Genomic DNA, 56,386 nt, shown 5'->3' on the forward strand with positions numbered 1-56,386 from the left:
ACCCCGGACGGCGTGGCCAGCGTGAGGCCGGCGACCAGGTCGTCGAACCGGCCGACCCCGGTCGAGGACTGCCCGGCCGACCGGGTCGCGGCGTAGCCGCCGAGCGTGGCGAACTCCCAGCTCTGCGGCAGGTGGCCGAAGGTGAGGCCCTGCTGGGCCAGCGCCTGCTCGAGGGCGGGCCCGCGCATGCCCGGGCCCACGGTGACCAGCGAGGAGGGCACGTCCAGCGCCTGCACCGACGACATGCGCGACAGGTCGACGGCGATGGCGGGCCGGTCGTCGGGGTCGACGCCGGCCAGCCCGCCGACGACGCTGGTCCCGCCGCCGAACGGCACCACGACGATGCCGCGCTCGCTGCAGAGCGCGAGCAGCGCGGCGGTCTCCTCGGTGGTGCCGGGCAGCACCACGGCGTCGGGGGCGTCGGAGGCGTCGCCCTCCCGCCGGCGCAGCAGGTCGAGGTAGCTCTTGCCGCCGGCCCGCCGCAGCCGAGACTCCCGGTCGGTGCGCACGTGCTCCTCGCCGAGCAGGCCGGCCAGCGCCGCGCGGTCCTCCTCGGGGAGCCGGCAGGGTGCCAGCCGGATCTGCGCCACCGGCACGGGCGGCGTGGACCGCGGCTCCCAGCCCAGCTCGCGGGTGAGGTGGCGGCGCGCGGCCTTGGTCAGGGCGCCGTCGGGGCTCTCGTCGCCCTGGGGGGCGGGGCGCGGGCCCCAGCCCTGGATCGTCAGTTCCGGCTGCTCGGGCACGGCTACAGTCTGCCGGTGCCGCAGCGCTGGACAGCCAGGTGATCGGCTCCCTGTCACCCGCTCGGCGGGCCCGGGACCTCGCGGAGGTGGCCGGCGCGACCGTCGACCTGGTGGTGGTCGGCGGGGGTGTGACCGGCGCCGGGGTGGCGCTGGACGCTGCGTCGCGCGGGCTCTCGGTGCTCCTGTGCGAGCGCGTCGACCTGGCGGCGGGCACCAGCCGGTGGTCGTCGAAGCTCGTGCACGGCGGCCTGCGCTACCTGGCGCACGGGGAGATCGGGCTGGCGCGGGAGAGCGCCCGCGAGCGCGCCGTCCTCATGCGCGCGACGGCGCCGCACCTGGTGCGTCCGCTGCCGTTCCTCGTGCCCGACGCGGCCGGCCGCGACGTCACCGCCCTCGCCGGGCTCGGCGGGCGGCTCGGTGACGCGGTGCGCTTCTCGGTGCCCGGCGGCCGGGGCTCGCTGCCCCCGACCCGGCGCGTGGACGCCGCCGACGTCGGCAGGCTGGTGCCCGGGGTGCGGGCCGGGGGCGGTGGCGTCGTCTTCTGGGACGGGCAGCTGACCGACGACGCGCGCCTCGTCGTCGCCCTGGCCCGGACGGCGGCCGCGCACGGGGCCCGCGTCCTCACCGGCGCCACGGTCACCGCCGTCGACGGCGCCGACGTGCACGTCACCACCGACGAGGGGTCGCTGACCGTGCGGGCCGGCGCGGTGGTCAACGCGGCCGGGGTGTGGGCGCAGCGCCTGGCGCCGCGGCTCCGGCTCGTGCCCTCGCGTGGCTCGCACCTGGTGGTGCCGGGCGTGCGGCTGAGCTCGCCGGCGGCGGCGCTGACCGTGCCGCTGCCGGGGTCCCGGTCGCGGTACGTCTTCGCGCTGCCGCAGCCCGACGGGCTGGTGTACCTCGGGCTCACCGACGAGCCGGTGGAGGGCCCGGTGCCCGACGACGACGCGGTGCCCTCCGACGCCGAGGTGCGGCTGCTGCTGGACACGGTGAACCAGGTGCTCGCCGAGCCGCTGACGGCTGCGGACCTGGTGGGCGCCTACTCCGGTTACCGGCCGCTGGTGCTGCCCGAATCCGCCGGCACCGGGCCGGGGGACAGCACCGCCGACCTCTCCCGGAAGCACCTGCTCGCCTGGGACGGACCGGTCCTCTCCGTGGTCGGCGGGAAGCTGACCACCTACCGGGCGATGGCGCAGGAGACCGTCGACGCCGTGGTCAGCCGCCTGGAGCGGGGCGCGACCCGCTCGGTCACGGCCCGACTGCCGCTGGTCGGAGCGGCGCCGCGGGTGGCCCTGGACCGGGTGGCCGCCTCGGCCCGGCTGGTCGCCCGGTACGGCACCGAGGCGCCGGCGGTCGAGGCGCTCGGCCCGGCGCTCGTGGTGGCCGGGCGGCCGGAGACGGTGGGGGAGCTGCGCTTCGCCGTCCGCCACGAGGGCGCCCGGAGCGTCGCCGACCTGCTCGACCGCCGCACCCGCATCGGTCTGGTTCCGGCCGACCGCGAGCGCGCGGTGCCGGTGGCCCAGCAGGTGCTCGCCGAGGGCTGATCCCCGCGGGGACGCGCTCAGGGGGATCCTGCTCGTGGTCCGGGGGTGCTGCACGACCCAGGGAGCGCGAAGAGCACCCCCGCAGCGGGCGCCGTCTCGCGCAATGGGAACGCTGTTTCGCAGAGTGGGACCACGGTGCACGATGCGGGCGTGGACACCTACACGCACGGGCACGGCGAGCCGGTGCTGCAGTCCCACCGCTGGCGCACGGCGGAGAACTCGGCGGGCTACCTGCTGCCGGCGCTGCGCCGGGGCCTCGACCTGCTCGACGTCGGTTGCGGCCCGGGGACGATCACGGTCGACCTCGCCGCGCGGGTGGCGCCCGGCCGCGTCCTGGGGCTCGACGTCTCACCGGAGCCGCTCGACGAGGCGCAGGCGTTCGCCGCCCGCGCCGGCGTGGCGGTGACCTTCGCCGTCGGCGACGTCTACTCCCTCGACCTGCCCGACGCCTCGTTCGACGTCGTCCACGCCCACCAGGTGCTCCAGCACCTCACCGACCCGGTGGCCGCGCTGCGGGAGATGGCGCGGGTCTGCCGGCCGGGTGGGCTGATCGCCGTGCGCGACGTCGACTACGCCGCCACCACCTGGTTCCCCGCCGACGACGGGCTGGACCGCTGGCTGGCGCTCTACCAGCAGGTCGCCCGGGGCAACGGAGCCGAGCCCGACGCCGGGCGCCGGCTGGTGGGCTGGGCGCACGCCGCCGGGCTGCGGGACCTCACGGCGTCTGCGTCGGCGTGGTGCTTCGCGACCCCGGCCGAGCGGGAGTGGTGGGGCACCTCGTGGGCGGGGCGGGCGACGGCGTCGTCCTTCGCCGAGCAGGCGCTGGCCTACGGGCTGGCGACGCCCGAGGAGCTGCAGCGGATCGCCGACGCGTGGCTGCGCTGGGCCGGCGCGGACGACGGCTGGCTGGGCATGCTGCACGGCGAGCTCCTCGTCCGCGTCTGAGGCTCACGCCGCGGCGCGCAGGCCGTCCTGCGCGCCGAGCGCCGAGAGGCTGCGGCGGACCCCGACGGCGACCGCGCCGAGGGCGAAGAAGCCCTCGTCGTCGGAGACCGTGCTGCTCCGGACGAGGCCCACCAGCCGGTGCAGCGCGCCGACGGCGCGGGCCAGCCGGGCGTCGCGCTCACCGGGCGCCGTCCCCTCGCCGGCGCGGAGCACGTCGGCGAGCCCGTCCAGGGCCTCGGCGAGCACCCAGCCGGTCCCGGCGTCGGCGTGGTCGATGCCGCGCCGGTGCGGGTGGAACTCGACGACCAGCGAGGTGAGGTCGTCGACGAGCACCGCGACGCGGTCGACCGCACGGGACTCGGCGCGGATGCTCTCGGCCCGCCCCTTCCAGCGGCGGGCCCGGGGGTTGGCGAGGCGGGCCCGGTCGACCTGGCGCTCGGCGGCGCGCATGCGGTCCAGCGCGCCGTCCAGCCGGCGGTTGCGCTCGGTCCATTCGCCCGGATCGGGGACCTGCCCCTCGCGCAACGTCCCGGCCATGTCGGAGAGGTGCTCGGCGAGGACGGCGCGGGTGGCGGCGATCCGATCGACGGCCTGGGTGAGCTGCAGGGGTGGGAAGAGCACGGCGGTGACCAGGACGCCGATGGCGGCGCCGACCAGCGTCAGGCCGGCGTACCGCAGGACGTAGGGCCCGGGCTGACCGGCCCCGACGGTGATCATCAGGACCGCGGCGAAGCTGACCCAGGCGGCCTGGTCCCGCAGGAGGCGACGCCACTGCTCGACCCCGATGGCCAGGGCGACGATCAGCGCGATCGTCAGGGCGTCCGGGACGGTCCGGGTCAGCTCGTACACGGCGTAGGCCAGGGCGAAGCCCATGAGCATCGCGAGGACGCTGCGCCACGCCGCGCTCGCCGAGTCGGCGATCGTCGGGTGGACGGCGATCACCGCGCCGAGCGGGGCGTAGTAGGCGTACTCCGACAGCAGCGGCGGCAGCATCACCGCCACCTGCCAGGCCAGCCCCGCAGCGACCGCTGCCCGCACCCCTCGCTGCGCCGCCGGGCGGTGCAGCCACACCCATACGGCCCTCATCCCGCCCAGGATGACCGGTGCCGCGGCTCGGGCGCGCGCCGGGTCCCGGGGCGCGGCACGGCGCCGCCGGACGGGGTGACGCCGACCTGACCGGGCGCCCGGGGAGCGGCAGCCGCTACCGTCATGGGGAACTGCCGCGCGCCGGTGCAGGTCGCGGTGCGCAGACGAGGAACGACGACGAGCCCGATGACGACGTCGGGCGGGGAAGGCGTTGCCGCGATGTGGGAGTACGTGACCGAGCGTGCCGATCTCATCGCCTTCCAGGCCTTCCAGCACGTCAGCCTGGTGGTCCAGTGCGTGCTCCTCGGCTCGCTGATCGCCGTCGCGCTGGCGGTGCTGGTCTACCGGAACCCGACCGCGACGTCGGCTGCCAACGGGTTCTCCGCCGTGGGCCTGACCATCCCCTCGTTCGCGCTGCTGGGGATCCTGCTGGCGCCGTTCGGGTTCGGCATCACGCCCGCGGTCATCGCGATCACCTTCTACGCGGCGCTGCCGGTGCTGCGCAACGCGGTCGTGGGGCTGGCCGGGGTCGACCGGTCGCTGGTCGAGTCGGCCCGCGGCATCGGGATGAGTCGGGTCCGCACCCTGCTGCGGGTCGAGCTGCCGCTGGCCTGGCCGGTCATCCTCGCGGGCATCCGGGTGTCCACCCAGATGGTCATGGGCATCGCCGCGATCGCCGCCTACGTGCTGGGCCCCGGGCTCGGCGGCTTCATCTTCTCCGGGCTGTCCCGGCTCGGCGGGGCCAACGCCCTCAACTCCACGCTCACCGGGACGATCGCGATCGTCCTGCTGGCGCTCGTCCTCGACCTGCTGCTGGTGCTGGCCGGCCGGCTGACCACCCCCAGGGGGATCCGTGTCTGAGACCCTGCCCGCTCCGACGTCCGCTGCCGGGTCCGGCAGCGACCGGCACATCAGTGGTGTGCCGATCCGGCTGGAGGGCGTGACCAAGCGCTATCCCGGTCAGGAGGTCCCCGCCGTCGACGACGTGACCCTGGAGATCGCCGCCGGGGAGACGGTCATGTTCGTCGGCCCGTCCGGCTGCGGGAAGACCACGCTGCTCAAGATGATCAACCGGCTGATCGAGCCGACCGGCGGGCGCATCCACCTCGGTGACGAGGACGTCACCGACCAGCAGCCCGACCAGCTGCGCCGGCGGATCGGCTACGTCATCCAGGCCGGTGGGCTGTTCCCGCACATGACGGTGGCGACCAACATCGGCCTGGTCCCGAAGATGCTCAAGTGGGACGACGCCCGGGTCACCGCGCGGGTCGACGAGCTGCTCGACCTGGTGGGCCTGGACCCCGACCAGTACCGCGACCGCTACCCGCGCGAGCTCTCCGGTGGTCAGCAGCAGCGGGTGGGAGTCGCCCGCGCCCTGGCCGCGGACCCGCCGGTGCTGCTGATGGACGAGCCGTTCGGCGCCGTCGACCCCATCACCCGGCAGCGCCTGCAGGACGAGCTGATCCGCATCCAGGAGGAGCTGGGCAAGACGATCGTCTTCGTCACCCACGACTTCGACGAGGCTGTGAAGCTCGGCGACAAGATCGTCGTCTTCGACGTCGGCGCCCGGGTGGTGCAGTACGACACCCCCGAGCGGATCCTGGCCGAGCCGGCCGAGGAGTACGTCGCCGACTTCGTCGGCGCCGGCGCCACCTTGAAGCAGCTCACCCTGACCAGGGTGGGCGACGTGGAGCTCGAGCGGCCGACGACGGCGACCGTCGGCTCGGACTCCGCGACCGCGGTGGCGGCGGCGCGGGCGGCCGGCGACGACTACGTGGTGGTGCTCGACCAGCGGGGGCGGCCGCTCAGCTGGCCCACGCTGGCCGAGCTCGAGCGGACCAGGACCGTGCCGGGCACCGTCGACGAGCGGCTCCCCGTGGTCGGGCTCCGCTCGACCCTCAACGACGCGCTGGACGCGATGCTGGCGGCCAGCCAGGGCGGCGTCGTCGTCACCGGGCGCCGGGACGCGCTGGCCGGCGTGATGGCCGTCGAGGCCGTGATGGCGGCCATCCAGCGCACCCGGAGCGGGGCGAACCGGTGACCGCCTCCACCGGGCTCCGCCCGGACGGGACGCCCGACCCGACCGCCCCCGAGCCCGCGACCCAGGCGGCCGACGAGCGCTCGGCGAGGGCCGACGCCGGCGGCTGGCGGGCCCTGCTGTGGCAGCCGGTCATGCTCGCGGTCGCGGTGCTGGCCTTCGTCGTCTGGCGGCTGACCGCCGACCTCAGCGAGACCGAGTCCCGCCAGCTGGGCTGGGACGCGCTGTCCCGGACCATCGTGCAGCACCTCCAGCTCACCGCGGCCTCCGCGGTCATCGTGCTGGTCATCGCGATCCCGCTCGGCGTGGCGCTCACCCGGGGCGGGATGCGGCGGTTCAGCCCGCTCATCATCGGCGTGGCCAACACCGGGCAGGCGGCCCCCGCCATCGGCCTGCTGGTCCTGCTGGCCGCCTGGGGCGGCTTCGGCTTCCGGACGGCGGTGATCGGGCTGGTGGTCTACGCGGCGCTGCCCGTCCTGCGCAACACCATGGTCGGCATCCAGGGCGTCGACGCCCGGCTGGTGGAGGCCGGCCGGGGCATGGGGATGAGCGCCCTGGCGGTGCTGCTCCGCGTGGAGCTCCCGCTGGCCGTGCCGGTGCTGCTGGCCGGCGTGCGGACCGCGCTCGTGCTCCTCGTCGGCACCGCGACGCTGGCGACCTTCATCAACGGCGGCGGGCTGGGGCTGCTGATCACGACCGGGATCAACCTGTCGCTCGACGCCCTGCTGATCAGCGGGGCGGTGCTGGTCGCCCTGCTGGCACTGGCCATCGACTGGCTGGGCCGTGTCGTGGAGCACGTCGCCCGGCCGAAGGGACTCTGATGCGCCCGCGCCCGCCCGCCGGACTCGTCGCACTGGTCGTCGCGGGCTGCCTGGCGACCAGCGGCTGCGGTCTCCAGGCGGCCACGCAGTACACCCCGCCGTCGGCACCCGGCAGCATCGAACCGATCGACGGCGCCGAGGGCGCCGAGATCGTCGTGGGCGCCAAGAACTTCACCGAGCAGCTGATCCTCGGCAAGATCGCGGTGATCGCGCTGCAGGTCGCCGGCTTCGAGGTCGTGGACCGGACCAACATCCCCGGCTCCGTCCCCGCCCGACAGGGCATGGTCGACGGCGACATCGACATGGAGTGGGAGTACACCGGCACGGCCTGGCTCTCCTACCTCGGCGAGGCGGAGCCGATCCCCGACCCGCAGGAGCAGTGGGCGGCGGTGCGGGACGCCGACGCGGCCAACGGCCTGACGTGGCTGCCGCCGGCCGAGGCAAACAACACCTACGCCTTCGCCGTCCGCAGCGAGGCGGTGCCCGAGCTGGGCGGCATCTCCACCCTCTCCGGCATCGCCGAGCTCCCGGTCGAGGAGCGGACGTTCTGCGTCGAGTCGGAGTTCGCCAGCCGCAACGACGGGCTCGCCCCGATGCTCGAGACGTACGACATCCCGCTCGGGGACCCGCAGGGCGTGCCGCGGGACAACATCCGCATCCTGGACACCGGGGCGGTGTACGAGGCCACCGACGACGGGCTGTGCAACTTCGGCGAGGTGTTCACCACCGACGGCCGCATCCCCGCCCTGGACCTCGCCGTGCTCGAGGACGACCGGCAGTTCTTCCCGGCCTACAACATCTCCCCGGTCGTGCTGACCGAGACCCTCGAGGAGCACCCCGAGCTGGCCGACCTCTTCGGCCGGATCACCCCGCTGCTGACCGACGAGGTGCTGCAGGTGCTCAACGCGCGGGTCGACGTCGACGGGGAGGAGCCCGCCGACGTCGCGCTGGACTGGATGGTCTCCGAGGGGCTGGTCACCCGCGGGTGACCCCGGGTGTGTGCGCCGGCGCCCGGTTCCGGTGCGGGAACCCGGGCACCGGCGCACATGCCTGCTCAGCCCTGGCGCGCGGCGTTCGCCTGGACGGCGGCGCTCACGTACTGCGCCAGGCCGGGCGCGATCCGCTCGTAGTACGCGGTGAACCGCTCGTCCTCCACGTACATCCGGCCGATCCCGGCGTGCATCTCCGGCGGGCAGTCGTAGAAGTTCCGGCTGATCTGCTGCCGGTGCTCCTCGGCGAGGTCCATCGCCCGCTCCGAGTCCGCGGGCACGCCGGCGGTCAGCGCCTCGGCGAACCGGCGCTCGACGTCGTCGGACTCCGCCTTCACCCGCAGCCAGTCGTCCTTGGTCATGGCGCGCGTCCGCTGCTGCGACTGCGCCCACGCCTCGGTGTCGCCCCACTTCTCCTCGGCCTCGGCGGCGTACTCCTCCGGCAGCCAGTCGCCGAACACCTCGAACCGCTCCTCCGGGGTCAACGAGATCCCCATGGCACGTGCCTCCATCTCCTTCTCGACGGCCGCGACCATCGCCGACGTCCGTTCCAGCCGGTCCCGCAGCAGCCGGTGCTGCCGGCGCAGGTGCTCCACGGGATCGGCGGACGGGTCGTCGAGCAGCGTCGCGACCTCCTCGAGGGGGAACCCGAGCTCGCGGTAGAGCAGCACCTGGTGCAGCCGCTCCAGATCGGCCGGCGCGTACTGCCGGTAGCCGGCCGACGTCCGTCCCGACGGCGACAGCAGGCCGATCCGGTCGTAGTGGTGCAACGTGCGCACCGTGACGCCGGCCAGCGCCGCGACCTCACCCACGTTCATCGGGTCCTCCCTTCTCCTGACACGTTGCAGGCAACAGCCTGACGTCGCGTCAGGGTCAAGCCCGTTCATGGACGACGTGGTGGCCACGACCCGTCGAGTGTCACGAACTCGTGGCCATCAGGCGCTGATGACCACGAGTTCGTCGCACTCGGCGCGGTTGCCGGGCCTCGCGGCCGGGGCCGGCCTCCCGAGGACGGGGCGCCGCCTAGGGTCGACCCGGTGAGCGAGGAACCGCGCGGCTGGGGCGCGCCGTTGCACGAGGCCGTCCTCGACGCCACCGGCGTGGGCCGCGGCACCCGCGTGCTCGACCTGGGCTGCGGCACCGGGCTGTTCGCGCGGGCGGCGGCCGACCGCGGCGCCCGCGTGACCGGCGTCGACCTCGACGCGGATGCCGTCGCGCAGGCCGCGGCGGAGGTGCCCGGCGGGACCTTCCTGGTGCGGCACGCGCAGGACCCGCCGCCCGGGCCGTTCGACGTGGTGGCCGCCGTGCAGCTGCTGATGCACGTCGCCGACCCGGTCGCGGTGCTGCGCCGGGCCGGGCGCGTCGGCGGCGTCGTCGCCGCGACGGTGTGGGGGCGGGACCGGGAGTGCGAGCTGCGCGTGCTGCAGCAGGCCCTGGCGCCCGGCCGCCCGGCGCGGACGCCGGCGGTGAGCGAGCCGGCCCGGCTGCGGGCGATGGCGGAGCGGGCCGGGCTGGTGGTCGAGCAGCTGCACGAGGTGCTCGTGCCCTTCGACTACGCCGACGCCGACGAGCTGCTCGTCCCGCTCCTGGCGACCCCGCTGGGCCGCGCCGCCACGCGGCAGGCCGGGCCGGACGTCGTGCGCGACACCGTGCTCGAGCACCTGGAGCCCTACCGCACGGGTGAGGACGGCTACCGGCTGCACAACCTGTTCCGGGTGCTCGTCGCCCGGCCGGGCGACGGGAGCATGCAGAGCCGGTCGTAGCGGTCCGATTCGTCACCCTGCTGCGGCAGGGTGCCGGCATGGAGACGACCGACCCGGACCAGAAGACCGTCCTGCACACCTACCTGCGGCAAGGGCGCGACGATCTCCTCGCCAAGCTGGACGGGCTCGACGAGTACGCCGTCCGCCGGCCGCTGACGCCGACCGGCACCAACCTGCTCGGCCTGCTCAAGCACGTCGCGTACGTGCAGCTGGGCTACTTCGGCGAGGTGCTCGGCCGGCCGAGCGGCCGGGCCTACCCGTGGGACGGCGACGGGGAGGACGACGCCGACATGTGGGCCACCGCCGAGGAGTCCCGTGCGGAGATCATCGAGCTCTACCGGTTCTCGGCCGCGCACGCGGACGCGACGATCGACGCGCTACCGCTCGACGCCGTGGGGGAGGTTCCCTGGTGGTCGGAGGAGAGACGGCGCCCCACGCTGCACACCCTCCTGGTCCACGTGGCGGCCGAGGTCGCCCGGCATGCCGGCCACGCCGACATCCTCCGCGAGACGCTGGACGGCGCGGCAGGGCTGAGCGCGGGCAACGCCAACCTGCCCGAGCGCACCGCGGAGGAGTGGGCCACCTACCGGGGTCGCATCGAGGCCGCCGCGCGCGCGGCGGCGGCCAGGTCCGGTGGTTCCGGAGGTGGTCCCGCCGCCGCGGGGTGAGGATCGCCGCATGGCTGACGAGATCTCACCCGACGACCCGTTCCCGCGCACCCGGATCTCCGTGAAGGGCGCCGAGATGGCGTACGTGGACGTCGGCACCGGGGAGTCGATCGTCTTCCTGCACGGCAACCCGACGTCGTCCTACCTGTGGCGCAACGTCATCCCGCACGTGCAGCACCTCGGCCGCTGCATCGCCCCCGACCTCATCGGCATGGGGCAGTCGGACAAGCTCCCCGACCCGGGCCCCGGCACGTACTCGTTCGAGACGCACGCCGCGTACCTGGAGGAATTCCTCGACCGCGTCTTCGTCGGCGACCGCGTCACCCTCGTCCTGCACGACTGGGGCTCGGGGCTCGGCTTCGACTGGGCCGAACGCCACCAGGACCGGGTCCGCGGCATCGCCTTCACCGAGGCGATCGTCACGCCGATGACATGGGAGGACTGGCCCGCCGACGCCCGCAAGATCTTCCAGCTCATGCGGAGCGCGGACGGCGAGGCGGCGGTGCTGGACAAGAACGTGTTCGTCGAGCGGATCCTGCCGGCGTCGGTGGCCCGCGGGCTGACGCCGGAGGCGCACGAGGTCTACCGGGCGCCGTTCCGCGAGCGCGCGGACCGCTGGCCGACCCTGGAGTGGCCGCGGTCGATCCCGCTCGAAGGCGAGCCCGCGGCCGTGGTGGAGCGGGTCGAGCGGTACGGGGCGTGGCTCGCGAGCAGCGACGTCCCGAAGCTGTTCATCGACGCCGACCCGGGATCGATCCTGGTCGGCCGCCAGCGGGAGGTGGTGCGCAGCTGGCCGGCGCTGACCGAGGTGACCGTCGCGGGCAGCCACTTCGTGCCGGAGGACTCGCCGCACGAGATCGGCCGCGCGGTGGCGGACTGGATCCCGACCCTGGGCTAGTCGCCACGGCCGCGCGTCACCGGGTGGCCACCTCCGGCGCGGCGCCCTCGACGCCGGGCTCCCGCGTGACCTCGGCGACCGCCAGGCGCTCGCGCCAGTCCCGCATGGCGGAGCGGTGCGGCTCGGCGATCGCGTAGGCGCGCGCCGCCGCGGCGTCGTCCCACCACGAGACGGTGCGGAAGCGCCGGGCCAGCGGCTCGGCCTGCAGCCGTACCGACCGGGCGCCCGGGGCGGCGACGGCCTGCCGGTGGACGGCGAGCGAGGTGCGCACGAAGGCGGGCACGTCGCGCAGTCGCCGCAGTCGCAGCTCGGTGCGGACGACGACGCCCGGGCCCGGACGTCGGTCGGGGGCGGTCCAGGTGAGATCGGGGATCAGCGGCACGGTGGTCTCCTCGCTCGGCGCCAGCTTTACAGCTGTAAAGCACGGTAGCCGCCCTCTTTACAGCTGTAAAGTGCCGCTCGTGCCCCGAGACCTGCGCGCCGATCTGGTGACCGCCGCGACGACGCTGCTGGAGCGAGAGGGGTCGCTCGCCGCGGTCAGCCTGCGGGCCGTGGCCCGGGAGGCGGGGGTCAGCGCGCCAGCCGTCTACGGTCACTTCGCCGACCTCGAGGCGCTGCTGGGTGCCGTCCTGGACGAGGGGTTCGAGCAGCTGCGCGCGGCGGTGCTGGCCGCCGTCGACGCCGAATCCGACCCCGCGCGCCGGCTGCTCGCCGGGTGTCGGGCCTACGTGCTGGCGGGGCTGGCCGCGCCGGCCCGCTACCGGGCGATGTTCGGCCCGCGGAGGGTCGCCAGCGGGCAACGGGCCTTCGCCGTCCTGGTGGGCGGCGTCGAGGCGTGCATGGCCGCGGGGCGTTCCCGCAGCCGCGACCCGCACCAGGAGGCGACGCTGGTGTGGACGGCGCTGCACGGCGTCGTCACGCTGAGGTCCGCGGCGCCGGAGGTGGGCTGGCCCGACCTCGATGCCCAGCTGACGGCGCTCGTCGAGCGGCTGGCGCTGCTGGCGCCCCCGGTCAGCTGAGCGCCCGGACCGTCTCCACGACCGCGACCACGGCGAAGACGAGGAACAGCCCCGCCGCGACCCGGCGGATCAGCGCGATCGGCAGCCGGTCGGCCAGCTTCTTGCCGAGGAAGACGGCGAGGCCGGAGACCACCAGGAGCGCGGCCCACGCGCCGACGAAGACCGACAGCGGCGCCTCGTAGCGCGCGGCCAGCCCCGCGGTCGCCAGCTGGGAGAGGTCGCCCCACTCGGCGGCGAACAGCACGCCGAAGGAGATCGCCGCCGCCCGCAGGAACGACGTCGGCTCGCGGCCGTCGGCGGCCGCTCCGGCGTCCTCCGCCTCGCCGGTCGCGCTGCGCCAGAGGATCACCGCCCCCACCAGGAACAGCAGCGCGACGACGCCGCTCACCAGCGCCTCCGGCAGCAGGGAGAGCAGCGAGCCCGCGGTGACGGCGATCGCCACCTGCAGGCCGAACGCGGTGGCGACGCCCACGAACACCGGCAGCGGGGGGAACCGGGTGGCGAGCACCAGGCTGGCGAACAGGGTCTTGTCGGGCAGCTCGACCGGGAGCACCAGGACGAACGCGGCCAGCACGACCGACCAGATCACGACGAGCCCTCCTCCGCGGCACTGCCGGGCGGAGCTCGGGCAGGCGACCTTCTCAGCGGCCAACGGTAGCGGCCGCCGGATGGGGCGGGCGGAGGGGTCAGGGGGTGGACACGGCGGATCCCGGCACCGGCCGCGGCGCGTGCGGGTGCCCCGCCCGGCGGGCGGCCTTCACCCGGTACATCGCGGCGTCGGAGGCGGCGAGCGCGGAGTCGGGCGTCTCGCCCGGCCCGCACAGCGCGACCCCGATGCTGATGCCCACGGCGTGCTCGGCGCCGTTGGGGCGGCGCAGCGGGCGGTCGAAGGCGGCGGTGATGCGATCGGCGATGACCTGCGCGGCCTGCTCGGAGCCGGCCTCCGGGCACAGCACGACGAACTCGTCGCCGCCGATCCGGGCCACGCTGTCCCCGGGGCGGATGGCGGCGGCCAGCCGGTGGGCCGCCTCGACCAGCACCTCGTCGCCGGCGGCGTGCCCGGCGGTGTCGTTGACCGGTTTGAACCCGTCCAGGTCGCAGTAGAGCACTGCCATCGGCCTTCGAGCCCGCTCGGCGGCGGCGAGCGTCTGGTCGAGCCGGTCGAGCAGCAGGTTGCGGTTGGGCAGGCCGGTCAGCGGGTCGTGCAGCGCGGCCTCGCGCAGCGCCGACTCCAGTGCCCGCTGCTCGGTGACGTCGGAGAGCGTGACAACCGCGCCGAGCAGTGCACCCTCGGCGTCGTGCACCTGCACACCGGAGCAGGAGACGTGCCGGAACGGCTCGCCGGGCACCGCGATGCCCACCTCGGCCTGGTCGAGCCGCCCCTCGGCGTAGACCCGGCGCAGCGGCACCTGATCCGGTGGCAGCGGCGCGCCGTCGACGTCGGTGAGCCGGTAGGTGCCGGGGATGTCCGTCGGCTCGACGGTGGGGTCGGCGTCCAGGCCGTGCCATCGGCGACTGGCGGCGTTGAACAGGGTCACCCGGCCCTCGGCGTCGGCGCCGACGACGCCCACGGGGAGCACCTCGAGCAGCGCCTGGCTGAAGGCGGTGGACCGGGCCAGCACCTGGTGGGCGCGGGCGGTCTCGGCGCGGGCGAGCTGGCTGGCGGCGGCCAGGTCGGCGAGCTGACGGGCCTGCTGGGCGGCGCGCACCAGGGAGGCCACCGCGGTGGCGACGTCGGCGAGCCGGGCGCGCTCCTCGTCGGTGAAGGCGTGCGGGGCGGGGTCGAAGACGCAGACCGCGGCCAGCGTGCGGCCGTCCACGACCACCGGGGCGGTGCCGAAGGCGCGCATCCCGGCGCGGCGGCCGTCGACCCACGGGCTCCGGGCGAACCGCGGCTCCGCCCTCAGGTCGTCGCAGGTCTGCACCCCCGGGCCGCGCTCGAGCACGATCGACACGATGGACCCTTCGCGCGGCCACGCCGCTCCCCGGAAGCCGTGCACCGCCATCACGTGCATGACGGGGGTGTCCATGGTGATCACCGAGGCCCAGGACGTGCCGGTGACGGCGGCGGCGACGCGCACCAGGCCTGCGAGCGCGGGGTCGGTGTCCATGACCGGACGCTCGAGGTCCTCCTCGCGGGCACCCGGACCGCCGGGCACCGGCGTGGGCTCGGCCGTGCTGGTCATCCTGCGTCCCTCCGCGGGCGGGACCGGAGCATCCGGTCTCTTCAGTCTCGCAACGGCGTGCCGTGGCCGGCGGTTGAGTCCCCGGCGTGCTCCTTCCACCCGCAGGGGTCATGCCCACCCGCCCCGCTGTTACCCCGGTGCGCCGGGGCGGCGTCCGGGCTAGCCTGCGGGCCATGCGCCGACATTGATCCGCACCGCCCCCGCTGCCTCCCGCGGCCAGGCCGCTCGCCCGCCTGGCCATCGGCTGGGCAGCGCTCTCCGAGTGGGTGCCGCTGTACCCGCTGTACGCCCTGCTCTTCCTCGACGCCGGGGTCTCCGCCGCCCAGCTCTCCCTTCTGTTCGGCCTCTGGTCGGTCACCGCCCTGCTGGCCGAGGTGCCGGCCGGGCTGCTCGCCGACCGGTGGTCCCGCCGCGGTGTGCTGGCCCTCTCGGGCGTGCTGCAGGCCGGGGCCTTCGGCGTGTGGGCGGCGGCTCCCTCGACCGGCGCGTTCGCCGCCGGCTTCGTCCTGTGGGGCCTCGCCGGCGCAGGCACGTCGGGCGCGGCGGAGGCCCTGGTGCACGACGGGCTCGCCGAGGTCGGCGCCGCGGGGTGCTTCGCCCGGGTCAACGCCGCCATGACCGCTGCCGAGCTGCTGGTCCAGGTGCCGACGGCGCTGGCGGCCACCGCCCTCTACATCGCCGGCGGCTTCCCGCTGGTCGGCTGGGTCAGCGCCGCCGGCTGCCTGGGCGCCGCCGCGCTCGCGCTCCGGTTCCCCGAGGCGGCGGCGCCCGGCGCCGGGGCCGAGGAGGAGCCGGCCGCCGGCCCGGGCGTCGCGCTGCGCCGCCCCGCGCTGCTCGCGGCCGTGGTGGCCGTCGCGCTGGTCGGCGGGCTGGACGGGATGGAGGAGTACTTCCCGGTGCTGGTGGCCGACCGGGGGGTGCCGGAGGTGGCGGTGCCCGGGTCGGTGCTCGTCGTCTCCCTCGCCGGGGCGTCCGGAGCCGCGCTCGGTGGCCGGCTGGTGCGGCCCCCGGGCCGGCTGCTGGCCGCGCTGCTCGCGGCGGCGGGAACCGGGGTGCTGCTCGCCGCGGCCGCGGGCGGGTTCCTCGTGGTCACCGTGCTGGCGGTGGCCTACGGCCTGTACCTCGCCGTGCTCGTCGCCGCCGAGGCCGAGCTGCAGCGCCGGATCACCGGCCCGCACCGCGCGACGATCACCTCGGTCGCCGGTATGGGGGTCGAGCTCTCGTCGCTGCTGGTCTTCGCCGTGTGGGCGCTGGGAGGGCCGGCGGCCGTCGGGCTGCTGGTGCTCGCCGTCGTCCCGGTGGCGGCGGCCGGCCTGCGGCGGCGGTGAGGTCAGCCCCGGGGCGGGGGAGCGTCGCCGGGTGGGCCGACCGGGTAGGCAGCCGACGCGGCGGCGGTGGCGGCCCGCAGCACCTCCTTGACCGGCAGCTCCCGGGCGCGGGCCAGCGCGGCGACGTCCTCGAACTCGACGCTGACGTTCACCCGCCGGCCTCCCGCGGAGGCGATCTTGACGCCCACCCGGCCGCCGAGCACGTCGACGGCCGCCTGCGTGCGGTCGAGCGCGACCTTGCCCACGGGGACCACCCGCAGCCCGATCGTGGAGGTGCTGGCGAAGACGGCGCCCTGCACCGCCGCGACCGCGTCGGGGCGGCAGAGCACTGACAGCGTGTGCGCCGGGCGGCCCTTCTTCATCACGATCGGCGTCAGCCAGGCGTCCGAGGCGCCGGCGGTCAGCAGCGCCTCCAGCACGCCGGGCCACAACCGGGGGTCGAGGTCGTCGACGTTGGCCTCCAGCACCACCGGCCCGGACGGTGCCGGCTCGGCCGGTTCGCCGAGGACCAGCCGGACCACGTTGGGCAGCTGCTCCGGGTCGCGCCCGCCGGCGCCGGTGCCCACCTGCTGGACGCGGAGGGCGGGCAGCGTCGTCCACTCCTCCACCCGGGCGGCGAGCAACGCTGCCCCCGTGGGCGTGCACGTCTCCGCCGGCACCGGGCCGGCGTGCACCGGCACGCCGGTGAGCAGCTCCAGCACGGCCGGCCCCGGGATCGGCACCACGCCGTGCGCACCGCGCGCCGAGCCGCTGCCCAGGGCCACGGGGGACGCGGTGAGCCGGTCGAGCGCCAGGTGCTCCAGGCAGGCCACGACGCCGACGACGTCGGCCAGCGCGTCCAGCGCCCCGACCTCGTGGAAGTGGACCTCCTCGGCGGGCACGCGGTGCACCCGCCCCTCGGCGACGGCGAGCCGCTCGAACACCGCCAGCGCGCCGTCGCGGACCGGGGCCGGCAGGGCGGAGCCGCCCAGCAGCGCGCGGACGTCGGCCCAGGTGCGGTGGACGTCGGAGGGCGGGGCGTGCACGTGCACGCGGGTGGCGCCCAGCCCGTGCCGGGTGACCTGCTCGGTCTCCAGGCGGACGCGCTCGACCGGGAGCGCGGCGACCGCCCCGGCCGGGACGTCCAGGGGCACGCCGGCGTCCACCAGGGCGCCGAGCAGCATGTCGCCCGAGGCCCCGGCCGCGAGGTCCAGCCAGCCGATCACCGTGACATCGTCGTCCTCCGGACGACACCGCGGCCAGGTGCCGTCCCCCGGCCCGGGGTCACGCCCTCCTGGCGCCCCTCCGCGCCGTGCGCGCGGCGAAGATGCCCGCCGAGCAGCCGTCGTCGACCGCGGCGACGACCACCCCGGACCCGGCCGGGTGCAGCATCGTGACGAGCGCGCCCAGCCCGCCGAGCCCACCGGGGTGCGCGGCCGAGGTCGGCACCGCGACCACCGGTACGTCGGTGCGCGCGCCGATCGTCGCGGCCAGCCCGGGGTCCGCCCCGGCGACGACGACGAGGCAGTCGGTGCCCTCGGGGAGTGTCCCGTCCTCGATCAGGCGGACCTCGGTGCCGGTCACGCGGGCGGCGAAGGCGGCCTCGGCGGCGACGGCGGCGTCCGCACCGTCGGCGCACAGCACGGTGGTGCGGCCGGCCGGTTCCGGCAGCGGGCCGACGGCCGCGGCCCGCGCGGCGCCGTCCAGGGTGGTGCCGGACCCGTGCTCGGTGGCCAACGCCACCAGCGTCTCGGCGGCCGCGCGCAGGACCAGCACGGGCCGGTCGGGGGTCTCGCGGCGGGCGTCGCGGACCAGGGCGAGCACCTGCTCGGTGGTGCGGCCCGCGGCGCGGACCACCACCGGGCCGACCCCCGCGGCGGGGGGCGCCGGCGCGACGGGGGCCAGCAGCGGCTCGCCCGGGCGTGCGGTGGCCAGCGGGGGGTGCGCGCCGCCCAGCAGCGCGGCGAAGCCGGCCGCCTCCGCGCGGACGGCGGCGGCGGCGCGGGCGGCGTCGTCGGCGGGCGTGGCTCCCGCGGGCTCCGGCGGCGCGGCGCCGGGCGTCGTCTCCCCGGGCGTCGTCGCGTCCGGCGTCGTGGCCTCCGGGGCTGCGGCCTCCTGGGCGGCCGGCTCGGGCGCGCCGTCGGCGGCCCGCGTCTGGGTGACCGCGGAGAGCCGCACCACGCGGTCGCGGCCGCTGCGCTTGGCGTCGTACAGCACCCCGTCGGCCGCGGCGAACAGCGTCTTGCGGTCGTCGCCCCGGGTGGCCGAGGCGATGCCGGCGCTGATGGTCACCGGCAGGTCGAGGCCGAGGTCGGTCCACGGGTACCGGGCGACCGAGGCGCGGATGCGCTCCAGCGCCCGCTCGCCCTGCTCCGCCGTCGTCTCGGGCAGGAGGATGACGAACTCGTCACCCGCCCAGCGGCACACCTCGTCGGTGTCGCGCACCCCGGCGACCAGCAGCTCGCCGATGGTCCGCAGCACGGCGTCGCCGGCCGGGTGCCCGGCGGTGTCGTTGATCGCCTTGAAGTTGTCGACGTCGACCACGGCCAGCGCCGGGACGTCGCCGGCGGCCAGCAGCCCGTCCAGCCGCGCCTCGGCGTAGCGCCGGTTGGGCAGGTGGGTCAGCGGGTCCTCGTAGGCCTGCCGGCGCAGCTGCCCGGCGGCCCGCTCGGTCTCCAGCAGGCTCTTGCGCCGGCCGAACAGCTCCACCCAGCGGGTGCGCCGCTCGTCGACCCGGTCCAGCTCGTCGGCGAGGTAGGCCTGCAGGTAAGGGAGGGCGCGGCCGGCGTCGTCGAGGTCGGCGTGCAGCGTGCAGAGCTCCCGCAGGGCGGCCCGGCGCAGCCGCGGCAGGCCGTGCTCGGTGGCCAGGGTGAGGGCGGCGACCAGGTGCTCGTCGGCGGCCCGGCCCTCGCCCTGGCGGCGCAGCGCGCGGCCGAGGGCCAGCTGCGCCGAGGCCATGCGGTCCCGGTCGGCGGCGGCCGCGGAGAGCCGGATCGCGGCGCGCAGCGGCCCGGCCGCGGCGGCCTGCTCGCCCAGGCCCACCAGCGCCCACCCGTGCACGACCTGGGCGGGCACGACACCGGCGGAGTCCGGGGGCAGCTGCACCAGTGCCTGCTCGGCGAGCCCACGGGCCTCCGCGAAGTAGGGCGCGGCCGAATCGGGGGCGCCGTCGTCGAGGAGGCCTTCGCCGAGCTCGGCGCACAGCTCCCCGAGGCGGGTGGCTGCGACGGCGACGAGCACGTCGGCATCGGTCTCCTCCGCCCCGCTCGCGGCGACCGCCTGGGCGGCCTCGACCGCGCGTCGCTGGTAGTCCAGCGCCAGCGGCATCAGCTCCAGGTCGGCGAGGACGCCGGCCAGCGTGCCGAGCGTGTCGACCAGCAGCGGGCTGGGTGCCAACCCCGGGTCGAGGAGGCTCGCGGCCTCCACGGCCTCGTCCATCGCGGCGTCGATGCGCCGCGACAGCAGCTCAATGCGGGCGTGGCGGGCGAGCCCGGCGGCCCGCTGGAGGTCGTCGTCGGCGGCGTCGAACGCCGCCTTGGCCGAGCGGACCAGGGCGATGGCCAGCGCCGCGCGGGAGGCCGACTCCGACCGCGGGTCGGCGTCCGCGCAGTCGCCGTCGATCAGCCCGGCGACCCCGGCGTGCAGGTCGAGGGCGGACTCGGCGGGGGAGACGGGGTCGCCGACGAGGGTGAAGCCGGCGACGCGCAGCCGCCGCACCAGCAGCTCGGCGCGCAGCGTGTCGGCCCACGCGCGGCCGAGCGACGCCGGGGCGCCGTCGGGCGCGTCGGCGGCCGGTGCGGCCGCGACGTAGGGCGAGGTGTCCCGCTCGACCCCGGCGAGCAGCTGCTCGGCGTCGTCGAGCTGCCAGTTGCTCAGAGCGGCGGTCACCCGCTGGTGCAGGGCTCCCGGTGGCACGAGCGCACTGTGCATGTCGTCACCGACAGTGTCGAGGACGTCACGGGGAACGCGCCGTCCCTCGTCCGTCGTGTCCCTCCCGTCCCACACGCGCAGGGTCGTCACGCAGTCGCCCCGCGATCGGCCGGGGTGACGTCGGCCGGCCCGTGCGCGCGGACCCGGTTGCGCCCGAGCCGCTTGGCGGAGAAGAGGTGGAGGTCAGCGGTGTCGAAGAGCGCTCGCCAGCCGGCGACCGGGCTCGGCTGCCCGTCGGGGACCGCCGGCGCCGTCGCCACGCCGATGCTGACCGTCACCGGCCCCGAGAGCTGCAGGTCGCGCCAGTCGGCCTCGGCGACGGCCGACCGCAGCCGCTCCATGACGACCACGGCCTGCGCCTCGGTGGCGGTCGGCAGCACGACGAGGAACTCGTCCCCGGCCCATCGGTACACCTCGTCGCCGGTGCGGCTGTGCTCCCGCAGCAGGTCGGCGACCCGGCGCAGCACGGCGTCGCCGTGGGTGTGCGAGGTGTCGTCGTTGACCTCCTTGAACCGGTCGACGTCGACGACGGCCAGGGACAGCGGCTCCTCGCCCAGCCGCAGCGCCCCCAGCCGGCGCTCCGCGCTGCGCCGGTTGCCCAGCCCGGTCAGCGGGTCCTCCAGCGCGTGCCGGCGGAGCACCGCCTCCTGCCGCTCGGCCTCGCGCAGCCGGCTGCGCCGGACGAACATCTCCGCCCACAGCTCGCGGCTGCGGGCGTGCGCCCGGCCGGTGTCGGCGCGGTAGGCCTCCAGCCAGTGCAGCGCCTCGGCCGGCCGGCCCAGGTCGGCGCTGCCCTGTCCGAGCTCCAGCAGGCTCTGCCGGTAGCGGCGTCGGTCACCGACGGCGGCGAACGCGCCCGAGGCGTCGACAAGCAGGGTGATCGCCTCCTCGCCCGCCGCCGGGTCCCGTCCGCCGGACCCGAGGGCGGCCAGCACGCGGGCGAGTGCCAGGTCGGTGTAGCCGCGCAGCCACAGGCCGCCGCCGTCGCGCTGCAGGGCCCGCCGCACGCGGCGCAGGGGCCCGAGAGCGGCGCCCGGGTCGCCGCTGCACATGAGCGCCCAGGCCTGCACCACGTCGAGCAGGTCGGCGTCGGCCTGCTCGGGAGACCAGTCCAGCTCGCGGGCGGCGGTCGCGCAGGCGATCGCCTCGGTGGCCAGCTCGGCGGCGCGCTCGGTGTCGCCGCGGCGGCGCATCGTCTGGGCGAGCTCGACGTGCTGGCGGGCGGTGAGCAGCAGCAGCCGGCCGCGGTCACCGACGTCGGGCAGCTCCGCGGCCACCTGGTGCCCGCGGACGGCGTGGTGGACGGCGAGCTCCTCGAGGTCCAGCCCGGAGAGCGTCATCGACAGCCAGCGGTGGGCCTGCAGCAGGGCGCGCGAGGGCGGCACGGCGGGCCCGTCGGTGAGCAGGCTGGCGTCGACGGCGAGCAGCAGGGCCGAGTCGAGGTGGTCGGCGGTCGCCTCGACGTGGGCGAGGTAGGCCATGAGCAGGGCCGTCTGCGACGACACCGGGCACTCGTCGAGCTGTTCGCGGGCCGCCGCGATCCGGACCTCAGCGCCGGCGGGGTCGTCGTCCACGAGCGCGCGGTGGGCGTCGAACGCGTGCCGCCAGGCGCGCCAGGCGGGGTCGGGGCTGCCGGCGAAGGCCTCGTCGACCTCGTCCAGGTGCGCCAGGAAGGGAGCGTGGTCCTCCCGGTCGCTGGCGTCGAGCAGTCGCCAGAGGGCGGTGTGCAGGGCGCCGGGAGCGACGCGGGCACGACCTGCGGTCACGCATCCCTCCCCTCCGCGGTGGGCCCCCGGAGGGCCGGTGCTGCCGGTTCCCGGTGCCCGTCCGGGCCGGGCGACCGCCTCGTCCCGTGCGCACTACCCTCGTCGGATGCCCGGGATGCCACCCAGTTCGTCTCCGACGCGATTCGCCTATCTGGGGCCCGAGGGTACCTTCGCCGAAGCGGCCCTGAGCAGGGCAATCGCCACCGCCGAGGGACGTCGGGACCCCCACCCGAGCGTCGCCGCGGCCCTGGCCGCCGTCCGATCGGGTGACGCCGACGCCGCCCTCGTGCCGCTGGAGAACTCCGTCGAGGGGTCGGTGCCGGCGACCATGGACGGGCTGGCCGACGGCGCGCCGCTGGTGATCACCCGCGAGGTGTACCTGGAGGTCGCCTTCGTCCTCGCCGTCCGCCCGGGGACGGCGCTGTCCGCCGTCCGGTCGGTGGCCAGCCACCCGCACGCCCTCGCGCAGACCGGCGGGCGGCTGGCCGAGCTGCTGCCCGGCGTCCAGCCGCTGCCGACCAACTCCACGGCCGCGGCGGCCGCGGCGGTGGCCGCGGGCGAGGTGGACGCCGCCGTCTGCGCGGCGATCGCCGCCGAACGCTACGGCCTCGAGCAACTGGTCTCCGACGTCGCCGACCACCCCGGTGCGGTCACCCGGTTCGTGCTGGTGGAGCCGTCCGCCCCGCCCGCCGCGCCGACCGGCAACGACAAGACGTCGCTGGTCGCCGTGGTGGGCGACCGCACCGGTGCGCTGCTGGAGCTGCTGCGGGAGTTCGCCGTCCGCGACATCAACCTCACCCGCATCGAGTCGCGGCCCACCCGGCAGCGGCTGGGTGTCTACTCCTTCTCCCTCGACTGCGAGGGGCACGTGGGCGACCCGCGCGTGGGGGAGGCGCTGGCCGCGCTTCACCGGGTGTGCGAGGACGTCCGCTTCCTGGGGTCCTACCCGCGCGCGGACGGGCGGGAGAACCGCCCGGTGCAGCCGGAGTCGTCCGACGCCGCGTTCGCCGACGCCCGCGAGTGGCTGGCCCGGGTGCGCGCCGGCGACCTCTAGAAGGACCCCGTCCCCCTCACCGCTCGCAGGCTCGCGGCGAGCCTCCGGACGGGGCCGCCCGTCCCGCTCACCGCTCGCAGGCTCGCGGCGAGCCTCCGGACGGGGCCGCCCGTCCCGCTCACCGCTCGCAGGCTCGCGGCGAGCCTCCGGACGGGGCCGTCACCGCGCGCGGGTGCGGAGCTCCTCGACGATCCGCCGGGTGACCGGGACGTCGACGCCGTGCCGGTCGGCCGCCCGGAGCACCGCCCCGCCGATGGCCTCCAGCTCGGTCGGGTTGCCCGCCTCGGCGTCGCGCTGCATCGACGAGCGCATGCCGTCGGGCAGCGACCAGGCGAACTCGCGGGTGGCGGCGGCGTCGGAGGCGGCGCCCTCGGCCCGCGCCACCGCGGCGACCTCGCCGATGACCGCGGCGAGCTCCTCGCCGTGCTGGTCGCGCACGGTGCCGAGCGGGGCCGCGGCCTGGGTGGTCAGCAGCGCCATGGGGGCGAGGAAGCAGAGCTTGTCCCACAGCAGGCCGGCCTCGTCCGGTCGAACCGTGACGTCGACCCCGGCGGCGGTCAGCGCGTCGGCCAGCGGCTCGGCGCCCGGCGCCAGCTGGACGGCGCACAGCTCGCCGTCGTGCCGCACCACGCCGGGCGCCGGGCGGTCGGCGAAGACGCGGATCGTGCCGGCGACCACCCGCGCCGCCGGGTAGCGCTCGCGCAGCGCCGCCAGGTGCTCGACGCCGTTGAGCAGCGGCACCACGACGGCGCCGCCCAGCACGTCGGCGGGCACGCGGCCGAGCGCCTCCTCCAGCTGGGTGGCCTTCGTCGTCACCAGCAGGACGTCGACCGGGCCGTCCAGCCGCTCGGCGCCGCGCACCCGCGCCGTCAGCTCGCCGAAGCGGTCGCTGGTCACCCGCACGCCGTGCTCGTCGAGGTGTGCCGCGGTCCCCGGCCGGGCCAGGCAGGTGACGGCGTGCCGCTGGCGCGCCAGCAGGGCGGCGAGCAGCCCGCCGACGCCACCTGGTCCCAGCACGGCCACGCGCAACGGATCCATGACGCCATCCTCGCGCTACGTCAGCGGCCCCGCTGCAGGGTCCCGCCGCGAGCTCGCGAGTGGTGGGGGGCAGCGGGGTCCTTTCTGCGCTCCAGCCCGCGCTCCTCCGTGGGCGCGGCCGGCTCGGTGGGCCCCTGCGCCAGCCGGCCCGGCCACCAGACCTTGTCGCCGATCAGGTGCACGGCCGAGGGCACGAGCAGGGTCCGGACGACGAAGGTGTCGAGCAGGACGCCGAAGCCGACGAGGAACCCGAGCTGGATGAGGATGACCAGCGGCAGCACGGTCAGCGCCCCGAAGGTGGCCGCGAGCACCAGCCCGGCGCTGGTGATCACCCCGCCGGTGACCGCCAGCGACCGCAGGACGCCGGCCCGCGCCCCGTGCCGAGTCGACTCCTCCCGGGCCCGGGTCATGAGGAAGATGTTGTAGTCGATCCCCAAGGCCACGAGGAAGACGAACCCGATGAGCAGCACCTGCGGATCGCTGCCCGGGAAGTCGAAGAGGTGCTTGAAGACCAGCGCGGCGACGCCGACGGTCGCGGCGGTGCTCAGCGCGGTCGTGCCCACCAGCAGCAGCGGCGCCACGACCGCCCGCAGCAGCATCGCGAGCACGACGGTGATCACCAGCAGGACCAGCGGCACGATCACTGCGAGGTCGCGGGCGGCGGTCTGCTGGGTGTCCAGGTCCTGGGCGGTCGAGCCGCCGACGAGGGCGTCGGGGTCGACGTCGAGCACCGCCGTCCGCAGGTCGGCCACGGTGCTCTGCGCGGCCTCGCTGTCCGGGGCGTCGGCCAGCGTGGCGTCGATGCGGACCAGTCCGTCCGCCACGACCGGCTCGGCGTTCCCCGCTCCGGGCGGGCCCCCACCGGTGAAGGGCGCCACCCCGGCGACGCCGTCGACCTGCGACGCGGCGTCGGCGACGTCCTGCCAGCCGTCGGCGGGAGTGATGATCACCGCCGGGCTGGCGCCGCCGGCCTGGTAGTGCCGGGCCAGCGCCTCCTGTCCCGCACCGGACTCGGAGCCACCACGGACCGCCTCCGACAGGGGGATGCCGTCGGCGTCGAAGGTGGGGAGGAAGAGCGCCATGACCACTAGGAGGGCGCCGCTGCCGAGCAGGTACCGGCCGGGACGGCGCCCGACCGAGGCGGACACCCGCTCCCAGCCCTTGCCGTGCGCGTGCTCCTCGCCGTACTTCGGGCGGAACGGCCAGAACGCCGCGCGGCCGAAGAGGACCAGCACCGCGGGCAGGAAGGTGAGCGCGGCGAGCATGGCGAAGGCGATGCAGACTGCGGAGATCGGGCCGAGCGCGCGGTTGGAGCCGAGGTCGGAGAAGAGCAGGCAGAGGACGCCGAGGATCACCGTCCCGCCGGAGGCGAGGATCGGCTCCCACGACTGCCGGAGCGCCACCTTCATCGCGGCGACGGGGGACCGCTCGCGGCGCAGCTCCTCCCGGTAGCGGGCGACCAGCAGCAGGCCGTAGTCGGTGGCCGCGCCGACGACCAGGATCGAGGCGATGCCCTGGCTCTGGCCGTTGACCGTGATCCAGCCCCGGTCGGCCAGGAAGTAGGCGACGGCGAGGGAGACGACCAGCGCGAGGCCGGCGGTGCCGATGACCAGCAGCGGCAGCAGCGGGCTGCGGTAGACGACCAGCAGGATGAGCAGGACGACGCCGAACGCGGCGAGCAGCAGCAGGCCGTCGATGCCGGAGAAGCCCTCGGCGAAGTCGGAGAAGATCGCGCCCGGGCCGGTGACGTACGCCGTGGTGCCGTCGATGCCCGGCAGATCGCGCAGGTCGGCAATGACCTGCCCCAGCGCGTCGCCCAGGTCCGGGTCGAACGGCAGCACCGCCTGCACCGCTTCGCCGTCCTCCGACGGGATCGGCGGCGACGGCTCGCCGGCCAGCGCGCCGGCGTCCTCGGCGAGGGCGGCCGCCTCCTCGACCCGCTCCTGCGCCTCGGTCAGCGCGGCGGGGTCGAGCGCGCCGTCCTCGCTCTCCCAGAGCAGGATCACCGGCAGCGTGCGCTCGGTGCGGAACCGCTGCTGCAGCTCGGTCACCCGGGTGGACTCGGCGCTGTCGGGGAGGAAGGCGGCGGAGTCGTTCTCCGAGACCTCCCCGAGCTTGCCGCTGAACGAGCCGAGGGGTCCGGCCAGCCCGAGCCACAGCAGGGCGACGACGGCAGGCAGGATCCAGCGGAGGACGGGGGTGCGGCGCGGCATCGCATTTCCTTGATGGTCGATCATCTCGGTGATCGAGAGATTAGGGCGGTCTCGTGCCGCGCGCGAACGGAGGTGTGGTGGCCGAGGTCGATCCCGCGCGGCAGGAGCTGGCGCTGCTCCTCCGCCGGCTGACCGTGGAGCTGGATGCGGTCGGGCAGCGGTTCGCCGGGTTGCACGGGCTGGGGCGCACCGACGTCCGGGCGCTGGTGGCGGTGATGGACGCCGCCCGCCGCGGTGAGGCGCTCACCGCGGGCCGGCTCGGCGCGGCTGTGGAGCTGAGCTCGGCGTCGGTGACCGCGCTGGTCGACCGGCTGGAGCGCGCCGGCCACCTGCGCCGGGTGCGGGACGACGCCGATCGCCGCCGGGTGACGCTGGAGATGTCATCGGAGGCGATGGCCGCCGGGGCGGAGTTCTTCGGCGGGCTGCAGCGGGACCTGCTGGCGGCGATGGAGGGCTACTCCGACGCCGAGCTCGCCGTCGTCCACCGGTTCCTGACCGACATGACCGGGGTGATCGAGCAGCACGCCCGCACCCCGGAGCCCGATCCACCCGCCTGAGCCGCGGGCGCGGAGGGGCCGATCAGGCGGTCGGGGTGACCGAGCCCCGGCGGGCGACCAGCGGGATGCCGACGAGGGCCGCCAGTGCTGCGGCGACCAGCGCGTAGAAGGCGCCGATCGTCGGCTCGATGGGGACGGCGAGCAGCAGCGCCGTGGCCAGCAGCACCGTGTTCAGCGCGACGAGGACGGCGTACGCCACCCGGCTGCTCCCCGCCGCCAGGACGCCCAGGACCGCGAGCGCGACGAGCCAGCCGCCCGGGACGGTCCCCGGGTCACCCGGCTGCGCGGCGAGGACCGCCGAGGCGGCGACGAACAGTGCCCAGACGCCGACGGCGAGGGCCTGCGGCCGCACGCTGTTGATCATGCGAGCATGGTGGCGGGCCACCGCACCGGTGGCAAGCCGCGCCCGTCAGAGGTAGAGGCCGGTGCTCTCTTCGATGCGCTCGGCGGCGACGGCGTGCACGTCGCGCTCGCGCAGGATGATCAGGTCCTCGCCGTGCACCTCGACCTCGTGCTGGTCCTCGGGGGAGAAGAGCACCTGGTCGCCGATCTTGACCTGGCGCACGCTCGGGCCGACGCCCTTGGCCTCGCCCCACACCAGCCGCTTGGCGACCTGCGCGGTGGCCGGGATGAGGATGCCGCCGGTGGAGCGCCGCTCGCCGTCCTCCCGGCGCAGCGACACCAGGATGCGGTCGTGCAGCATCTTGATCGGCAACCGGCCGGCGCTGTTCTCGGGCACGTCGTCCCACGCTACTAGGGCCCTCGGAGCGGCCGAGTGCTGACTTGTGGTCGGTCTGCCCGGCGTGTCCGCCCGTGTCGGCGGAAACGACTGCGCACTCGGCTGTCGGTGCCGCACCGACCACCCGGCGCTTCGTGCACGAGACGCCGGGGTCAGCCCCAGCCGAGCTCGTGCAGGCGGTCCTCCTCGATGCCGAAGTGGTGCGCGATCTCGTGGACGACGGTGATCGTGACCTCCTCGACGACCTCCTCCTCGGTCTCGCAGATGTCGCAGATCGCCTCGCGGTAGATCATGATCCGGTCCGGCAGCGAGCCGCCGTAGTCCCAGCCGCGCTCGGTCAGCGCGTACCCCTCGTAGAGCCCGAGCAGCTCCGGCTCGTCGGGGTTCCGGTCCTCCACCAGGACGACGACGTTGTCCAGCAGCCCCATCAGCTCGGGCGGCACCTGGTCGAGGGCGTCGGCGACCAGCTCCTCGAAGACGGGGAGCGGGAGCGCCTTCACCAGGACGTCGGCAGCGGCCGGCCCTCCTCGTAGCCGGCCGAGCTCTGCACCCCCAGCACCGCCCGCTCGTGCAGCTCGTCCACGGTCCGCGCGCCCGCGTAGGTGCACGACGACCGCACGCCGGCCACGATCTGGTCGATCAGGTCCTCGACGCCGGGGCGGGCCGGGTCCAGGTACATCCGGGACGAGGAGATGCCCTCCTCGAAGAGGCCGGCCCGCGCCCGCTCGAACCCGGTCTGGGTCGCCGTCCGGGCCTTGACCGCGCGCGCCGACGCCATGCCGAACGACTCCTTGTACAGCCGGCCGCCGTCCTCGTGCACGTCACCGGCCGACTCGTAGGTGCCGGCGAACCAGGAGCCCACCATCACGTTCGCCGCGCCCGCGGCCAGCGCGAGCGCGATGTCGCGGGGGTGCCGCACGCCGCCGTCGGCCCACACGTGCTTGCCCAGCGAACGGGCCTCCGCGGCGCACTCCTCGACGGCGGAGAACTGCGGCCGCCCGACGCCGGTCATCATCCGGGTGGTGCACATCGCGCCCGGGCCCACGCCGACCTTGACGACGTCGGCGCCGGCCTCGATCAGGTCGCGCGTGCCCTGCGCCGTCACCACGTTGCCGGCGACCACCGGCACGGAGCCGGCCACCGAGCGCGCCGCGCGGACCGCCTCGATCGCCTTCTCCTGGTGCCCGTGCGCCGTGTCGACGACCAGCACGTCCACCCCGGCGGCCAGCAAGGCCGCCGCCTTGCCAGCGACGTCGCCGTTGATGCCCACGGCGGCCGAGGTGAGCAGGTGGCCCTCGGTGTTCACCGCCGGCGTGTAGATCGCCGACCGGAGCGCGCCCTTCTTCGTGATGACGCCGACCAGCCGGTCGCCGTCCACCACGGGAGCCGCGCTCACCCGCTCACCGGAGAGCACGTCGAAGATCTTCGGCAGGTCCGTGCCGGCGGGGATGGTGAGCGGCTCGCGGGTCATCACCTCGGCGAGCTGGGTGAACCGGTCGACGCCCTGGCACTGGCCATCGGTGACGACGCCGACGGGGGAGCCGTCCTCGACCACCACGACGATCCCGTGCGCGCGCTTGGTGAGCAGCGACAGCGCCTCGCCCACGGTCGAGGTGGGGGAGAGGGTGATCGGGGTGTCGTAGACCGGGTGCCGGGTCTTCACCCAGGAGACGACCTCGGTGACGACGTCGACCGGGATGTCCTGCGGCAGCACCGCCAACCCGCCCCGGCGGGCGGTGGTCTCGGCCATCCGCCGTCCCGAGATCGCGGTCATGTTGGCGACGACGATCGGGATGGTCGTGCCCACGCGGTCCGGCGTGGTCAGGTCGACCTCGAGCCGCGAGCCGACCGTCGAGTGGTTGGGCACCATGAAGACGTCGGAGTAGGTGAGGTCGTGCGAGGGCCGCTGCAGGAAGCGCATTGCCCCAGTGTCCCGTACCTCGCCGGACCGTGACGACCGCGCCGAACCATGCGAACTCGTGGCCATCAGCGGCTGATCGCCACGACATCGCACGGTTCGGCGGGCCACCGCGCTCTGGTGGCCACGTCGTCGGAAGCCCTCCGGGCTCCGCGCCGCCGTCGGCCCCTCGCAGGGCGGCTCACCTACTGTTGTCCCGTGATCGACCTGCGACTCGTGCGTGAGCACCCCGACGTCGTCCGTGCCAGCCAGCGTGCCCGGGGCGCCGACGAGTCCCTGGTCGACCGGCTGCTCGCCGCCGACGCCGCCCGCCGCGACGCGGTGAAGCGGGCCGACGACCTGCGCGCCGAGCAGAAGAGCGCTTCCCAGGCGGTGAAGAAGGCGAGCCCCGAGGAGCGCCCGGCCGTCCTGGAGCGGGCCAAGGCGCTGGCCGCCGAGGTCAAGGAGGCAGAGGAGCAGCAGCGCGCCGCCGACGCCGCGCTGCGCGAGGTCCACCTGCGCATCCCCAACGTGGTCGCCGACGACGTCCCGCCCGGCGGTGAGGACGACGCGGTCACCCTGCGCACCGTCGGCGAGGTGCCCACCTACGACTTCGAGGTGCGCGACCACATCGAGATCGGCGAGGCCCTCGGCGCCATCGACATGGAGCGCGGCGCCAAGGTCTCCGGCTCCCGCTTCTACTTCCTCACCGGCCCCGGCGCGCTGCTGGAGTTCGCGCTGGCCCAGCTGGCGATCAGTCGGGCGGTGGCGGCCGGGTTCACCCCGGTGGTCGCCCCGGCCCTGGTCAAGCCGAGCGCCATGGAGGGCACCGGCTTCCTCGGCGAGCACGACGAGGAGGTGTACCGCATCGAGCGCGACGACCTGTACCTCGTCGGCACCTCCGAGGTGGCGCTGGCCGGCATGCACGCCGGTGAGGTGCTCGACCTCGCGCAGGGCCCGAAGCGCTACGCCGGGTGGTCCTCCTGCTTCCGCCGCGAGGCAGGCTCCTACGGCAAGGACACCCGCGGCATCATCCGGGTGCACTGGTTCGACAAGGTCGAGATGTTCAGCTTCTGCCGGCCGGAGGACGCCGCCGCCGAGCACCTGCGGCTGCTCGCGTGGGAGGAGGAGTTCCTCCAGGCCCTGGAGCTGCCCTACCGCGTCGTCGACATCGCCGCCGGCGACCTGGGCACCAGCGCCACGCGCAAGTACGACATCGAGGCGTGGTTCCCCACCCAGGGCACGTACCGGGAGCTCACCAGCACCTCGGACTGCACCACCTTCCAGGCCCGCCGGCTGACCATCCGGTACCGGGACGAGGACGGGAAGAACCAGACCGCGGCCACGCTGAACGGCACGCTCTGCGCCATCGCCCGCACCATCGCCTGCCTGCTCGAGGTGCACCAGCGGGCCGACGGCTCGGTGCACGTGCCGGTGGCGCTGCGACCGTGGCTGGGGGGCGTCGAGGCGCTGACCCCCGGCATGACCCTGGCGGCCCCCGTCCCGCCGCCCGCGGCATGAGCGATTCCGCGCCGAAGGCTCTGCAGGCCTACGGCGTCCTGCCCGGCGCCGACCAGGTCGTGGAACTCGGGAACCTCGGCCCGTGGCGGCCCAAGCTGGTCGCCACCGACCTCGACGGCACCCTCCTCGACGACGCCGGCGAGGTCAGCCCGCGCACCCGGGCGGCGGTGACCGCCTGCTGGGACGCCGGCATCCCGGTGGTCGGCGTCACCGGCCGCGGCCCCCGGCTGCTGGAGAGCGTGCGCGTCGCCCTCGGTGGGCGCGGCATCGCGGTGCTGGCGCAGGGCGGTTTCGTCGTCGACCTGGAACGCGACGAGGTGCTGCGCACAGTCGCCCTTCCGCGGAGCCAGGCGGCCGCGGTCATCGAGCGGATCGAGGCGGTGGCCGGGGACCTCGTGCTGGCGGTGGAGGACGCCGCCCATCAGAGCGAGGCGCGCGGCGCGTTGCGGGTGCAGCACGGCTTCGACTGGCCCTACCCGGAGGACGCCGAGCTCGTGGCCAAGGACGAGGTGCTGCCGGCCGAGGCCGTGCTCAAGGTCTTCCTGCGCTCGCCCACGATCGGCCAGGACGAGCTGCTCGCGCTCGCCCGCTCCGTCGTCGACCCGGCCGACGCCGAGCTGACCCACGCCGGCCTCGGGTTCATCGAGGTGCTGCCGCCGGGGATCACCAAGGCCACCGGCCTGGCCGTCGCCCTCGAGCGCTTCGGCGTCGACCTCGCCGACGTCCTCGTGTTCGGCGACATGCCCAACGACCTGCCGATGCTGACCGCGGTCGCGGAGGCCGGGGGCCGGGCCGTCGCCGTCGCCAACGCGCACCCGGCGGTTCGTGCCGTCACCACCCACGTGACCAGCGGCCACCGCGCCGACGGGGTCGCCCGGTACCTGGAGGCGGTGCTCGATGGCTGACTGGCGTCCCCGCCTGATCGCCAGCGACATGGACGGCACGCTCCTGCGCTGGGACGACACGGTCAGCGAGGCGACCGTCGCCGAGCTGGAGCGCTGGCGGGCCGACGGCGTCCCGGTCGTGCTGGCCACCGGCCGCCCGCCGCGGTGGATGCGCCGGATCCGCGAGGTGCTCGGCTACGGGACGGCGGTGTGCTGCAACGGCGCCGTGCTCCTGGACCTGGAGAGCTTCGAGATCCTCCACGAGGAGCCGGTGCACCCCGACGTCCTCCGGTCGGTCACGGCCGAGCTGCGCCGGCGGCAGCCGGACACCTGGTTCGCGGTCGAGTACGGGCTGGAGTTCCGCCACGAGCCGATCTACAAGCCACGGTGGGACGTCGACGCGCCGGGGGTCGCCGAGGCGACGCTGGAGGAGATGCTGGAGCAACCGGTCGCCAAGCTCCTGGCCCGCCACGAGAAGCTGCCGCGCGACGAGTTCGTGGCCCTGGTGGAGGAGGTCATCGGCGGGCGGGCGACGGTCACGTGCTCGTCGACGGATGCCCTCGCGGAGATCTCCGCGACCGGGGTGACGAAGGCGTCGGGCCTGGCCACGGTCGCCGCCCGGCACGGGATCGGCCCCGAGGACGTCGTCGTCTTCGGCGACATGCCCAACGACATCGCCGCCTTCGAGTGGGTGCGCGACGGCGGCGGCCGGGCGGTCGCGATGTCGCATGCGCACCCCGACCTGCTCGCCGTCGCCACCGACGTCACGGGGACCAACGAGGAGGACGGCGTCGCCACCTTCCTGAGGTCGCTCTAGCCGTTCGTGCTCCGCTGGAGTGACTCCAGCCTTGGGTCGGCTCAATCCGGCGCGCGATCTGCCGAAAACCCGGGAAGTCGACCGCCGGTGGAGCGGTTCTGTCCCTCGGGAGGCTCGGCATGGACGCCGCTGTCGCACCAACGGCTCAGCACGGTTCCGACCACGCGGCGGAGGGAGGGCGCGGGCTGTTCCGCCGGGTCGGTCTGCAGGGCCGGCTCCTGCTGGCGATCCTGCTCGTCGCCCTGACCACCCTGGCGGTCGGCGTCATCGGGGCCTCCCGCATGGCGGTGCTCAGCGACCAGGCCGAGCAGATCTACCACGACGGCACGGTGCCGCTGGACGAGATCCGGCTGCTGCAGTCGGCCTGGTGGGAGTACCAGGCGAACTCGGCGCGCACCACGATCCCCGGGCTGCAGCCGGAGGCGGTCGCCCAGTACCAGGCCCGCGCCACCGAGGTGCAGGCCCGGATCCAGGAGCTGACCGGCCTCGTCGACGGTGAGCCGCTGGGTGCCGCGTCGCGCGCGGCCTTCGAGCGCTTCGAGCCCGCGATGACCGACTACTTCACCACGCTCGGCGAGATCATCGCTGCCCTCGAGAGCGGTGACCCGGCCCAGCTGGCGCAGCTGGAGACCGCCGGCGCCGAGCTCGACGCCGCCGAGATCGAGGCGATCGCCGCCCTCACCGAGGCCGCCGACGCGCAGTCGGAGTTCGCCGACGCCATCGCGGAGGACGCGAGGAACGCCGCCGAGGCGGCGCGCACGCTGACGTTCCTCGTCATCGGGATCGGCCTCGTCGTGTCGGTCGGGCTGGCCGTTCTGGTGGCCCGCAGCATCAACCGCCCGGTGCAGCGGATCAGCGAGGTGCTCGACCGGGTGGCCGACGGCGACCTCAGCGTCCGGGTGGGCCCGACCGGCGGCGCCGAGCTGGCCCGCGTCTCGGCCTCGGTCGACCGGACCCTCGACTCGATCGGCGGGGTGCTGCGGCTGGTGGGCGACTCCGCGAACCGACTGGCCGACGCCTCGCAGAAGCTCGACGGCGCCGCCGAGGGCATCGCCGCCAACGCCCGGGCGGCGGCCGGCCAGGCCGATGAGGTGGTGACCTCCGCGGGTGCGGTGGCCTCGAGCGTGGACACGGTGGCGACGGGGTCGTCGCAGATGGAGTCGGCGATCCGGGAGATCGCGCACAACGCGACCGAGGCGGCCCGGGTGGCGGGTCAGGCGGTGACGGTGGCGGAGACGACGACGAAGACCGTGGGGAAGCTGGGTGACTCCTCGCAGGAGATCGCCACGGTGATCAAGCTGATCAACGGGATCGCGGAGCAGACGAACCTGCTGGCGCTGAACGCCACGATCGAGGCCGCGCGCGCCGGTGAGGCGGGCAAGGGGTTCGCGGTGGTGGCCAGCGAGGTGAAGGAGCTGGCGCAGGAGACGGCGCGGGCGACCGAGGACATCTCCAAGCGGGTGGAGGCGATCCAGGGTGACACCGCGGGTGCGGTGGATGCGATCGGCAAGATCAGTGCGGTGATCGGGGAGATCAACGACTTCCAGGCGACGATCGCTGCGGCGGTGGAGGAGCAGACGGCGACGACGAACGAGATGAACCGCAACGTGGCCGAGGCGGCGAGTGGTTCGCAGGACATCGCCGCGGCGATCTCGGGGCTGGCCGCGGGGACGCAGGAGACCAACCAGCGGGTCGAGGACGCGCAGCGGGCCGCCGCGGAGCTGGCCCGGATGAGCGGGGAGCTGCAGGAGGCGGTCGCCCGCTTCACCGTCTGAACCAACCCGGCACGCCCGACGGCGCCGTCCCCCGACCCGGGGGCGGCGCCGTCGCGCGTCCCGCGCACCCCTACCGGTGGAGCCGTTCCACGACTGGGGTGAACTCCACCGTTCGGCCTGCCGATGAGCAGGACGACGGTCCTCTCGGACCGACCGACTTCCAGGAGAGCGAGCAGGCATGGAGCGCGTGCAGGACCCCGACACCGCGGCGAACACGGCGCGGGACGACCAGCAGCCCCGGGGGCTGTCCGGCATCGGGCTGCGCGGCCGCCTGCTGGGCTCGATCCTCGTCGTCGCGCTGACCACCGTGGGGGTGGGCGCCTTCGGCATCGACCGGATGTCCACCCTCAGTGACCAGTCCAAGCAGGTCTACGACAACGGCGCCGTCCCGCTCCACGGGCTGCAGGAGCTCGAGAGCGACTGGTGGCGTCTGTCGACCAATGTTGCGCGGGCCTCCATCCCCACGCTGCCCCCCGAGACGATCGCCAAGGCGCAGCGGGGCACCGCGGCCTCCAGCGAGTCGCTCGCCGAGCACATCGCCGCGGTGGGTGAGATGCCCCTGGACGCGGCGGCCCGGGCGGCGTACGAGACGTTCGCGACGGCGACCCAGAACTACCTCGCGGCCCTCGCCCAGCTCCAGGCGGTCAGCGGGACCGACCCCGCTGCGATGCCGGGGCTGCTGCAGACCATGGCCGAGAACGAGACCATCATCGAGGAGTCGCTGATCGAGGCGACCGACGCCGCGGCCGCATCTGCGGTGGCGACGGCGGAGGACGCCAAGGACGCTTACGAGACGGCGCGGACGCTCACCCTGCTGATCATCGCCGCCGGCCTGCTGGTCGCCGTGGTCCTGGCGATGGTGGTCGCTCGCGGCGTGACCCGGCCCGTGCAGCGGATCCGCGAGGTGCTCGCGCAGGTGGCCGCTGGTGACCTGACGGTGCGGGCGGGTCGTACCGGTGGCGCCGAGCTGGGCGAGATGGCGGCGTCGCTCGACCACACGCTGGACTCGATCGGCAACGTCCTGCTGCTGGTCAACGACTCCTCCACCCGCCTGGCCACGGCCTCCCACCAGCTCAGCGGCGCCGCCGAGGGCATGCGGGAGAACGCCCGCCTCGCGGCCGGCCAGGCCGATGAGGTGGTGACCTCCGCGGGTGCGGTGGCCTCGAGCGTGGACACGGTGGCGACGGGGTCGTCGCAGATGGAGTCGGCGATCCGGGAGATCGCGCACAACGCGACCGAGGCGGCCCGGGTGGCGGGTCAGGCGGTGACGGTGGCGGAGACGACGACGAAGACCGTGGGGAAGCTGGGTGACTCCTCGCAGGAGATCGCCACGGTGATCAAGCTGATCAACGGGATCGCGGAGCAGACGAACCTGCTGGCGCTGAACGCCACGATCGAGGCCGCGCGCGCCGGTGAGGCGGGCAAGGGGTTCGCGGTGGTGGCCAGCGAGGTGAAGGAGCTGGCGCAGGAGACGGCGCGGGCGACCGAGGACATCTCCAAGCGGGTGGAGGCGATCCAGGGTGACACCGCGGGTGCGGTGGATGCGATCGGCAAGATCAGTGCGGTGATCGGGGAGATCAACGACTTCCAGGCGACGATCGCTGCGGCGGTGGAGGAGCAGACGGCGACGACGAACGAGATGAACCGCAACGTGGCCGAGGCGGCGAGTGGTTCGCAGGACATCGCCGCGGCGATCTCGGGGCTGGCCGCGGGGACGCAGGAGACCAACCAGCGGGTCGAGGACGCGCAGCGGGCCGCCGCGGAGCTGGCCCGGATGAGCGGGGAGCTGCAGGAGGCGGTCGCCCGCTTCACCGTCTGAACCAACCCGGCACGCCCGACGGCGCCGTCCCCCGACCCGGGGGCGGCGCCGTCGCGCGTCCGGCTCAGGTGAGCACGTTGTAGGCGATCACCATGTTCACGACGGCGGCGACGACCGCCACCGCACCGAGCACCAGACCGGCGGTGGCCTGGCCGGTGCGGGTGCTGTTGCGCCGGGCGGCGACGCCCAGGCCCACGCTCACGACGCCCAGGGCCAGGCCGATGATCGCGAACAGGATCGCGAAGACGACGCCGACGGCGCCGGTGACGAGCGAGGCGATCGCCAGGCCGTTCTGGCCGCTGCGCGTGGACGGGCTGCTCGACTGCTGAGTGGTCACGGGATCCTCCCGGGATGGGGCCGGGGCGGTCCCGGCGCCGGACCGTCAGTGAGCGCGGGCCCGCCCCCGGAAACCGCCGGCGACCAGCGTCACCCGGTCAGGGGAACCGGTGGGTTCCGGTCGGATCGCGCGCTACAGGTACTGGCCGCCACCCGGACGGAGGTCCGGCTGGCCCGCCGGGTGCTGCCCGCCGGGAAGGGCCTTCCGCCGGATCTCCTCCAGCTGGGCCCGGGCGGCCATCTGCTGGGCGAAGAGCGCCGTCTGGATGCCGTGGAAGACGCCCTCCAGCCAGCCCACGAGCTGCGCCTGCGCGATCCGGAGCTCGGCGTCCGAGGGCGTCTCGCCCTCGCTGAACGGCAGCGAGATGCGCGCCAGCTCCTCGCGCAGCTCGGGGGCCAGGCCCTGCTCCAGCTCGCGGATCGAGGAGGCGTGGATGTCGCGCAGCCGGTTGCGGCTGGCGTCGTCGAGGGGGGCCGCGCGGACCTCCTCGAGCAGCTGCTTGATCATCGTGCCGATCCGCATGACCTTCGCGGGCTGCTCCACCAGCTCGCCGACGTCCATGCCCCCGTTGCCCTCGTCGTCGGCCCCCTGGGGCATCGGCACGGTGCCGACCGGACGCCCGTCCGGCCCGACCACGACGACCTGCTGGGGGCGCTCGTTGCCGTTCTGCGGTGCAGTCATGCCACCCATCCTGCCCGGTGGCGCGGACGCTCCGCCGGGGGCCGGGAGAGTGCGGGCCGACCGGGGGCAGGAACTAGGGTCGGACCATGGCATCGGGGGGCCGGCTGGACGTCGCTCGGGTCCGCGGTCTCTTCCCCGGTCTGTCCGACGGCTACGTCCACGCCGACGGCCCGGCCGGCTCGCTGGTGCCCGAGAACGTCGCCCACGCGGTCGGCTCCGCGCTGCGCACGCCGATCGCCGAGCGGGGCGGGGTCTTCCCGGCGTCCGGGCGGGCCGAGGCGCTGGTCTCCGGTGCCCGGGCCGCCGTGGCCGACCTGGTCGGCGGCCGGCCCGGCGGCGTCGTCCTCGGGCCGAGCGCGACCGCGCTGACCTATGGCATGGCCCGCGCGCTGGCCCGCACCTGGCGCCCCGGTGACGAGATCGTGCTCAGCCGGCTGGACCACGACGCCAACGTCCGGCCGTGGCTGCAGCTGGCCGCGACCACCGGGGTGCAGGTGCGCTGGGCGGAGGTCGACATCGAGACCGGCGAGCTGCCCGCCTGGCAGTACGCCGACCTGCTCACCCGGCGCACCCGGCTGGTGGCGGTCACCGCCGCCAGCAACGCACTGGGCACCCGGCCCGACGTCGCCGGCATCGCCGCACAGGCGCACGCGGTCGGTGCGCTGGTCTACGTCGACGCCGTCCACGCCGCCCCGCACGTGTTCCTCGACAAGGGCTCGCTCGGTGCGGACTTCCTGGCGGTGTCGGCCTACAAGTGGTGCGGGCCGCACGTCGCTGCTTTGGTGGCCGACCCGGAGCTGCTGGAGTACCTGCGGCCGGACAAGCTGCTGCCCTCGTCGGACCGGGTGCCCGACCGGTTCGAGACGGGGGTGCCGCCGTTCGAGCTGTACGCGGGGGTGAGCGCCGCCGTCGACCACCTGGCCGGGCTCTGCGCCGAGGCGATCGGCAGTCGCCGCGACCGGCTCCGGGCGTCGATGGCCGCCGTCGCCCGGCACGAGGGTGACCTGTTCGACTGGCTGGACCAGGCCTTGCGGGCCATGCGCCACGTTCAGGTCCTCGGCGAGCCCGAGCGGTGCACCCCCACGCTGTCGTTCACCGTCGCCGGCATGCGCCCCCGCCAGGTGGCCGCAGAGCTGGCCCGGGCAGGCATCTGCGCCTGGGACGGTGACTTCTACGCCCGGGAGCTCTTCGACGCCCTCGGGGTGAACGAGAGCGGGGGCGCGGTGCGCCTGGGGCTCATGCACTACAACACCGCCGACGAGGTCGGCCGGATCATCGACGCGGTCGCGGGGCTGCGTCCCCGCTGACGGCCCCGTCCCGAGGCTCGCCCCGAGCGTGCGAGGGGTGAGGAGGACGGGGTCCTCTTTCAGGAGCCGGGGAGGAGCAGCACCTTCCCGACGTGCTCGCTCGCCTCGACGACGCGGTGCGCCTCGGCCGCCCGCGCCATGGGTAGCCGCCGGTCGACGACCGGCCGGATCGTCCCGCGCTCGACGTCGGGCCACACGTCGTGCCGCACCGCGGCGACGATGTCGGCCTTGCCGCCGGGGCCGGTCGCCGGCCGCGAACGCAGGGCGGTGGCGTGCACCGCCGCCCGCTTGCGCAGCAGCGTGGCGATGTCGAGCTCCGCCTTCGACCCGCCCTGCATGCCGATGATCACCAGCCGGCCCCCGACGGCCAGCGCCTCCAGGTTCCGGGCCAGGTACTTGGCGCCCATGTTGTCCAGGACGACGTCGACGCCGCGGCCGTCGGTCGCCTCGCGCACGCGCTCCACGAAGTTCTCGTCGCGGTAGTTGATCGCGACCTCGGCGCCGAGCTCGCGGCAGACGTCCAGCTTGGCCGCGGTGCCGGCGGTGGTGAGCACGCGGGCCCCGGCGCCGGCGGCGAGCTGGATGGCCATGGTCCCGATGCCGCTGGACCCGCCGTGGACGAGGAAGGTCTCGCCCCTGCCGAGCCGGGCCAGCATGAACACGTTCGACCACACCGTGCAGGTCACCTCGGGCAGCGCGGCCGCCGTGGCCAGCTCCACCCCGGCGGGCTTGGGCAGCAACTGCCCGGCCGGGACGGCGACCCGCTCGGCGTAGCCGCCACCGGAGAGGAGCGCGCACACCTCGTCGCCGACCGACCAGCCGGTCACGCCCTCGCCGACCTCGCTGACGACGCCGCTGCACTCCAGGCCGAGGATCTCGCTGGCGCCCTTGGGCGGCGGGTAGAAACCCTGCCGCTGGAGCAGGTCGGCCCGGTTCACCGCGGCGGCCGCGACGTCGACGAGCACCTCGCCGGGGCCGCACACCGGGTCAGGGACCTCGGCCCAGGTGAGCACCTCCGGGCCGCCGGGTTCGCTGATCGTCACCGCGCGCATGGCCCGACCCTAGAAGGACCCCCTGCCCCCCGCCGCTCGCAGGCTCGCGTCGGGCGCCGGCAGGGGGCCGCTCTTGCCCTACGCCGCTCGCAGGCTAGCGTCGGGCGCCGTTGCCGCGCCGGAGACGGCGACGGTGCTGCCCACGGCGTCGCTGGCGGTGGCGAGGTCGGCGAGCACCGCGCCGACGGCCCGGCGGGACACCTTCATCCCGTCCGTCCCGCCCGTCCGGGACGTCGTGGCGGCCTCGTCGCCGTCGGTCAGGTAGACCGGCTGCACGATCGTCCAGTCCAGCGCGCTGGCCCGCACGATCTGCTCCTGCCGCTCGTGGTCGGCGATCTGCGGGCGGAGAACCAGGGCGAAGACCACCCGTGAGGTGAACGGCAGCCGGTCGCGCGTCTCGCCGACCCCGTAGGACGACTGGACGACGAGCCGGCGCACGCCGTGCCGCTGCATCGCGGCGACCACCGTGGCGGTCCCCCGCGAGCGCACGTCCAGGGGTGTGCCGGAACTGCCGCGCAGCCGCACCCTCAGCGCGGGCTCGGCGATGCCCAGAGCGACCACGACGGCGTCCTGGCCGTCCACGGCCCGGCCGACGTCGGCCGCGCTCGTCGCATCCCCGTCGACCCCACGGGCGCCGCGCCGTCCGCCGAACGCCGTGCCCGCCGCCCGCGCGAACGCGGTGACCTCGTGTCCTCGGGCGACCAGGGCGTCGACCGCTGCCCGACCCGAACCGCCCGTCGCTCCCACGACCAGTACTCGCATGACCCGCTCCTTCGGTGGTGGAGGTGCTGCCGGCGCGTTGCCGACGTCGTCCACCCTGGTCTGGACGGGCAGTCGGGAGAACGCCCGTCCGTCGCCGTTCCATGACCGTTCGTCCAGCGGATCTGGACTGGCGGTCCCCGCGCGGTCAGGCTCTCGGCATGGCCGTCGACCCCGCCGCCCCCTGGGCTCCCGTCGACCCGCTCGGGGGCGTCCTCGGCGACCTGCGCATGCGCGGCACGTTCTACTGCCGCGCCGAGGGCCGGGCACCCTGGGGCGCGGAGATGCCCGCGATTGCGGGCTGCATGAGCTTCCACGTGGTCACCGAGGGCGGCTGCCTGCTCGAGGTCGACGGCACGGTGCACCAGCTACGGGCCGGGGACCTGGCGCTCGTGCCGCACGGGCGCGGGCACCTGCTGCGCAGCGATCCGGGCGCGCCGATCGCGGGCCGGGCCGACCTGCTGCCGCAGGACTACCTCGGCGAGCACTACTCGGTGCTGCGGATCGACGGCGGCGGGGCGCCGTCCCGGCTGATCTGCGGGGTGGTCGAGCCCGAGCGGCCGGGTGCGCTGCACCTGCTCGACCTGCTGCCCCCGGTGCTGCTGGTCGAGGCCGGCGACGCGCGCGCGGGCTGGTTGTCGGTGCTGCTGGGGATGATCGCCGACGAGGTGCGCCAGGACCGGCCCGGCGCCGAGGCGGTGGTCACCCGGCTGGCCGACGTCATCGTGGTGCAGGCGATCCGCGGGTGGCTGGACACCGGGGCCACCGGGCCCGGGTGGCTGCGCGCGCTGCGCGACCCGCAGGTGGGCCGGGCGGTCGCGGCGGTGCACCGCGAGCCGGGCGCGGCGTGGACGCTGGACCGGCTCGCCCGTGAGGCGCGGATGTCGCGCTCGGCGTTCGCGGCCCGCTTCACCGAGCTCGCCGGCGAACCCGCGCTGCGCTACGTGACCCGCTGGCGGATGCACCTCGCCACGGCCGCGCTCGCCCGCGGTGCCCGGGTCAACGAGCTGGCCCGGCAGCTGGGCTACGAGTCCGAGGCCGCCTTCTCCCGGGCCTACAAGCGGGTGACGGCGGTGCCGCCGGTGACCGTCCGGGGCCGGCCGGAGGGATCCGCCCCCGGACGCGCGACGGCGCCGCGCCCCCGGGGGGATGCGGCGCCGTCGTCGTCGGTTACGCCCGGGCCTTGAGGTCCTTGCGCAGGATCTTGCCCGCCGCCGACTTCGGCACCTGCTCGATGAACTCGACGAAGCGGATCTTCTTGTGCGGGGCCACCTTCTCGGCCATGTAGGCCATCACGGCGTCCTCGGTGAGCTCCGAGCCGGGGGCCCGCACCACGAACGCCTTGGGCAGCTCCTCGCCGCTCTCCTTGTCCGGCACCCCGATCACCGCGGCGTCGGCGATCTCCGGGTGGTTGATCAGCACGGCCTCCAACTCGGCCGGGGCCACCTGGTAGCCCTTGTACTTGATCAGCTCCTTGACCCGGTCGACGACGGTGTAGCGGCCGTGCTCGTCGACGATCGCGACGTCGCCGGTGTGCAGCCAGCCCTCGCTGTCGATGGTGCCGGCGGTGGCGTCGGGGTTGTTGAGGTAGCCCTTCATCACCTGCGGGCCGCGCACCCACAGCTCGCCGCGCTCGCCCGGCGCGGCGTCCTCACCCGTGCCCGGGTCGATCAGCCGGCACTCGGTGTTGGGCACCGCGTAGCCGACCGAGCCCTTCGGCACCTCGCTGGTGACGCCGGGCGGCTCCGCGCCCGGGTCGGGCGTGGTGTGCGACACCGGGGAGAGCTCGGTCATCCCGTAGCCCTGGCCGACCGAGACGCCGGTGTCGGCGCCCTTGCGCAGCCGGTCCTGGGCGGCCAGCGCGAGCTGCTCGTCGAGCGGGGCGGCGCCGGAGAGGATCGAGGTCAGCGAGGAGAGGTCGTACTGGTCGACCAGCGGGTGCTTGGCCATGGCCAGCAGGATGGGCGGCGCCACGAACGCCCGGGTGATCTTGTGGTCCTGGATGGTGCGCAGGAAGTCCTCGAGGTCGAACCGCGGGAGGGTGACGACGGCGCCGCCCCAGGCCAGGCCCTGGTTCATCAGCACGGTGAGGCCGTAGATGTGGAAGAACGGCAGGACGGCGATGATCCGCTCCTCCTCGCCCAGCTGGATCAGCGGGCGGCACTGCGCGACGTTCGCCACCAGGTTGCGGTGGGTGAGCATGACGCCCTTGGGCAGCCCGGTCGTGCCGCTGGAGTAGGGGAGCGTGACCAGGTCGTTGGCCGGGTCGATGTCCACCTGGACGCTCGGGGCGTCGGCGCCGAGCAGGTCGAACAGGTTGGCGTGGCCCTCGGCGCCGTCGAGCACGATGACCTCGTCGACCGGCGACTTCTCCACGGCTGCGGTGGCGCGGTCCATGAACAGCGAGATGGTGATGAGCATCTTCGCCCCGGAGTCCTTCAGCTGGAAGGCGATCTCCTCGGGCGTGTAGAGCGAGTTGATCGGGCTCATCACGCAGCCGGCCGCGGCGATGCCGTGGAAGACCACCGGGAACCACGGGGTGTTCGGGCAGAAGACGGCGACGACGTCGCCCTTGCGCAGCCCGCGGGCGTGCAGGTTGGCGGCGACCCGGTCCACGTACTGGGCCAGCTGACCGTGGGTGATCACGTCGCCCTTGAGGCCGTCGATCAGCGCCGGTGCGTCGGGCTTCTCCCGGCCGGCCGCCAGGACGAACTCGGGGACGGAGACGTTCGGGATCTCGACGTCGGGATAAGGGCTGGACAGCGCCACGGGTGTTCCTCCTCGCATGGTGTGTGGCGCCAGTCTCACACCCGCGGTGTCCCCGCTCACAAGGGGGTTACCGGCGGGTTCGCCCGATCAGCGGGGCCAGAGCACCGACTGCGTGCAGCGGAACAGCGCGATGGTCTTCCCGGTGTCGGCGTTGCGCACGACGGCGTCCCACACCTGGGTCGTCCGCCCGGCGTGCACGTTGGTCGCCTCGCACGCGATGCGCCCCTCGCGCGCGGTGCCCAGGTGGTTGCTCTTCAGCTCGATCGTGGTGAACCCGCTGGAGCCCGCGGGCAGCAGCGCCCGCGTCGGCAGCCCGCAGCTGGTGTCGGCCAGGGTGACGACAGTGCCGGCGTGCAGGTAGCCGTTGGGTGCCAGCAGCTCGGGCCGGATGTCGAGGTGGCTCGTGAGCCGGCCGGGCTCGTGGGTGTCGACGACGATGCCGAGCAGGCCCGGGAAGGTGCCCGGCAGCAGGTCGTTGAGCTCGTCGGCGGTCAGGAACCCGGTGGCGGACATGGCTGGCAACGTAGCGAGCGCCCTCGGGACGGCGACCGGCACCCGCCTCGCCGGGCGACCTCCTGGCTCACCGTGCGGGGTCCTGGCTCACCGTCGACGCTGAGCCAGGACCCATAACGATCAGGTCACCTGATCATCAGGCGAGGCCGCGGACGGTGCGGAGCGGCGGGCGGGTGCCCTGGATGGACGCCACCATGTCCAGCGTCTGGCGGGTCGCGGCGACGTCGTGGGCGCGGAACACCCGCGCCCCCAGCCAGGCGCTCACCGCGGTCGCCGCGAGCGTGCCGGTGAGCCGTTCCCCGACGGGGACGTCGAGGGTCTCGCCGACGAAGTCCTTGTTCGACAGCGCCACGAGGACCGGCCAGCCGGTGGCCACGAGCTCGCCCAGCCGGCGGGTGGCCTCCAGCGAGTGCCGGGTGTTCTTGCCGAAGTCGTGCCCCGGGTCGACCAGCACCCGCTCCCGCGCCACCCCCGCCGCGACCGCCGCCTCGGCCAGGGCCGTGGTCCGAGCGACGATGTCGGCGACCACGTCGGCGTAGGCGATCCGGTGCGGCCGCGTGCGCGGCGGCAGCCCGCCGGCGTGGGTGCACACGATCCCCGCGCCCGCCTCGGCCGCCACCGCCGCGAGCTCCGGGTCGACCCCGCCCCAGGCGTCGTTCACGATGTCCGCGCCGGCGGCCAGCGCCTCCCGGGCGACCTCCGCCCGCCAGGTGTCGATCGAGATCGGCAGCGCCGGGTGTGCCGCGCGGATGGCGGCCACGAGGTCGACGGTCCGGCGCACCTCCTCGGCGGGGGAGACCTCCTCGCCGGGCGCGGCCTTCACCCCGCCGACGTCCACCATGTCCGCACCCTCGGCGACCACCCGGTCGACGCGCTCCACCGCCGCGGCCAGCTCGTAGGTGGCGCCGCGGTCGTAGAACGAGTCGGGGGTGCGGTTCACGATCGCCATGACCGCGAACGCGCCGTCCGGCACCTCGAGGGCCCCCAGTCGCAGCAACCCGCTCCCCGTCCGATCGTGGTGTGTGGTGGAGTCAGCCAACCAGACCGTCCACGAGGAGGCAGACAGATGGCGCAGACGACGGCGCACGGCGTCGAGGGGGTCCAGGGCCTGGTCGGGCAGCACCTGGGCCACAGCGACTGGGTGACGATCACCCAGGAGCAGGTGAACCAGTTCGCCGAGGCGACCGGCGACCACCAGTGGATCCACGTCGACCCGGAGCGGGCGAAGAAGGAGAGCCCGTTCGGCGGGCCGATCGCGCACGGCTACCTGACGCTGTCGCTGCTGCCGTCCCTGATGCCGCAGATCGTGGAGATCGGCGGGTTCCGCATGGGCGTGAACTACGGCACGGAGAAGGTGCGCTTCCCCTCCCCGGTGCCCGTGGGCGCACGGGTGCGGGCCGGTGCCACGCTCGAGGCGGCGACGCCGTTCGAGGGCGGCATCCAGATGAACCTCGCCGTGACCATGGAGGTCGAGGGCGGCAGCAAGCCGGCGATGGTCGCCACCGTCGTCTACCGCCGCTACCTCTGAGACCCCGCGGGGACTTCCTGCACCCGGAAGTCCCCGCGGGGCGGCCCCGTCCAGAGGCTCGCGCCGAGCGTGCGAGGCGTGAGGAGGACGGGGTCCTTCCTCAGTCGACGAGGGCCTGGTTGACGAGCTGGCGCAGGTAGTTGCGGATCGGCAGGGTGCTCGAGGGCAGCAGCTGCGTGTAGAAGCCGACGGTGATGTCCTCGACCGGGTCCACGTAGAACGCCGTGGACGCCGCCCCGCCCCAGCTGTAGTCGCCGATGTTCGAGACGACGCCGTAGCGCGTCGGGTCGATCACCATCGAGACCCCGAGACCGAAGCCCACCCCGCGCAGCGGGGTCTCGGCGAAGAGCGGACGGCCGAAGCTCTCCAGGTCCTGGCCGCCGGGGATGTGGTTGCGCACCATGTGCGCGAGCGTGCGCGGGCCGAGCAGCCGGCCGCCGTCGTAGGCGCCACCGCGGCGCAGCATCTCCGCGAACCGCAGGTAGTCCCCGGCGGTGGAGACCAGCCCGCCGCCGCCGGAGAGGAACGCGGGCTTGCTCAGCGCCGCCTGCCCCATGGCGTCGAGCGGGGCGAAGCCCGTGGGCGCGCCACCCGGCTGCCCGGGGGTGGCGGCGTAGAGCCGGGCCAGGGTGTCGGGGTCGTCCTCGGGGCGCAGCCCGAACGACGTCTGGGCCATGCCGAGCGGCCCGAAGATGCGAGAAGCGAAGAACTCGTCCAGCGGTTGCCCGGAGACGACCTCGACCAGCCTGCCCAGGACGTCGGTGGAGACGCCGTAGTTCCACTCGCTGCCGGGCTGGAACACCAGGGGCACCGAGGCCCACTGCCGGCAGACCTCGGCGGAGTCCGCGCCCGGCGGGGTGCCCCACTCGTGCCCCATCGTGCGGTACATCGCGTCCACGGGGTGGGCGTGGTGGAAGCCGTAGGTGAGCCCCGACATGTGGGTCAGCAGGTGCCAGATCCGGATCGGCTCCACCTGCGGGGCGGTCACCGGCTTCATCGCCGACCCGGCGACGTAGACCCGGGTCTCGGCGAACTCGGGCAGCCACCGCGAGATCGGGTCGGTGAGCTGGAAGGCGCCTTCCTCGTACAGCATCATCGCCGCCACCGAGGTGACCGGCTTCGTCATCGAGAAGATCCGCCACCGGGTGTCCAGCTCGACGGGGAGGCCGTTCTCCACGTCGCGGGAGCCGTAGCGCCCGACGTGCACCAGCTTCCCGTGCCGGGCGACCGTCACCAGGAAGCCGGGCAGCTGGCCGTCCTCGACGTAGCGGGCCAGCCGGCCGTCCAGGCGTCCCAACCGGGCGGGGTCCATGCCCACCTCGGCCGGGTCGGTGACCACCTGCAGTTCGTCGCTCACGCGCACCTCCGGGTCCCGGGCGCCGTCCGCCGCCGGGCGACGCCTCGACCGGCATCCTGACTCACGCCGTTGTGAGCCGGGACACACGGGGGTCTCGGCGTCCGCCCGGCTGCGGGCGCGACCTGCGATCAGACCGGGACGGAGCTCGCGGCCTTCTTGAGGTTCGAGCCGGCGGTCACCTTGACGGTGTTGGCCGCGGGGATGTCGATCGACTCACCGGTCTGCGGGTTGCGGCCGGTGCGGGCGGAACGCTGGGTCCGCTCGACGGTGATCAGCCCGGAGACGGCGACCTTCTCGCCACGGGTGATGGCGTCGACCAGCTCGTCCTGCAGGCCGGCGAGGACCGAGTCGACGGTCGAGGCCGGGACGTCGGCGCGCTTGGCGATGGCGGAGACCAGTTCGGCCTTGTTCATGTGTTTCCTCTCGTAGGCGGTGGCGGTGCCGTGTGCTCGGCACTCAGCCGGGTCTTCCCTCCCGGACGCGCGGCGCGCCGCCGGGGTTCCCGCACCCGCGCTCGTCGCGGGGTGCGGCCGGCCCGTCTCGCGGGAGTCCGGGCCGGCAGCACGGTGTCATGCCGCCTGCTGTCCTGGCCAGTGGGGGGTACCGCGAAACCCCGCAGCAGACCCGCCGGTCACAGCGGTAACGCCCCTCCGTGGGCCGGGCGACGCGCCGGGGCGGCAGGCCCCGGGGGCGCGCCCGGGGCCCGCGGGAGCGCGCCGGCGGAGGAGCTCCCTCAGACGTCGACGATGTGCGAGCGGACCGACGCGACCAGCTCGGGGCCGACCTCGTGGATGCCGTGCGCGGCGGCGCCGTGGGGCACCGCCTGGGCGAAGATGCCGTCCTCGTCGGCCGCGGTGAACGTGGCGTCGCAGCCGGGGATGACGTCGCCGCAGGCGAAACGCTTCATGGGGGTCTCTCCTCTGGTGGGGTCAGCGATCGGACCTGGCGCTGGAGGCCAGGTCCTCGATCCGCAGCAGCCCGAGCACGTGGCCGGTCGGGTCCGTGCAGACGACGGGGTCGAAGCGGTGGGCGGGCGGTCGGGTGAGCGCCCGGCGCAGCGCGTCGCCGATGTCGGTCGAGGGGTGCACCCGCAGCGAGACCGGCGCGGTGTGCACCTCACCGGTCCGCGGGTCGCAGAGCAGCAGCGCCGCGGGCTCGCCGTGCGGCCCCACCACGACGGCCGGCGGGGTGGCGGGCACGTCCTCGCCGAGCACGTACTGGCGCACCGGGCGCAGCAGGCTGGCGACGCTGTCGGTCAGCCGCGCGCGTGCCACGTGGGCGCGCACCAGCCGGGCGATCTCGGGGTCCAGTGGCCGGAACTCCGGGGCCGGGCGGCCGAGCAGCCAGCCCTGGGCCAGCGGCACGCCGAGGCGGGTGACGGCGGCGAGTTCCGCGGGGGTCTCCACGCCCTCGGCCAGCAGCCAGGCGTCGATGCGCCCGGCGAACTCGCCGATCATCTCGACCAGCGCCATGCGCACCGGGTCGCCGTCGACGTCGGAGACGAGGGCACGGTCGAGCTTCACCAGCTGCGGCCGGACGGCGGCCAGCTGCTGCAGCCCCGAGTAGCCGCTGCCGGCGTCGTCGAGGGCGATGAGCGCACCGCGCTGCCGCAGGGCGTCGGTCTGCTGGCGCAGGGTGGACAGGTCGTCGACGGGGGTGTGCTCGGTCAGCTCCACCACGACGCGGTGCAGGTCGGGCCGGGTGGCCAGGGCGGTCTGGATCACGTCGGTGCCCAGCAGGTGCGGGCTGACGTTCACCGTCAGGAAGGTGTTGGCGGGCAGCGCGTCGACCGCGGCGAGCGCCTTGTGGATGGCCAGCGCCTCGAGCTCGGCAGCGACCCCGGCCTCGGTGGCGGCGGCGAACCAGACGTCGGGCCCGGCCGCGCCGGGGAAGCGGGCCAGCGCCTCGTAGCCGGCGATGCTCGCCGCGGCGAGGTCGACGATCGGCTGGAACACGAGAGTCAGGTCGTCGGCGTCGGCGAGCAGCGGACGGCAGTCCGGCAGACCGATGGTGCGCGTGCCCAGCATGGTCAGGGGATCGACCGGTGCGCTCCGCTCCTTGACCGCAGCTATGCGCCCTCACCCGGCGGGGGGAGACGCGCCGCGCCGCCGGCGGGGACACCCGTCCGGATCCGTCGGGAAGCCGTGCCAGCATGTGCGGAGGACGCCCCCGGCCCGGGGGCAGCGGACGCCGGGTGGAGGGTGCGTGGCCACGAGAGGCTCCGCCGTCCCGGACGGGCAGGTCGAGCCGGACCCGCTCACCGATCCGCTGCGCGTGGCGGCGGCGCGCCGGCTGCTGCTGGAGGTCCCGGGGCCCGCGGCCTTCGACCGGCTCTCGGCGCTGGCGGCCCGGCTCGTGGACGCCGGCCACGCGAAGGTCACCCTCTTCACCGACCACGACGTCGTCGTCGGCGGGTACGGGCTGCCCGCCGGCGTGGTCGGGGGGCCGGCGCTGGCGACCGGCGCCCTCTCGGCCATCACGGTTCGCCAGGGCCGGCCGCTGAAGGTCGCGGCGGCCGCGGAGGACCCGCGGGTGGCGGATCTGCCCGCCGTCGCCTCCGGCGAGGTCGGGGCCTACCTGGGCGCGCCGTTGATGGCCGCCTCGGGGCAGGTCGTGGGCGCGCTGGCCGTGTACGACGCGGCGCCGCGGAGCTGGTCCGAGGACGCCGCCGAGCTGCTGGAGCAGCTGGCGGCCTCCGTCGTCGCCGAGCTGGAGCTCTCGGCGGCGCAGTCGGCGGTCGGCACCTCGCGGGCCTGGCTCGAGGTCGCGCTGGAGGCGAGCTCCGTCGGCATCTGGGAACGGGACCTGCGTACCGGGACGATCCACTGGGACGACCGGTGCGCGGCGCTGTTCGGCCTGGAGTCCGCGGTGGAGCTGAACTCGCTGGACGACGTCCTCGAGTCGCACGTGCACCGCGACGACCACGCCACGATGGCCGAGGCCATGCGGGTGGCGATCGAGGAACGCAGCGACTACACCATCGAGTTCCGGGCGCTGCGCGAGGACGGCGCCACCCGCTGGGTGCTCGCCCGCGGCCGCGTGGTCGCCGACGCGACCGGCGCACCGGCGCGGGTCCTCGGCACGGCCGTCGACATCACCGAGGCCCGCGGCCAGGCGCAGCGGCGGCTCACCGCCGTGCAGCGGGCCGCCGCCATCGCCGAGGTGGCGGCCGAGCTGGCGAACGCCGCCCGGCTGGACCAGCTCGCCGACATCGCGCTGCGCGGAGCGCAGGTGCTGGGCGCGGAGTCCAGCGCTCTGGCGGTCTTCGACTCGTCGGGCGGTCCGCTGCGGCTGCGCATGACCGGCAACATGGTCGCCACCGTCCGGGAGGGCGCGCCGGACGCCTGGCTCGAGGACGGCGTCGTCCTCCCGATGGACGACGCGCTCCCCGCGCAGCACGCGGCCCGGCACGGGCGCCGGTTGCTGCTCGGCGACCCCGGCGAGGCGGTTGCCCGGTTCCCGGCGCTGGAGCCGGTCGTCGAGCTGCTCGGGCTGGGGGCGCTGGCGACGATCCCGCTGCGCATCGAGGGGCGGCTCCTGGGGGCCTTCCTCGCGGCGTGGACCACCGAGCACGAGTTCACCGCCGACGACGTCGAGGTGCTCGAGGCGCTGGCCGCGCAGATCGCGCTGAGCGTCTCGCGCCTGCAGGCCGACGCCGAGCGCGGTGCAGCGGTCGCGGCGATGGCGCAGGCCAACCAGCGGCTGCGGCTGCTCGCGGACGCCGGCCGGGTGCTCTCGGGCACCCTGGACATCGACCAGCAGATCGGGCAGCTCGCCGCGCTGGTCGTGCCCGCCCTGGCCGACTGGTGCTGGATCCTGGTCACCGACGAGCAGGGCCGGCTGCACGGGCTGGCCAGCAGCCACCGCGACCCCGCGCGCCGCGAGGAGGTCCAGGCCTACGTCCGGGCGATGGTCGCGGAGATGACCGAGGAGTCGGCCGCGCGGCAGGTGACCGCCACCGGTCGCCCGATGGTGCTGCCGGACATCGACGGCGAGCACGTCGCCCGCGCGCTGCCCGACCCCGCCACCCGGGAGCTCTTCGCCCGGCTGGGCGCCGCCTCCGCCGTCGTCGTGCCGCTGGTGGCGCGGGGGCAGGGGCTCGGCGCGCTCGGGCTGTTCACCGCTGAGCACCGGGGCCCGCTCGGGGAGGCCGAGGTGGACACCGCGGTGGAGATCGGCCGGCGGGCGGGCCTGGCCCTCCACCAGGCGCGGCTGTACGGGCAGCAGCGCGACCTGGCCGACGCCCTGCAGCGCAGCATGCTCACCGAGCCGCCGCAGCCGGAGCACTGCGAGATCGTCGTCCGGTACGTGCCGGCCGCCGAGGGCGCCGAGATCGGCGGCGACTGGTACGACGCGTTCCTGCAGCGCGGCGGCACCACCGTGCTGGCGATCGGCGACGTCGTCGGCCACGACACCCGGGCGGCCGCCGCGATGGGCCAGGTGCGCGGCCTGCTGCGCGGCATCAGCTACTCCAGCGGTGGCTCGCCGGCGGAGGTGCTCACCGAGCTCGACCGGGCCGTCCACGGCCTGGCGCTGAACACGATGGCCACCGCGCTGGTGGCCCAGCTGGAGCCCGAGCCCGGCGACGAGGCCGGCCGGATGCGGCTGCGCTGGGCCAACGCGGGGCACCCGCCGCCGGTGCTGCTGGCCTCCGACGGCAGCGTCGTCCTCCTCGACGGCAAGCAGGCCGACCTGCTGCTGGGCGTGGCGCCGGAGACGGCGCGGGAGGACCACGTCGCCGTCCTCGCGTCGGGCGCCACAGTGCTGCTCTACACCGACGGGCTGGTCGAGCGGCGGGACCGCGACATCGACGAGGGCACCGAGCAGCTGCTGGAGGTGCTCGGCGAGTGCGAGGGGCTGCCCCTCGACGAGTTGTGCGACCGGGTGCTCGAGCGCATGTTCCTGCCCGACGCGGAGGACGACGTCGCCGTCCTCGCCGTCCGGCTGAGCTGACCCGAGCCCGCGAGGGGCGGCTCGTCGCGACGTGCTGGAGCGGCCCCCGTGCAGGGCCCCGGCCCGAGCCTGCGAGGGCCGGGGAGCACGGGGGTCCTCTTACTGGCCGGGCGGGACGTCCAGGTCGGTCGCCGTCCCGGCGGGGGTGCTCGCCCGCAGCTCGGCGTCGCGGGCGGCCATCGCCTCCTGCCGGGCCGGCTCCTCCTCCAGGATCGCCGCGGCCTTCCAGTCCGCCGGGATGGCGAAGGCGTCGACCAGCGTGGTCAGGTGCGGCCGCAGCTGCTTGAGCAGACCGTTCACCGTGGCCGTGAGCGCCTTGGCCCGGGCCGGGGTGAGCTGCCCGTGCTCCAGGAACCAGCCCTTGTCCGCCTCGATGGTCGAGAGGGCGTAGAGGTCGCACAGGGTGTCCAGCAGCGCCTTCGCCGCGGGGTCGCTGACGCGGTCCACACCTTCGACGAACGCCTCCAGGACGATCCGGTCGATGTGCGCCTCGGCGGTCTTCAGCACGTGGTCCTGGACGTCGTTGAAGACGTCGAACGGAGCCATGCCCTCGGTGGTGGAGTTGTTGCGCAGCCGCCGGATGGCGCCCTCGAGCGCGTGCTTCTCGCGGAACTCGAGCATCTTGGCCTGCCAGCCGCGGTCGAGCATCGGCACCTCGTCGTCCCGGCCGGGGACGGCGTCGACCAGCCGCTGGAGGAGCGCGCGGGCCGCCGTCCGCTCCAGCACCGTCTCGCGCACCATGTCGGCGACGAAGCCGACCCGGCCCCAGCCGTCGAGCGAGCCGAAGGCGTCCCGGTAACCGGTCAGCAGACCCTTGGCCACCAGCTGCAGCAGGACGGTGTTGTCGCCCTCGAACGTGGTGAAGACGTCGGTGTCGGCCTTGAGGTGGGGGAGCCGGTTCTCCTGCAGGTAGCCCGCGCCGCCGCACGCCTCGCGGCACATCTGGATGGTGCGGGTGGCGTGCCAGGTCTGGGCCACCTTGAGCCCGGCGGCGCGCGACTCCAGCTCCCGCTGGGCCTGCTCGTCGATCCCCTGGCCGTGCTCGTGCACCGCCGTCTGGACGTCGTGCATGGTGCTCACCAGCTCGTTCTGGGCGAAGTGCAGCGCATAGGTCTTCGCCAGCGCCGGCAGCAGCTTGCGCTGGTGCACCAGGTAGTCGTTGATGACGACCTCGCGCTCCTCGCCGGGGGCGGCGAACTGGCGGCGGGTGTTGCCGTACCGGACGGCGATGTCGAGGGCCAGCTTGGTGGCCGCCGAGGCGGAGCCGCCCACGCTGACCCGGCCGCGCACCAGCGTGCCGAGCATCGTGAAGAAGCGGCGGGTCTCGTTCTCGATGGTGGAGGTGTAGGTGCCGTCCTCGGCGACCTGGCCGTAGCGGTCGAGCAGCATGTCGCGCGGCACCGTGACGTGGTCGAACGTCAGCCGCCCGTTGTCGACGCCGAGCAGCCCGGCCTTGGGGCCGTCGTCGCCGATGGTGACGCCGGGCATCGGGTTGCCGTCCTCGTCGCGGATGGGCACCAGCCAGGCGTGCACGCCGTGGTTCTTCCCCTGGGTGACCAGTTGCGCGAAGACGACCGCCATCCGCCCGTCCTTGGCGGCGTTGCCGATGTAGTCCTTGCGCGCGGCCTCGTGCGGGGTGTGCAGGTCGAACGTCTGCGTCGCCGGGTCGTATGTGCACGTGGTGCGCAGCTGCTGGACGTCGGAGCCGTGCCCGGTCTCGGTCATCGCGAAGCAGCCGGGCAGGTCGAAGCTCATGATGTCGCGCAGGTAGGTCTCGTGGTGCCGGCGCGTGCCGAGCAGCTGGACGGCGCCGCCGAACAGGCCCCACTGGACGCCGGCCTTGACCATGAGCGAGAGGTCGACGAAGGCGAGCATCTCGATCGAGGTGACCGAGCCGCCGGCGTCGGCCTCGCCGCCGAACTCCTTGGGGAAGCCCAGGGTCACGCGGCCGGACTCGGCCAGCTTCGCCGCCATGCGCGTGACCCGCTCCCGGGCCTCGGCCATCGACTCGCCGTAGACCGGCAGCATCTCGGGGTCGTGCAGGTTCTCGCGGGCGTCGCGGCGCACGTGCGCCCAGCGGCCGTCGAGGGCCTCCTGCAGGTGGGCCGGGTCGACCGTGGTCGGCAGGGTGCTCGTCACTGTTCCTCCTGGGACGTCGGTCGTGCGGTCGGTGCGGGTCGGTCGGGTCCGCGGTCGGGCATCGGGATGACGCCGGTGAGCCCGGACCAGGCCAGGTCGGTGAGGTGGGCGGCCAGTTCGGCCCGGGGCATCGGCCGGTCGGCCCGCAGCCACCAGTCGGCGGCGGCGCGGACCAGGCCGATCAGCCCGTGCCCCCACGGTCCGGCGGGTGCGGGGTCGAGGCCGGCCCGGGTCAGGGCGGTGCGCAGCAGCCCGGCCGCCTCGTCGCCCACCAGGTCGGAGAGGTTGTCGATGGGGTCGGCATCGACCGGTCGGTCGGTCGGGTGCAGGTGGACCACGAACCGGTACAGCTCGGGGTCGGCCTCGCAGAAGGCGAGGTAGGCCTCGACGGCCGCGGTGGTCATCGCGCGCGGGGACCCGGCGTCCTCCATCGCCGCCCGCAGCCGGGGGAGCAGTTGCTCGGCGACCCGGGCGCAGACGGCCACGTACAGGTCGGTGCGGTCGGCGAAGTGCCGGTAGACGACGGTCTTGCTGGTGCCGGCCTCGGCGGCGATCTCGTCCATGCCGACGCCCGCGCCGTGCCGGCCGATCGCGGCGACGGCGGCATCGACCAGTGCGGCGCGGCGGGCACGGCGGTGCTCGTCCCACCGCGAGCTGCGCCGGTCCCGGACGGCCGCGGCCGCCTCCCCCGACGACGGTGCCACCGCCCCCCCTCCCATGGCCTCGAGTTTCACGGAACCCACGGTACCGGGTACTGTTGGTACCGGCCAGTCCCACCGACTTCGGAGGTCCCGATGGCTACCCAGAACCCGGCCACCCGCAAGGCCGCGATCGTCGGCGGCAACCGGATCCCGTTCGCGCGGTCCAACTCCGCCTACGCGCAGGCGTCGAACCAGGACATGCTCACCGCCACGCTCGACGGGCTGGTCGCCCGCTTCGGGCTGCAGGGCGAGTCGGTGGGCGAGGTGGTGGCCGGCGCCGTCCTCAAGCACGCCCGCGACTTCAACCTCACCCGCGAGTCGGTGCTGGGCTCCAAGCTCTCGCCGACCACCCCGGCGTACGACGTGCAGCAGGCGTGCGGCACCGGGCTGGAGGCGGCGATCCTCGTCGCCAACAAGATCGCGCTGGGGCAGATCGAGTCCGGCATCGCCGGTGGCGTCGACACCACCTCCGACGCCCCGCTCGCGGTCAGCGAGGACCTGCGCCGCGTGCTCATCGCGCTGAACAACGCCAGGACGTGGCAGGACCGGCTCAAGGTCCTCGGCCGGATCCGCCCGGGCATGATCGCCCCGGAGATCCCGCGCAACGCCGAGCCGCGCACCGGCCTGGCGATGGGCGACCACGCCGCGATCACCGCGAAGGAGTGGGGGATCGGCCGCGAGGAGCAGGACGAGCTCGCCGCCCGCTCGCACCAGCTCATGGCCGCCGCCTACGACCGCGGGTTCTTCGACGACCTGGTGACGCCGTTCCTCGGGCTGGCCCGCGACAACAACCTGCGCCCGGACTCCAGCGTCGAGAAGCTGGCGAAGCTCAAGCCGGTGTTCGGCACGGGCGACCCCGACGCCACGATGACCGCGGGCAACTCGACCCCGCTCACCGACGGCGCCTCGGCCGTGCTGCTGGCCTCCGACGAGTGGGCCGACGCCAAGGGGCTGCCGGTGCTGGCGCACCTCGTCGACGCGCAGACCGCCGCCGTCGACTACGTGCACGGCGGCGAGGGGCTGCTCATGGCGCCGGTCTACGCCGTCCCGGTGCTGCTGGCCCGCAACGGGCTGACCCTGCAGGACTTCGACTTCTACGAGATCCACGAGGCGTTCGCCTCGACGGTGCTCGCGACGATGAAGGCCTGGGAGGACCCGGCCTACTGCAAGGAGAAGCTGGGCCTGGACGCCCCGCTGGGCTCGATCGACCGGACCAAGCTCAACGTCAACGGCTCGTCCCTGGCGGCGGGGCACCCGTTCGCCGCGACCGGCGGCCGGATCGTCGCCCAGCTGGCCAAGCAGCTGCACGAGGCGGGCCCCGGCAAGCGTGGCCTGATCTCCATCTGCGCCGCCGGCGGCCAGGGCGTCGTCGCCATCCTCGAGTCCTGACCTCGCGCACTCGCCGGCTCCACCCGCACGACCGGACGTGCAGCCGCGCCACGGCCCGGCTGCACGTCCGCTCGGGTGGCCGCAGCGGTGGGCAGGCGCTCCCGATCCCCTTCCTGGAGGCACTGAACAATGGCTGACTGGTACACGAACTTCGCCAATTCCGGCTTCGGCACCACGATCACCAAGCAGCTCGGCCTGCCGCGGCCGGCGGAGCTGCGCCGCTACGAGCCCGGGCAGCCGCTGCTGCCGGGGCCGGTGGTGGTCGGCTCCGCCGGCCAGGGCCGGCTGCGCGACACGGTCACCGCCGTCCTCCGGGACGCCGGGGTGACGGTGCAGTCGCCGGTCACCGCCGACGGCGGCACCGACGGCGAGAAGCTCGGCGCGGTCGTCCTCGACGCGACGGGGCTGACCGGGCCGGCCGACCTGGCCAGCGCACACGACTTCCTGGCCCCGGCGATCAAGCGGCTGCGCACCTCCGGCCGGGTGCTGGTCCTGGCCGACCCGCCGTCGGACGCCGGCTCCCCGGCGCAGGCGGCGGCCCGCCAGGCGGTGGACGGACTGGTCCGCTCCATCGGCAAGGAGCTGCTGAACGGGTCGACGGCCAACGCCCTGTTCGTTCCCGAGGGCGCCGAGGCGTCGCTGGCGAGCCCGCTGCGGTTCTTCCTCTCCGGCCGCTCGGCCTACGTCGACGGGCAGCTGCTCACCGTCTCGCCGGCCGACGTCCCGGCCAACCCCGACGAGGAGAAGCCGCTGGCCGGCAAGGTCGCCGTCGTCACCGGCGCCGCGCGTGGCATCGGCGCGGCGATCGCGAAGGTGCTCTCCCGGGACGGCGCCCACGTGGTGGCCGTCGACGTCCCGGCGGCGGGGGAGCAGCTGGCGAAGGTCGC

The 56,386-nt window shown here is 75.0% G+C and carries 51 protein-coding genes and 1 pseudogene (2 of these 52 cut by a window edge); 24 read left to right on the plus strand and 28 right to left on the minus strand.

Annotated features, from left to right (window positions below; genetic code table 11):
* Positions 1-743: the beginning of an FAD-binding oxidoreductase gene (locus ACI79Q_RS10255; protein ID WP_456590274.1), read on the minus strand. It extends 910 nt beyond the left edge of the window; the window shows 743 of its 1,653 coding nt (coding positions 1-743); it begins with the start codon at positions 741-743; its stop codon lies beyond the left edge, outside the window.
* Positions 744-781: 38 nt separating this feature from the next.
* Here ACI79Q_RS10255 and ACI79Q_RS10260 point away from each other — a divergent pair, with 38 nt between their 5' ends.
* Complete coding sequence (locus tag ACI79Q_RS10260; RefSeq protein ID WP_456614650.1) at positions 782-2,284, plus strand: glycerol-3-phosphate dehydrogenase/oxidase; 1,503 nt, start codon at positions 782-784, stop codon at positions 2,282-2,284.
* A gap of 150 nt (positions 2,285-2,434) precedes the next feature.
* Positions 2,435-3,229: a class I SAM-dependent methyltransferase gene (locus ACI79Q_RS10265; protein WP_456590276.1), complete on the plus strand. Its 795-nt coding sequence runs from the start codon at positions 2,435-2,437 to the stop codon at positions 3,227-3,229.
* 3 nt (positions 3,230-3,232) lie between these two features.
* On the opposite strand, the gene ACI79Q_RS10270 is transcribed toward ACI79Q_RS10265, so the two are convergent.
* A complete protein-coding gene (locus ACI79Q_RS10270; protein ID WP_456590277.1) occupies positions 3,233-4,315 on the minus strand; it encodes an FUSC family protein in 1,083 nt (360 codons plus the stop codon).
* A gap of 186 nt (positions 4,316-4,501) precedes the next feature.
* On the opposite strand from ACI79Q_RS10270, the gene ACI79Q_RS10275 reads away from it, so the two are divergent.
* Genes ACI79Q_RS10275 through ACI79Q_RS10290 form a run of 4 tightly spaced genes read left to right on the plus strand, consistent with a single transcriptional unit; the run spans position 4,502 to position 8,163 of the window.
* Positions 4,502-5,176: an ABC transporter permease gene (locus tag ACI79Q_RS10275; RefSeq protein WP_456590278.1), complete on the plus strand. Its 675-nt coding sequence runs from the start codon at positions 4,502-4,504 to the stop codon at positions 5,174-5,176.
* Entirely contained in the window at positions 5,169-6,356 is a 1,188-nt protein-coding gene (locus ACI79Q_RS10280; protein ID WP_456590279.1) for an ABC transporter ATP-binding protein, read from the plus strand. The genes ACI79Q_RS10275 and ACI79Q_RS10280 overlap by 8 nt, the downstream gene beginning before the upstream one ends.
* Positions 6,353-7,174 (plus strand): ABC transporter permease, encoded by an 822-nt coding sequence (locus tag ACI79Q_RS10285; protein ID WP_456590280.1) that lies wholly within the window; start codon positions 6,353-6,355, stop codon positions 7,172-7,174. The genes ACI79Q_RS10280 and ACI79Q_RS10285 overlap by 4 nt, the downstream gene beginning before the upstream one ends.
* Entirely contained in the window at positions 7,174-8,163 is a 990-nt protein-coding gene (locus tag ACI79Q_RS10290) for a glycine betaine ABC transporter substrate-binding protein (RefSeq protein ID WP_456614651.1), read from the plus strand. The genes ACI79Q_RS10285 and ACI79Q_RS10290 overlap by 1 nt, the downstream gene beginning before the upstream one ends.
* Before the next feature lie 65 nt (positions 8,164-8,228).
* Here the strand turns inward: ACI79Q_RS10290 and ACI79Q_RS10295 are convergent, their stop codons facing one another.
* Positions 8,229-8,981: a MerR family transcriptional regulator gene (locus tag ACI79Q_RS10295; protein ID WP_456590282.1), complete on the minus strand. Its 753-nt coding sequence runs from the start codon at positions 8,979-8,981 to the stop codon at positions 8,229-8,231.
* Between the two features lie 219 nt (positions 8,982-9,200).
* Between ACI79Q_RS10295 and ACI79Q_RS10300 the strand changes: the two genes are divergently transcribed.
* Genes ACI79Q_RS10300 through ACI79Q_RS10310 form a run of 3 tightly spaced genes read left to right on the plus strand, consistent with a single transcriptional unit; the run spans position 9,201 to position 11,492 of the window.
* Entirely contained in the window at positions 9,201-9,926 is a 726-nt protein-coding gene (locus tag ACI79Q_RS10300) for a class I SAM-dependent methyltransferase (protein ID WP_456590283.1), read from the plus strand.
* Between the two features lie 38 nt (positions 9,927-9,964).
* The gene (locus ACI79Q_RS10305) at positions 9,965-10,594 is read left to right on the plus strand and encodes a DinB family protein (RefSeq protein ID WP_456614652.1); all 630 of its coding nucleotides are present in this window, start codon (positions 9,965-9,967) and stop codon (positions 10,592-10,594) included.
* 10 nt (positions 10,595-10,604) lie between these two features.
* Positions 10,605-11,492, plus strand: coding sequence for a haloalkane dehalogenase (locus ACI79Q_RS10310; RefSeq protein WP_456614653.1), 888 nt, complete (start codon positions 10,605-10,607; stop codon positions 11,490-11,492).
* Between the two features lie 16 nt (positions 11,493-11,508).
* On the opposite strand, the gene ACI79Q_RS10315 is transcribed toward ACI79Q_RS10310, so the two are convergent.
* Entirely contained in the window at positions 11,509-11,874 is a 366-nt protein-coding gene (locus ACI79Q_RS10315) for a hypothetical protein (protein WP_456597366.1), read from the minus strand.
* A gap of 79 nt (positions 11,875-11,953) precedes the next feature.
* On the opposite strand from ACI79Q_RS10315, the gene ACI79Q_RS10320 reads away from it, so the two are divergent.
* Entirely contained in the window at positions 11,954-12,511 is a 558-nt protein-coding gene (locus tag ACI79Q_RS10320; RefSeq protein ID WP_456590287.1) for a TetR/AcrR family transcriptional regulator, read from the plus strand.
* On the opposite strand, the gene ACI79Q_RS10325 is transcribed toward ACI79Q_RS10320, so the two are convergent.
* Positions 12,504-13,100, minus strand: a complete 597-nt coding sequence (locus ACI79Q_RS10325) for a TMEM165/GDT1 family protein (RefSeq protein ID WP_456590288.1) — start codon at positions 13,098-13,100, stop codon at positions 12,504-12,506. The two genes, ACI79Q_RS10320 and ACI79Q_RS10325, sit on opposite strands and share 8 nt — an antisense overlap.
* 97 nt (positions 13,101-13,197) lie before the next feature.
* Positions 13,198-14,697 carry a diguanylate cyclase domain-containing protein gene (locus ACI79Q_RS10330; RefSeq protein WP_456590289.1) on the minus strand — a complete coding sequence of 500 codons (1,500 nt, stop codon included), beginning with the start codon at positions 14,695-14,697 and terminating at the stop codon, positions 13,198-13,200.
* A 266-nt stretch (positions 14,698-14,963) separates the two neighbouring features.
* On the opposite strand from ACI79Q_RS10330, the gene ACI79Q_RS10335 reads away from it, so the two are divergent.
* Positions 14,964-16,025, plus strand: coding sequence for an MFS transporter (locus ACI79Q_RS10335; protein WP_456614654.1), 1,062 nt, complete (start codon positions 14,964-14,966; stop codon positions 16,023-16,025).
* A 2-nt stretch (positions 16,026-16,027) separates the two neighbouring features.
* On the opposite strand, the gene larC is transcribed toward ACI79Q_RS10335, so the two are convergent.
* The 3 genes from larC to ACI79Q_RS10350 form a co-directional block, all read right to left on the minus strand.
* Entirely contained in the window at positions 16,028-17,230 is a 1,203-nt protein-coding gene (gene larC / locus ACI79Q_RS10340) for a nickel pincer cofactor biosynthesis protein LarC (protein ID WP_456614655.1), read from the minus strand.
* Positions 17,231-17,288: 58 nt separating this feature from the next.
* Entirely contained in the window at positions 17,289-19,919 is a 2,631-nt protein-coding gene (locus ACI79Q_RS10345; protein WP_456600506.1) for a diguanylate cyclase domain-containing protein, read from the minus strand.
* A gap of 101 nt (positions 19,920-20,020) precedes the next feature.
* The gene (locus ACI79Q_RS10350) at positions 20,021-21,700 is read right to left on the minus strand and encodes a diguanylate cyclase (RefSeq protein ID WP_456590293.1); all 1,680 of its coding nucleotides are present in this window, start codon (positions 21,698-21,700) and stop codon (positions 20,021-20,023) included.
* 106 nt (positions 21,701-21,806) lie between these two features.
* Between ACI79Q_RS10350 and pheA the strand changes: the two genes are divergently transcribed.
* The gene (gene pheA, locus ACI79Q_RS10355) at positions 21,807-22,754 is read left to right on the plus strand and encodes a prephenate dehydratase (protein ID WP_456614656.1); all 948 of its coding nucleotides are present in this window, start codon (positions 21,807-21,809) and stop codon (positions 22,752-22,754) included.
* A 159-nt stretch (positions 22,755-22,913) separates the two neighbouring features.
* Here pheA and ACI79Q_RS10360 read toward each other — a convergent pair whose 3' ends face one another.
* On the minus strand, positions 22,914-23,792 hold the full coding sequence (locus tag ACI79Q_RS10360; protein WP_456597357.1) for a ketopantoate reductase family protein: 879 nt from the start codon (positions 23,790-23,792) through the stop codon (positions 22,914-22,916).
* A 20-nt stretch (positions 23,793-23,812) separates the two neighbouring features.
* On the minus strand, positions 23,813-26,005 hold the full coding sequence (locus ACI79Q_RS10365) for an MMPL family transporter (protein WP_456614657.1): 2,193 nt from the start codon (positions 26,003-26,005) through the stop codon (positions 23,813-23,815).
* Between the two features lie 77 nt (positions 26,006-26,082).
* Between ACI79Q_RS10365 and ACI79Q_RS10370 the strand changes: the two genes are divergently transcribed.
* On the plus strand, positions 26,083-26,562 hold the full coding sequence (locus ACI79Q_RS10370; protein ID WP_456600509.1) for a MarR family winged helix-turn-helix transcriptional regulator: 480 nt from the start codon (positions 26,083-26,085) through the stop codon (positions 26,560-26,562).
* Between the two features lie 22 nt (positions 26,563-26,584).
* Here ACI79Q_RS10370 and ACI79Q_RS10375 read toward each other — a convergent pair whose 3' ends face one another.
* The 4 genes from ACI79Q_RS10375 to ACI79Q_RS10390 form a co-directional block, all read right to left on the minus strand.
* A complete protein-coding gene (locus tag ACI79Q_RS10375; protein WP_456600510.1) occupies positions 26,585-26,926 on the minus strand; it encodes a hypothetical protein in 342 nt (113 codons plus the stop codon).
* A 45-nt stretch (positions 26,927-26,971) separates the two neighbouring features.
* The gene (locus ACI79Q_RS10380; protein ID WP_456590298.1) at positions 26,972-27,301 is read right to left on the minus strand and encodes a GroES family chaperonin; all 330 of its coding nucleotides are present in this window, start codon (positions 27,299-27,301) and stop codon (positions 26,972-26,974) included.
* A gap of 152 nt (positions 27,302-27,453) precedes the next feature.
* Entirely contained in the window at positions 27,454-27,801 is a 348-nt protein-coding gene (locus ACI79Q_RS10385; RefSeq protein ID WP_456590299.1) for a metallopeptidase family protein, read from the minus strand.
* A complete protein-coding gene (locus ACI79Q_RS10390) occupies positions 27,798-29,222 on the minus strand; it encodes a GuaB1 family IMP dehydrogenase-related protein (protein WP_456614658.1) in 1,425 nt (474 codons plus the stop codon). The genes ACI79Q_RS10385 and ACI79Q_RS10390 overlap by 4 nt, the downstream gene beginning before the upstream one ends.
* Before the next feature lie 195 nt (positions 29,223-29,417).
* Between ACI79Q_RS10390 and serS the strand changes: the two genes are divergently transcribed.
* The 5 genes from serS (at position 29,418) to ACI79Q_RS10415 (ending at position 36,014) form a co-directional block, all read left to right on the plus strand.
* Positions 29,418-30,719, plus strand: a complete 1,302-nt coding sequence (serS, locus tag ACI79Q_RS10395; protein WP_456590301.1) for a serine--tRNA ligase — start codon at positions 29,418-29,420, stop codon at positions 30,717-30,719.
* Positions 30,716-31,624, plus strand: a complete 909-nt coding sequence (locus ACI79Q_RS10400; RefSeq protein WP_456614659.1) for an HAD family hydrolase — start codon at positions 30,716-30,718, stop codon at positions 31,622-31,624. The genes serS and ACI79Q_RS10400 overlap by 4 nt, the downstream gene beginning before the upstream one ends.
* Entirely contained in the window at positions 31,617-32,420 is an 804-nt protein-coding gene (locus ACI79Q_RS10405) for an HAD family hydrolase (RefSeq protein ID WP_456590303.1), read from the plus strand. Before ACI79Q_RS10400 ends, ACI79Q_RS10405 begins: the two co-directional genes overlap by 8 nt.
* A 119-nt stretch (positions 32,421-32,539) precedes the next feature.
* On the plus strand, positions 32,540-34,195 hold the full coding sequence (locus ACI79Q_RS10410) for a methyl-accepting chemotaxis protein (RefSeq protein ID WP_456590304.1): 1,656 nt from the start codon (positions 32,540-32,542) through the stop codon (positions 34,193-34,195).
* A 178-nt stretch (positions 34,196-34,373) separates the two neighbouring features.
* On the plus strand, positions 34,374-36,014 hold the full coding sequence (locus ACI79Q_RS10415) for a methyl-accepting chemotaxis protein (protein WP_456614660.1): 1,641 nt from the start codon (positions 34,374-34,376) through the stop codon (positions 36,012-36,014).
* Between the two features lie 64 nt (positions 36,015-36,078).
* Here the strand turns inward: ACI79Q_RS10415 and ACI79Q_RS10420 are convergent, their stop codons facing one another.
* Both ACI79Q_RS10420 and ACI79Q_RS10425 read right to left on the minus strand, forming a co-directional pair.
* Positions 36,079-36,351: a hypothetical protein gene (locus tag ACI79Q_RS10420; protein WP_456590581.1), complete on the minus strand. Its 273-nt coding sequence runs from the start codon at positions 36,349-36,351 to the stop codon at positions 36,079-36,081.
* Between the two features lie 132 nt (positions 36,352-36,483).
* Complete coding sequence (locus ACI79Q_RS10425; protein WP_456590582.1) at positions 36,484-37,032, minus strand: bacterial proteasome activator family protein; 549 nt, start codon at positions 37,030-37,032, stop codon at positions 36,484-36,486.
* Between the two features lie 86 nt (positions 37,033-37,118).
* Here ACI79Q_RS10425 and ACI79Q_RS10430 point away from each other — a divergent pair, with 86 nt between their 5' ends.
* Positions 37,119-38,339: a cysteine desulfurase-like protein gene (locus tag ACI79Q_RS10430; protein ID WP_456590583.1), complete on the plus strand. Its 1,221-nt coding sequence runs from the start codon at positions 37,119-37,121 to the stop codon at positions 38,337-38,339.
* Positions 38,340-38,398: 59 nt separating this feature from the next.
* Here the strand turns inward: ACI79Q_RS10430 and ACI79Q_RS10435 are convergent, their stop codons facing one another.
* Together ACI79Q_RS10435 and ACI79Q_RS10440 are read right to left on the minus strand one after the other, a co-directional pair.
* On the minus strand, positions 38,399-39,391 hold the full coding sequence (locus ACI79Q_RS10435; RefSeq protein WP_456590584.1) for an NAD(P)H-quinone oxidoreductase: 993 nt from the start codon (positions 39,389-39,391) through the stop codon (positions 38,399-38,401).
* A gap of 78 nt (positions 39,392-39,469) precedes the next feature.
* Positions 39,470-40,153 (minus strand): NAD(P)-dependent oxidoreductase, encoded by a 684-nt coding sequence (locus ACI79Q_RS10440; RefSeq protein WP_456590585.1) that lies wholly within the window; start codon positions 40,151-40,153, stop codon positions 39,470-39,472.
* A gap of 158 nt (positions 40,154-40,311) precedes the next feature.
* Between ACI79Q_RS10440 and ACI79Q_RS10445 the strand changes: the two genes are divergently transcribed.
* Positions 40,312-41,337 carry an AraC family transcriptional regulator gene (locus tag ACI79Q_RS10445; RefSeq protein ID WP_456590586.1) on the plus strand — a complete coding sequence of 342 codons (1,026 nt, stop codon included), beginning with the start codon at positions 40,312-40,314 and terminating at the stop codon, positions 41,335-41,337.
* Here the strand turns inward: ACI79Q_RS10445 and ACI79Q_RS10450 are convergent.
* The 3 genes from ACI79Q_RS10450 to folP all read right to left on the minus strand — a co-directional run bounded on the left by ACI79Q_RS10450 (position 41,321) and on the right by folP (position 44,429).
* Complete coding sequence (locus ACI79Q_RS10450) at positions 41,321-42,919, minus strand: 4-coumarate--CoA ligase family protein (RefSeq protein ID WP_456597345.1); 1,599 nt, start codon at positions 42,917-42,919, stop codon at positions 41,321-41,323. The genes ACI79Q_RS10445 and ACI79Q_RS10450 overlap by 17 nt on opposite strands.
* Positions 42,920-43,006: 87 nt before the next feature.
* A complete protein-coding gene (locus ACI79Q_RS10455; RefSeq protein WP_456590588.1) occupies positions 43,007-43,432 on the minus strand; it encodes a PaaI family thioesterase in 426 nt (141 codons plus the stop codon).
* 136 nt (positions 43,433-43,568) lie between these two features.
* A complete protein-coding gene (gene folP, locus ACI79Q_RS10460) occupies positions 43,569-44,429 on the minus strand; it encodes a dihydropteroate synthase (protein ID WP_456590589.1) in 861 nt (286 codons plus the stop codon).
* Between the two features lie 69 nt (positions 44,430-44,498).
* Here folP and ACI79Q_RS10465 point away from each other — a divergent pair, with 69 nt between their 5' ends.
* Positions 44,499-44,960, plus strand: coding sequence for a MaoC family dehydratase (locus tag ACI79Q_RS10465; protein ID WP_456590590.1), 462 nt, complete (start codon positions 44,499-44,501; stop codon positions 44,958-44,960).
* A 100-nt stretch (positions 44,961-45,060) separates the two neighbouring features.
* On the opposite strand, the gene ACI79Q_RS10470 is transcribed toward ACI79Q_RS10465, so the two are convergent.
* The 4 genes and pseudogenes from ACI79Q_RS10470 to ACI79Q_RS10485 form a co-directional block, all read right to left on the minus strand.
* Positions 45,061-46,317 (minus strand): serine hydrolase domain-containing protein, encoded by a 1,257-nt coding sequence (locus ACI79Q_RS10470; RefSeq protein ID WP_456590591.1) that lies wholly within the window; start codon positions 46,315-46,317, stop codon positions 45,061-45,063.
* Between the two features lie 128 nt (positions 46,318-46,445).
* Positions 46,446-46,745 (minus strand): annotated as a pseudogene (locus ACI79Q_RS10475) (HU family DNA-binding protein); the annotation flags it as partial.
* Positions 46,746-47,050: 305 nt separating this feature from the next.
* Complete coding sequence (locus ACI79Q_RS10480) at positions 47,051-47,224, minus strand: DUF1059 domain-containing protein (RefSeq protein WP_456590592.1); 174 nt, start codon at positions 47,222-47,224, stop codon at positions 47,051-47,053.
* Between the two features lie 22 nt (positions 47,225-47,246).
* Complete coding sequence (locus ACI79Q_RS10485; RefSeq protein WP_456590593.1) at positions 47,247-48,344, minus strand: EAL domain-containing protein; 1,098 nt, start codon at positions 48,342-48,344, stop codon at positions 47,247-47,249.
* A gap of 178 nt (positions 48,345-48,522) precedes the next feature.
* On the opposite strand from ACI79Q_RS10485, the gene ACI79Q_RS10490 reads away from it, so the two are divergent.
* On the plus strand, positions 48,523-51,270 hold the full coding sequence (locus tag ACI79Q_RS10490) for a SpoIIE family protein phosphatase (protein WP_456590594.1): 2,748 nt from the start codon (positions 48,523-48,525) through the stop codon (positions 51,268-51,270).
* Positions 51,271-51,369: 99 nt separating this feature from the next.
* Here ACI79Q_RS10490 and ACI79Q_RS10495 read toward each other — a convergent pair whose 3' ends face one another.
* A complete protein-coding gene (locus ACI79Q_RS10495) occupies positions 51,370-53,409 on the minus strand; it encodes an acyl-CoA dehydrogenase family protein (protein ID WP_456614661.1) in 2,040 nt (679 codons plus the stop codon).
* Entirely contained in the window at positions 53,406-54,143 is a 738-nt protein-coding gene (locus tag ACI79Q_RS10500; protein WP_456614662.1) for a TetR family transcriptional regulator, read from the minus strand. Before ACI79Q_RS10500 ends, ACI79Q_RS10495 begins: the two co-directional genes overlap by 4 nt.
* Positions 54,144-54,203: 60 nt before the next feature.
* On the opposite strand from ACI79Q_RS10500, the gene ACI79Q_RS10505 reads away from it, so the two are divergent.
* Together ACI79Q_RS10505 and ACI79Q_RS10510 are read left to right on the plus strand one after the other, a co-directional pair.
* Positions 54,204-55,499, plus strand: a complete 1,296-nt coding sequence (locus tag ACI79Q_RS10505; RefSeq protein WP_456600223.1) for an acetyl-CoA C-acetyltransferase — start codon at positions 54,204-54,206, stop codon at positions 55,497-55,499.
* Between the two features lie 129 nt (positions 55,500-55,628).
* Positions 55,629-56,386, plus strand: the 5' portion of a protein-coding gene (locus ACI79Q_RS10510) for a 3-oxoacyl-ACP reductase (RefSeq protein ID WP_456614663.1). It continues 598 nt past the right edge of the window; 758 of the gene's 1,356 nt are visible here — the first part of the coding sequence; its start codon is at positions 55,629-55,631; its stop codon lies off the right edge, out of view.

This window comes from Blastococcus sp. SYSU DS0828 (assembly GCF_054050975.1).

What these genes read in the sequence shown, in the direction of transcription:
- ACI79Q_RS10270 (WP_456590277.1), bottom strand. Translation starts at nt 4,315, where the DNA reads ATGAGGGCCGTATGGGTGTGGCTGCACCGCCCGGCGGCGCAGCGAGGG.
- ACI79Q_RS10275 (WP_456590278.1), top strand. Translation starts at nt 4,502, where the DNA reads ATGACGACGTCGGGCGGGGAAGGCGTTGCCGCGATGTGGGAGTACGTG.
- ACI79Q_RS10290 (WP_456614651.1), top strand. Translation starts at nt 7,174, where the DNA reads ATGCGCCCGCGCCCGCCCGCCGGACTCGTCGCACTGGTCGTCGCGGGC.
- ACI79Q_RS10295 (WP_456590282.1), bottom strand. Translation starts at nt 8,981, where the DNA reads ATGAACGTGGGTGAGGTCGCGGCGCTGGCCGGCGTCACGGTGCGCACG.
- ACI79Q_RS10305 (WP_456614652.1), top strand. Translation starts at nt 9,965, where the DNA reads ATGGAGACGACCGACCCGGACCAGAAGACCGTCCTGCACACCTACCTG.
- ACI79Q_RS10310 (WP_456614653.1), top strand. Translation starts at nt 10,605, where the DNA reads ATGGCTGACGAGATCTCACCCGACGACCCGTTCCCGCGCACCCGGATC.
- ACI79Q_RS10330 (WP_456590289.1), bottom strand. Translation starts at nt 14,697, where the DNA reads ATGACCAGCACGGCCGAGCCCACGCCGGTGCCCGGCGGTCCGGGTGCC.
- pheA (WP_456614656.1), top strand. Translation starts at nt 21,807, where the DNA reads ATGCCCGGGATGCCACCCAGTTCGTCTCCGACGCGATTCGCCTATCTG.
- ACI79Q_RS10360 (WP_456597357.1), bottom strand. Translation starts at nt 23,792, where the DNA reads ATGGATCCGTTGCGCGTGGCCGTGCTGGGACCAGGTGGCGTCGGCGGG.
- ACI79Q_RS10365 (WP_456614657.1), bottom strand. Translation starts at nt 26,005, where the DNA reads ATGCCGCGCCGCACCCCCGTCCTCCGCTGGATCCTGCCTGCCGTCGTC.
- ACI79Q_RS10375 (WP_456600510.1), bottom strand. Translation starts at nt 26,926, where the DNA reads ATGATCAACAGCGTGCGGCCGCAGGCCCTCGCCGTCGGCGTCTGGGCA.
- ACI79Q_RS10390 (WP_456614658.1), bottom strand. Translation starts at nt 29,222, where the DNA reads ATGCGCTTCCTGCAGCGGCCCTCGCACGACCTCACCTACTCCGACGTC.
- ACI79Q_RS10400 (WP_456614659.1), top strand. Translation starts at nt 30,716, where the DNA reads ATGAGCGATTCCGCGCCGAAGGCTCTGCAGGCCTACGGCGTCCTGCCC.
- ACI79Q_RS10405 (WP_456590303.1), top strand. Translation starts at nt 31,617, where the DNA reads ATGGCTGACTGGCGTCCCCGCCTGATCGCCAGCGACATGGACGGCACG.
- ACI79Q_RS10410 (WP_456590304.1), top strand. Translation starts at nt 32,540, where the DNA reads ATGGACGCCGCTGTCGCACCAACGGCTCAGCACGGTTCCGACCACGCG.
- ACI79Q_RS10415 (WP_456614660.1), top strand. Translation starts at nt 34,374, where the DNA reads ATGGAGCGCGTGCAGGACCCCGACACCGCGGCGAACACGGCGCGGGAC.
- ACI79Q_RS10425 (WP_456590582.1), bottom strand. Translation starts at nt 37,032, where the DNA reads ATGACTGCACCGCAGAACGGCAACGAGCGCCCCCAGCAGGTCGTCGTG.
- ACI79Q_RS10430 (WP_456590583.1), top strand. Translation starts at nt 37,119, where the DNA reads ATGGCATCGGGGGGCCGGCTGGACGTCGCTCGGGTCCGCGGTCTCTTC.
- ACI79Q_RS10435 (WP_456590584.1), bottom strand. Translation starts at nt 39,391, where the DNA reads ATGCGCGCGGTGACGATCAGCGAACCCGGCGGCCCGGAGGTGCTCACC.
- ACI79Q_RS10440 (WP_456590585.1), bottom strand. Translation starts at nt 40,153, where the DNA reads ATGCGAGTACTGGTCGTGGGAGCGACGGGCGGTTCGGGTCGGGCAGCG.
- ACI79Q_RS10445 (WP_456590586.1), top strand. Translation starts at nt 40,312, where the DNA reads ATGGCCGTCGACCCCGCCGCCCCCTGGGCTCCCGTCGACCCGCTCGGG.
- ACI79Q_RS10455 (WP_456590588.1), bottom strand. Translation starts at nt 43,432, where the DNA reads ATGTCCGCCACCGGGTTCCTGACCGCCGACGAGCTCAACGACCTGCTG.
- ACI79Q_RS10465 (WP_456590590.1), top strand. Translation starts at nt 44,499, where the DNA reads ATGGCGCAGACGACGGCGCACGGCGTCGAGGGGGTCCAGGGCCTGGTC.
- ACI79Q_RS10480 (WP_456590592.1), bottom strand. Translation starts at nt 47,224, where the DNA reads ATGAAGCGTTTCGCCTGCGGCGACGTCATCCCCGGCTGCGACGCCACG.
- ACI79Q_RS10485 (WP_456590593.1), bottom strand. Translation starts at nt 48,344, where the DNA reads ATGCTGGGCACGCGCACCATCGGTCTGCCGGACTGCCGTCCGCTGCTC.
- ACI79Q_RS10505 (WP_456600223.1), top strand. Translation starts at nt 54,204, where the DNA reads ATGGCTACCCAGAACCCGGCCACCCGCAAGGCCGCGATCGTCGGCGGC.